Below are 56623 nucleotides of genomic sequence, written 5' to 3' on the forward strand. Positions count from 1 at the left end.
AGATCGGGTTGCGCCCGGCCTTCACCTCTTCTTCGGAAGCGCTGATCAGCGGCTCGACGAATCCGGCGAGGGCGTCCTTCGGGCAGTGGTCGGTGTGAAGGGCGACGGTGACGGGGTAGTTCTTGGCGACCTCGGTGGCGTAACGCGCGAAGGCGAGTGCGCCGGTGGCGCGGGCCTTGACGGTGTGACCGGCGAAGTAGTCGGCTCCACCGGTGGTGACCTGGATGATGCCGTCGGAGCCGGCCTCGGTCAGGCCCTGGAGGACCGAGTTGATCGTCTGCGAGCTCGAGACGTTGAAGGCGGGATACGCGAAGCCGCCGGCCTTCGCGCGGTCGAGCATTTCGGCGTACTGATCCGGGGTGGCGACGGGCATGAGAACTCCTGCGATAGGGGAAGCCGGGACAGTTGTCACTCTATCGGGGCGTGAAGTGGGCGACTGTCGGGATGTCGGGCTCCGGCCGGCGCTCCTGCGCTCATGTTAAGAATCGTCATTCCTTCGCGCTCGGTCGTCCGTAAAGCGCTCGAATCGGGACGTCCGGTCGTTAGGCTGACCGCATGGTGAGTCTGACGGCCGATCTGAGCCCCCTGCATCCCGACCGCAACCTGGCGCTCGAGTTGGTGAGGGCGACGGAAGCGGCGGCGATCCGGGCCGTGCCGTTCATCGGCCGCGGTGACAAGGAGGCGGCGGACGGCGCTGCGGTCGATGCGATGCGCGCATTCCTCGGCACGGTCGACTTTCAGGGACTCGTCGTGATCGGCGAGGGCGAGAAGGACAACGCCCCGATGCTCTTCAACGGGGAAGTCGTGGGCACCGGCCGCGGTCCGGAGTGCGACATCGCGGTCGATCCGATCGACGGTACGAGCCTCACGGCGGCAGGTCGGCAGAACGCGCTGTCCGTGCTCGCCGTGTCGGATCGCGGCACGATGCTCGACGCCTCCAGCGTGTTCTACATGGACAAACTCGTCACGGGACCCGCCGGCGTCGGGGTCGTCGACATCCGGCTGCCGATCGGGGAGAACATCCGCCGGCTCGCCGAGGCACTGGGCAAGCCGGTCGAGGAGATCGTGGTGTCAGTGCTGAACCGCCCGCGACACGAGCGGCTGATCCAGGAGATCCGTGAAGCAGGCGCCGGCACCCGCCTGATGAGCGACGGTGACGTCGCCGGAGGAATCAACGCCGCTCGTCACGGTGCTCGCACCGACATGTGCGTCGGCATCGGCGGGAGCCCGGAGGGCATCGTCACGGCGTGCGCCATCAAGGCTCTGGGCGGTCACATCCAGGGGCGGCTGTGGCCGCGTGACGATGACGAGCGTCAGCGCGGAATCGACGCAGGGCTCGACATGGACAAGGTCTACGAGGCGGACGACCTCGTGCAGGGCAAGAACACGATCTTCGTCGCAACCGGTGTCACCGACGGCCAGCTCGTCGACGGAGTCCGCCGGGAAGGCGGCTTCGTCTACACCGAGAGCGTCGTGCTGCGAGGCGCGTCTGGCACGCTTCGTCGCATCGCCTCCGAGCATCTCGTGTCGAAGTGGCTCTGAGGGATCGTTATCCACCCGGAACCGCCTGATCGTCGGCGCGTCCGTCGATATCCGTGCCCTCGTGTCACAATTGAAACTGGGTTTGTCGCCGTCGACGGGGCCATCGAGCACCGCAGGCAGAGGAGGGCGAACGGATGACGACGCAGCAGCAGCGAGGCGGAAAAGCCGCTCCGGTGACGCACGTGACCACCAACACCGGTCGGATCCTCCGGATCAACCCCGCGGATGCCGCGGGAGCTGCCGCGCAGGCCGCAGCCAAGTCCGCTCATCCCGCAGCGATCGATCCCGCTCGCCGGTCGGACGTCCTGTTCCGCGTGCGCCGGGACGAGGGGCACGAGCTCAGCCCCTGGTGGATGATCGGCGCCTTCCTCGTGACCAGCGGTCTGGTGATCGCCCTTCTCAGCGGGGTCCCCGGCATCGCCTGATTCACTCCGATGGCGGATGCTGATCGCGCTCGCGAAGGGCTGCGACGGCGGCAGCCGCCTCATCCTGCACGCGCGCTCGGACGTCACCGACATCCGCCTGCAGCGCCCCGGCCTCAGCGGACGTGACCCCATGGCGGGTCGCTCCGGGATCCGGGGTGTCGACGAGCTCGGCGGCCGTGAACCGTCGCGTGGCGCCGCCGATCGGCTGCGGTGCGGCCTCCAACGAGGATGCGTCGATCCCGGGGAACTGCCGTGCGGTGACGAGCACTCGGCTCTCGAGTGAGCCGGCGAAGCGGTTGTAGCTGTCGACCGTTCGCTCCAGAGCGCGGCGTAGGTCATCGGCGTGACCGGCGAGCGTGCCGAGCCTGTCGTACAGCTGCGTGCCGAGGTTGAGCAGCGCACGGGCTTCGGCGGACACCTCCTGCTGCGTCCACGCGTAGGCGACGGTCTTCAGCACCGCCCAGAGATTCACCGGCGACGCGAGCGCCACACGACGGCTGAACGCGTAGTCCAGAAGCGTCGGATCCTCATCGATCGCCGCGGCGAGCAGCGATTCGCTGGGAAGGAAGCAGATCACGAACTCGGGGCTCGCGTCGAGCCCGCTCCAGTAGGCCTTCTTCGCGAGCGCATCGATGTGGGCGCGCACCGCCTTGACGTGCTTCTGCATGTGCGCACGGCGCTGAGCCTCATGCGCGTCACCACCCGGGAGTGCGGACGCCTCGAGATAAGCGTCGAGTGGCACCTTCGCGTCGACGGCGATCGACGTGCCACCCGCGAGACGGATCACCATGTCGGGGCGCCCCTGACCCCGATCGGAGGAGATCGTGGACTGCAGGTCGAAGTCGATGTGCCGGGTGAGCCCCGCCGCTTCGACCACTCGGCGCAGCTGAGTCTCGCCCCACACCCCGCGCGTCGCTGTCGAGCGCAGCGCTCCGGCAAGCGATTCCGTCGTCGCCCGCAGCGCCTCGTCGGACTCCTGGGCGCGACGCAGCTGCTCGGCCAGCGAGCCGAACTGAGCGTGCCGCTCCTGCTCGAGCGCGGTGACTTTCGACTGCATCTGCTGAAGGGACTCTCGCACGGGTGCGAGGGCGGTGAGAACGGCGTTCTGCTGCTGCACCCGCTGCGCTTCGGCACGCTGTTCGGCTCGCGCGTGCTCGACAGCGTCACGGTAGAGGTCGTATTGGCGGTCGCGGTCGTCTCTCGCCGCCGCCAGCTCTGCCTTCGTGCGGACGAGATCGGCCGCGCCGCGGGACGCGCGGGCGAACCAGCCCAGTGCGGCACCCACGGCGAGAGCGGCGACGAGGAGGACGACGATCAGCGAAGCATCCATTGCTTCAGTGTGCTCCGCGCCACCGACACCGGCCCGGCCCCACGCCGACTCAGGCGACGGCGACGGAGACGGGACTGACCGCGGCGACGGCGACGGCGGTATCCGCGGGGGTGGAAACGCGGGGAACCGGCGCGTTCGTCACCCGCAGCCCGAGCAGCTGTGCGAGCGCATCCACGTCCGCAGCCCCCCACCGTCGCGCGGCGTCGATGACGATCTCTGCGCACGCACGTGCATCAGCCAGCGCGTCATGGTGTGAGAACTCCGCGAACCCGGCGGCGGAGGCCGCCATGGGCAGGCGATACGAGTCGAGGTCGTAGGTCTTCCGGGCGACCTGCAGGCTGCACAGCGAACGATACGGAGGGCAGAGGTCGCCGGTGACCTCGCTGGCGCGGCGCAGCACGTTCAGGTCGAAGCCCGCGTTGTGAGCGACGAGAACGTCGGCGCCCGCGAACGCGCAGAGTCGGCCGAACTGCTCCGACCAGCTGGCAGCCGTCCTCACATCCTCCGAGCGGATCCCGTGGATGCGCACGTTCCATTCCTGGAAGTCGTCATGCCCTGCGGGCGGCCGGATGAGCCAGCCGGCGGTGGCCACGACCTCACCTCCGCGCACGCGGACGAGACCGACGGAGCAGGCCGAGGCGGGGCTGGAGTTCGCCGTCTCGAAGTCGATAGCGGTGAAGTCCAGTGGCACGTCATCCACTCTCGTCGTCGACCTCGGCGCGGAGGCGCAGACTCGCCGTAGGCTGACGACATGGCAGGCGAGCACGCGACATCGTTCGGCGCAGAGGCGGGCAACTATCAAGCAGGCCGCCCCGACTATCCGTTCGAGGCGGTGGCATGGATGCTGGAGAGCCTGCCTGCCGGCGCCCGGCGGATCGCCGATGTCGGAGCGGGAACCGGCAAGCTCACCCGGACCCTGCTCGCGGCCCCCGACGCGGAGATCGTCGCAGTCGACCCCGACCCCGCCATGCTCGCCGCTCTGCGCGAAGAGTCGCCGGGCGTGCCCACGTTCGTCGGGACCGCTGAGCGCCTTCCCCTGCCCGACGCCAGCGTCGACGCCGTCGTACTCGGGCAGACCTGGCACTGGGTGGAGCCCGTGGTGGCATCGGCCGAGATCGGAAGGGTCGTGCGACCCGGGGGAGTACTCGGCCTCATCTGGAACATCCGCGACGAGCAGGTGGACTGGGTCCGACGCCTGACCGATGTCATGCACGGCAGTGCGGCCGAGGAGATGCTCGCAGGCGTTGGGCCGACCGTCGAGGCGCCGTTCGACGCTCTCGAGTCGCACTCCTGGGAGTGGACCCGCCCCATGACCCGTTCGCTGCTGCACAGCATGGCGGCGTCGCGCAGCTACATCATCACCGCATCCGATGAGGAGAAGCTCCGGGTGCGCCGCGGCATGGACGCGCTGTTCGACGAGCTCGGGCTCGCTGATGGCGGCACCATCGAGTTGCCCTACGTGACGCGTGCGTATCGCGCGGTGCGCACGTGACACCGCAAGTGTTGAGGTGAGCGCAGTCTCCGGCTCAGGAGAAATCCCGCGAACAGGACGATACGCCGAGTTCCCTCCTGATTTCGCGCACTTCTCCTGAACAGGGACCGCCACCCCACCGGCGTCGCGGAACCTGCGCAGGTCGGCCACCCCGGTGTCCGGTGGGTGGCGCACGGGTAGACTCGTACCCCGTGGCTCTCACTATCGGCATCGTCGGCCTGCCCAACGTCGGCAAGTCCACCCTTTTCAACGCACTGACGAAGAACGACGTGCTCGCGGCGAACTACCCGTTCGCGACGATCGAGCCGAACGTCGGTGTGGTGAACCTGCCCGATCCGCGCCTCGACACGCTCGCGGAGATCTTCCACAGCGAGCGGATCCTCCCCGCGGCCGTGTCGTTCGTCGACATCGCCGGTATCGTCCGCGGCGCCAGCGAGGGTGAAGGGCTCGGCAACCAGTTCCTCGCGAACATCCGAGAGGCGGATGCCATCGCCCAGGTCGTGCGCGGCTTCGCCGACGATGATGTCGTGCACGTCGAAGGCGCGATCAACCCGAAGGGCGACCTCGAGACCATCAACGCCGAGCTGATGCTCGCCGACCTGCAGACCATCGAGAAGGCGATCTCGCGGTACGAGAAGGAAGCGCGCGGCCGGAAGATCGAGCCCGTGGTGCTGGAGACGGCGAACGCCGCGAAGGACGCGCTCGAGCGCGGGGTGCTGCTGTCGGTGTCTGGCATCGACCTCGCGCCGATCCGGGAGCTGGGTCTGCTCACGGCGAAGCCGGTCATCTTCGTCTTCAACGTCGACGAGGCGGTGCTGACCGATGCTGCCCGCAAGGCTGAACTCGCAGAACTGGTGGCACCGGCGAAAGCCATCTTCCTCGACGCGAAGATCGAGTCGGAACTCATCGACCTCGACCCCGAGGATGCAGCAGAGCTGCTCGCCTCGACGGGGCAGGACGAGTCCGGTCTCGACCAGCTCGCCCGAATCGGATTCGACACTCTGGGTCTGCAGACGTACCTCACGGCCGGGCCCAAAGAGGCTCGGGCGTGGACGATCGGCAAGGGCTGGAAGGCTCCGCAGGCCGCCGGCGTCATCCACACCGATTTCGAGAAGGGCTTCATCAAGGCCGAGGTCATCTCGTTCGATGATCTCGTCGAGACCGGCTCCGTGGTCGAGGCCCGCGCCAAGGGCAAGGCCCGGCTCGAAGGCAAGGACTACGTCATGCAGGACGGCGACGTCGTCGAGTTCCGCTTCAACAACTGACCCGCCGTACGACCCCGCGAGTGCGCGTTCAGCGCTGCCCGGCGGGCTGCCTCACGGCGGCGTTGATCCGGTTCCAGACGTTGATCACGCCGATCTCGAACAGCAGCGCGGCGATCTGGCGTCGGTCGAACACCGCGATCATCCGTGACCACAGCTCGTCCGAGATCGGATCCGGGCGATCCGCGAGCCGGGTGATCTCCTCTGTGAACTCCAGGGCGACCCGTTCCTTCTCGGTGAAGTACGGGGCATCGCGCCACGCGGCGACTGCCTGGATGCGCTCGGGGCTCGCTCCGTCTTCGGTCATCTCCCGGGCGTGATCCACCACGCACCAGCTGCAGCCGTTGATCTGGCTCGCCCGCAGGCACAGCATGTGCAGCAGCGCCTCAGAGACGCCGGCCGAACGGGCAATACCGCTCAGTCCGTTGAGTGCATCCAGGCCGCCCTGCAGGAGGAATGCCGGATGCGGCATCCGTGCTTTGAGAGTCACGATGTCATCACCGTCAACGGAAGAGGCAGGTGCGGATTGGGTTGCATCGGTCATGGTGATCTCCTGAGAGTCGGGGGGCGGCTGTTCCACCGCGTTCTGGTCGGTCAATAGGGTGACGACCCGACGAGGAGAAATGTGACACACGAAGAGCACGAACGCGCCAGCGACGCCGGTGTCGTTCGCGCCGCGAACGGGATGTGCGCCATGCGCAAGCGTCACATCTCACCCGCGAGGGCGAGGTCTGCGATACCTGCGGGGGAGGTCGACGTGCGCTGACCAGGTGAGCCTGGATGCATGGTCACACATACACGCACTCGCATGAACCCGCCCGCGGCCCGCTTCGTTCGCTCCCGCCGACTGGCGGGCGGGATCGGGGCCCTCGCCCTGATTGGCTTGGCCGTGGCACACACGGCCACCAACGCGGGCGGCTTCGCAACGGACGACGACGCTTCCTGGCCGTTGTTCCTGGCCTTCGGCGTCGGGCTCAGCCTCGCCATCGTGGCGATCGCCGTCGTGGCCTGGCGCTACTCGCGCCGTGGAGTCGGACGCTTCGGGCGCGTGGTCACCGTCGTCGCCGGCGTACTCTGCTGCGCGATGGCCGCAAACGTCTTCCGCCTGCATCCGGAGATCATCCTGTCGCCTGCCGGACCCGGACCCTGGACGCTCATCGGAGGTCCGGCACTGCTGACGGCGGCGCTCCTGCCGCTGCGGAGGAGGGGATCTGCCGCACGGTCCGCCGATCGCACGATCTGATCGCTCCGTGTCCCGTACCGGGACGACGAACTGATCGCTCCGTGTCCCGTACCGGGACGCGGAGCGCGCTCAGCCGGCGGTGAGCGGTATCGTGCGCGTTCGGGCCGCCAGTAAAATGTTCTCCAACCACCGGAACGTGGTCGGGTTCCGTCCGACAATCGGTGAGGCCGACCAGAGGAGACCGCCGCTGATGACCGACACCCAGATCTTCGAGCCGGAAGGCCGCGCCATCTCTTTCGTCGACGAAGGCGACGGACCGGTCAAGCTCGTGCTCATCCAGGAACGCGACCTGGCGGGGGATGTTCTCGGTGTGGTCGCGCACTACCTCGCGGAGGAAGCGGGCTTCCATGTGCTGAGGATCGGCCATCGGGCGGGCGGTTCCGAGGGGGTATCGCTCGAAGAGCTGGTCGAGGATGCGGTCGCGGTGATCGACCACGTCGGACTTCAGGACACCTGGATCGGAGGACACGGTTTCGGCGGGACGATCGCACGTGCGCTCGCCGCGGCGCATGCGGACCGCGCCAACGGCCTGCTGCTGCTGGGCGTCGAGGAGGCCGATGTGGCCGTCGCGCCGGCGATCCCGGTTCTCATCATCCAGGGAACGGATGACGTCGTCACGCCGCCCGCGAACGGCGAACGGCTGCAGGCCACGATTCCGGAGCGCGCGAGCATCACGAGCATCGCCGGCGATCATCTCTTCCCCATGACGCACCCGATCGAGACCGCGGTCGCGATCGAGGAGTACCTCGACTGGGACTGACGCCCCCCGATGTGCCCTCAGCGCCCCTGGCGCTTCTTGTAGGGTTTCGGCTGCCCCTTCACGACCGGAGCCCGGCCCTTTCCCTTTGATGCCTTCGCCTTGCCTCCGGACGGACCCGAAGGTTTCGCCGGCGGCGGCGGAGCCGAGGCGATCCTCTCTCGCGCTTCGGCGAGCAGGAGGATGCCGGCCTTGGTCAGGCGGGTCTCACCGCCACGCGTGACGAGCGGATGCCCGACTTCGAGCTCGAGCTTCTCGATCGATGAATAGAGGGCGGCGAGAGGCACGCCGAGCGAGGCGGCCGCGCGGGGAAAATGCAACTGCTCCGCGACGGCGACGAAGCGTCGAAGCTGGGTGGTGTCCACGGTTCGTCGTTCCTTTCCCGCATGGATCGCGGTCGTCCTCAGCGTACCCGGCCACTTCTTCCGATCGGATGTGACCAGAATTGTCGGGTGCGCCGCGGTTCCGCGGCGGATGCTTGACGGTGCAAGGAGGAACACATGATCGGCACGCTCAACGCGCTGGTCGATCTCGTCGAACGCGACATGGGTGACGAGCTCGACGTGGCGTCGTTCGCGCGCGAACACGCGACGACCGAATACCACCTGCGGAGGATGTTCTCGGCGCTCGCGCAGATGCCGTTCTCGGAGTACGTGCGCCGTCGGCGCATGACCCTCGCGGGGGCGGATCTCGCCGCCGGCGACCCGGATCTGCTGGCGGTCGCCGTGCGTTACGGCTACGGATCGGTCGAAGCATTCGGGCGGGCTTTCCGCACCGTGCACGGTGCGACCCCGGCCGACGTGCGCCGGCGCGGTGGTCCGCTCAGCACACAACCCACGCTCAGGTTCCGCCTGAGTGTAGAAGGGAGCACATCGATGGATGTCACCATCACCGAACGACCCGAGTTCACGCTCGCGGGATTCGCGGTCCAGGTGCCGCTGATCCATGAGGGCGTCAACCCGCACATCCAGGAACACATCGGATCCATCGCGCCGGAGGAGCACCAGCGACTCAAGAGACTCGCCGACACGGAGCCTGCCGGCATCCTCGCGGTCACAGCGGACGTCGAGCCGGACGCCGCCGAAGGGTCGATGCTCACCTACCTCCACGGCGTCGCCCTCGACGCGACCACTGAGCCACCTGACGACCTCGATGTGATGCGTCTGGCTGCCGGCACCTGGGCCGTGTTCTCATCGAGCGGCCCGTTCCCCGAGACGCTGCAGCGACTGTGGGCGGCGACGGCGACCGAGTGGTTCCCCTCCAACCCGTGGCGACTGCGTCCTGGACCCTCGATCGTCCGGTACCTCGAACTCACCGAGACGCAGGCGAACTGCGAGCTCTGGCTGCCGGTGGAACGCTCCTGAACCGGCGGGGCGAGTGAGCGGGCGGCGGCCTCGTTCAGTCGTCTTTGCCGCCCTTATCGTTCTCGTTGGCCTTTTCGGCGGCTTTCTCCGCCTCCTCGCGGGCCTTCTCCTCGGCCTTCTGAGCGGCCTCCGCGTCCTTCCGCGCCTGCTCGGACGCCTTCTCCTGTTCCTTCTCGTCGGAGGCATCACCGTCATCTGCGGCGTCGTCGTCCCCCGGGGCCGGTGCGATCGGTTCGGCGGGCGTGTCGACGACGGGATCCGTCACAGTCGGCGCGACCCGCTCGAACGGAGTGCCGAGGCTTTTCGACGGCGTCGCTCCCGCCGCATCCGCACCGGACGTCCAGAATGCGAGCACGATGCAGAGCAGAGCAGCTGCGGCAGCGATCACCGCCCTCGCGGCAGGGCCCGAACCCGCTCGACGCTCCGGCACGGGCTCGGTCGCCGCCGCCGACGTGGGAGGCGTTTCGATCGGCAGCGTCTTGGTCGCGGCGAGCGGAAGGGGCGGAGGTGGCCGGTGCGCGGGAGCCGGTACGATCTCGGCCTGAGTCGCGGTCTCACGGTAGGGAGCAGGCGTGACAGAGGCCGGTCGCTCGGGCGGAGCGAGGGCGGCGACGGACGTCGCGACATCGAGCGCCGTCGGGCGGTCCTTCGGCTCTGCTGCGGTCATGCGGGCCAGGAGGTCGGACCACCCGGGATCGACCCACTCGGGGATGTGGGGCGAGTCGAACAGACGCGCCATGACCGCGCCGACGCCCGTCGCCTGCGGGAACGCCCGCTCGCCTGTGAGAGCCTCGAGCAGCACCAGTCCGAGGCCGTAGATGTCGCCGGGAGGAGTCGCCGCTTCACCGCGGATCTGCTCCGGCGGAAGGTACGCAGCCGTGCCGACGATCGTCCCCGGGTTGGTGACACGAGTGGTGTCGAGGAGGAAGGCGACACCGAAATCCGCCAACTTCGCCCGGAACTCGCTTCCCGGTACGGCGGCCGGGGCGAGCAGCACATTCGCCGGCTTCACGTCGCGGTGCACCACTCCTGCGGCATGAACTGCATGCAGTGCCGAAGCGAGGTCTCTCGCGAGGGCTTTCACCTCTGCCGGAGTGGGGGCGCCCTCGCGCAGCCGCTCGGCGAGCGTCGGCCCGTCGATGCACTCCATGACCAGATAACAGGGGCTGCCCGGTTCGATGCTGGCGTCGTAGAGCTCGACGAGGGAGGGATGAGTGAGCGAAGCCAGCACGGCGACCTCATTGCGGACGCGCGTGGGTGCGGTCAGCGCCTCGGTTCCCGCCTGGATCAGCTTCACGGCGACGGTGCGCCCGAGCAGCACGTCGTCGGCACGGTAGACGCGAGCCGCCCCGCCCTGGCCGATGCATTCACCCAACTGATACCGGCCACCGAGCAGCGCGGCGGTGGGGGTTTCCTCAACCGCACGCATCGAAACGTCCTCTCGGGTCGCAGGCAGAACAACTGCCCACGCTCGGACCATACAGTCGCTCGGCGATTCCCGCGTGAGGGTTGACGCCGACGCCGATACCTGCAAGCAGCCCGATGGTCGGCGCCGGACATGACGGATGCCGCGGTCTCGAGAGACCGCGGCATCCGGGAGACTCGGTTCAGACCGCTTGCGGGAGAACGGCGAACGACACGGCCCCTTCGTCATCGACGCCGGCGTCGAGCACCTTGTCATCCAATGCTGCAGCGGCAGTCTCCTCAAGGAACAGCCGAGTGCCGGAGACCTCGATGACCTGGTCCTCGGGCTCGGGGTGGGGAGTGACCAGCACCGCGAGGCGAGCGCCGCCGTCTGGTCCCTGGGAAGCGGTCGAGTGGATACGAAGCCCTGCGTCGTCGGCGTCACTCTGACGGCTGACGAGGGTGGTCACGATCGCGGTTGCGTTGTCGGTGAGGGTGAGCACGAGACTCTCCTTCCGGTAGCGGACATGCCGCGGTCGCGACATGTCCGGGCCACGATTCCCCACCTCGTCGGCGGATGGCAACCGGACTCGGGTGATTCGGAGGGAGCTCACATGTGACGCAGACGTTTCCGCATGAACACCTGCTCGAAGCCAGCACCGTCCGGTACTCGTTCACTCTCCTCGTACCCGCAGCGTTCGTAGAGGCGGATGTTGGCCTCGCTGAGACTCCCGGTGAACAGTTCGGACACCGCGGCGGACGACGACTGTTCGGCGGCTTCCAGCAGTGCGCGACCGATGCCGGCGCCCTGCATGTCGGGCGCGATCGCGATCCGGCCGATGAGGAGCACATCGCCGTCCTGCTGGAAGCGGATCGCGCCGACGAGGCGTCCGCCGATGCGTGCGGTCAGCCCGGCGCCGGCGCGGAGTTCGGCCTCGACCTCCTCGAGTGTCTGGGTGAGCGGTGGCATGTCGGCGCTGCCGTAGATGATCGCCTCGGAGACGAATGCCGCCCGCTGCAGGGTGAGAACCTCTCCGGCATCCGCCACATCGATCGGAGCGATATCGATCGTGTCATGCGTCGAGTCGTGGTCCATCTCAGACTCCCTTCCGCAGGTCACCTTCCGGGTCTGACCGCCGTCATGTCAAGCCCCTCGGCTCGGCGCCGCCGCCGCCGCTAGCTTCGCGACAGGAGGTAAACAACATGGCTGAGACCACGAAGAGCACGAGCACGAAGACCAAGAGCGGATCGAAGGGTGCGAAGACCACCCGCAGGCAGAACGCCGAGAAGGGCTTCACCGCCTCGGCGGAGCTCGCCGCGAATCTGCAGATCGTCCTCGTGGATCTGCTCGAGCTCGCGCTTCAGGGAAAGCAGGCGCATTGGAATGTCGTGGGTCGCAACTTCCGTGACACGCACCGCCAACTCGACGAGATCATCGACGATGCGCGCGCGTTCAGTGACACGGTCGCCGAGCGGATGCGCGCTCTTCATGCCGTCCCGGATGGTCGAAGCGACACGATCGCCTCGACGACCTCGCTCCCGGAGTTCCCGGCCGGCGAAGTGTCGACGTCCGACACGGTGGATCTCATCACCGAGCGCCTGGATGCCGTCGTGAACACCATGCGACGGGTTCATGACGAGGTCGACGAGGCCGATCCGACCTCGGCGGACATCCTCCACGCGATCATCGAGCGTCTCGAACAGTTCGCCTGGATGGTGAGCGCCGAGAACCGGACGCCGTCGAAGAGTTGACCTCACCTGCGTCGCCGGGGTGGCTGCCCGGCGGTCACCTGCGACGTCATGACGTCAGGGGACTGCCGGGCTCTGCTGCGCGGCGCGCGCGAAATGCCCGTCGCAGCAAGCGCGGCAGGACGATCCACAGGGCGCCGACGAAGACCCCGGCGGCGACCAGCGCGACCACGCCGGCCGTGCGGCTTACGGTGAAATCGACGATGAGCGTGGTGACGCCCACCGTCAGCGCGCCGATCACGACGAGGTCGATCTCGACGATCCGTGCGGCGACTCGGACGAGCTCGGGCTTGCGCCGCCGGCCGAACAGGGCACGGTGCAGTCCTACCGGAGCGAGCGCCAGGATGGTCGCCACCGCGGCGAGACCGACCAGCACGATGTACAGATCGCGCTGCAGTTCGTCCATGTCCGTGAACCTCGGCTGGAACGCGACGGCGAGCAGGAAACCGGTGAGGATCTGGGTGCCGGTCTGCATCACGCGGAGCTCTTGCAGCAGCTCCTCCCAATTGCGGTCGGCGCGCTCATTGGGCGTCTCGTCGCGCCCGTCCGGGCGATCGTCCCGCCACGGGTCCGGCGGAGCTGTTCGATCAGAGGTCATGGTCTCAGTCTCCTTCCGGATCTCCGGCGCTGTCCAGGGGCTTGCCGCGCCCCGCAGAGAGGAATTCCGATGACGCTTCCCCCGATCCGGGAATGGTGGCCGCACCTGTCCGACGAAGCGCGCGACGAGCTGGTCGAGACCGGCTCGCCGCACCTCGGCGAAGCGGTGCGAGAGGAGATCAGGACGATCACCGGCGCAGTCGTCGGAATGCAGGAAGAGCTCAGCGCCGAGGATGTCGAGTACGCCCGCACGCACCTGGAACCGGGCGACTGAGCTGCGCGGCCGGCAGTCGTCCCGTGCTTCGGAGCAGGGCAGTGCCCCTGGCGAGAGCGCAAGAGCGCGGCCCTTCCTCCGCCCCACAGGCGTAGCATCGATGCATGACGAATTCGCCGAGGGGAGCGCTGCAGCCCGGACTGCAGCCGCTTCCGGGTGTGCTCGACCTTCCGCAGAGCGGGACGGACGCCGGTTACTGCGCAGACGGCGTCTGCCACATCTCGTCCTCGAGCGTTCCGGCTCAGAAGGACGCGTAGCGGCAGACGCCGTCAGAGCTCAGTGCGCTGCGTGCTGGGGTGCTTCGTCGTGGTCGACGGGCTTGCGGATGAAGAACGCCCCGACGACCGTGACGGACGAGATCACCGCGCCGATGAGGAACGCGACCTGTGATCCCGATGCGACGGCCCCCGGCACCTCCGTGCCGCCGTTCATGTTCACGACCAGCGTGAACATGGCGACCATGACCGCGATGCCGGCGGCTCCTGCGACCTGCTGCACGGTGCCGATCACGGCGCTGCCGTACGAGTAGAACTTCGGCGTCAGCGATGCGAGGGATGCCGTGAACAGCGGCGTGAACGACAACGCCAGGCCGACCGAAAGCACGGTCTGCGCCGCGATCACGACCCAGAGGGGTGTCTCCGTGGTCAACGTCGTGTAGAACCACAGGGTTCCGGCGGCCAGGATCGAGCCGGGAATCAGCAGGATCCGGGTTCCCCGCGCATCGTAGATCCGCCCGATCGTGGGGCCCAGCAGACCCATCGCGAGCGCCCCGGGAAGGACCGCGAGACCCGCGTCGACGGCCGGCAGACCCAGAGCGTCCTGCAGGAACAGCGGCACCACGGTGATGGTGCCGAAGAACGCCAGCGAGAGCAGGAACATCTGGGCCATCGCCAGCGAGAACGGCAGCGATCGGAACACACGCAGATCCAGCAGCGCGTCGTCGGCGCGTTGCAGGATGACCTGGCGCCACAGGAAGAGGCCGAGCCCGACGACGCCGACCGTCAGCGCGATGACCAGGGGAGCGGCCGACGTCTCGCCGCCGGCGAGTGCGCCGATCTGGCTGAGTCCATAGACGAGACCACCGAATCCGAAGGCGGAGAGCACGATCGACAGGACGTCGAGCGGCGCCTGCGTGGTCTCACCGACGTCGGTCAGCCAGCGCCACCCGACGAACATCGCAACCAGCGCGATGGGGAGGACGACGACGAAGATCGCGCGCCAGCCGAAGTGGTCGAGCAGGAAGCCCGACATCGTGGGCCCCAGCGCCGGGGCGAGCGAGATGACGATGCTGACGCGCCCCATCATCCGGCCTCGTGCCGACGGCGGCACGAGGTTCATCATCGTCGTCATCAGCAGCGGCATCATCAGAGCGGTGCCGCTGGCCTGGACGACACGCGCCGCCAGCAGCATCTCGAACCCGAAGGCGACGGCGGCGAGCAGGGTGCCCGCAGAGAACAGGGTCAGGGCGGCGAGGAAGACCTGCCTCGTCGTGAACCGACGCAGCAGGAATCCGGTCGTGGGGATCACGACCGCCATGGTCAGCATGAACGCACTCGTGACCCACTGCGCGGCCAGCGGCGAGATGCTGAGATCCTGGATGAGGTGCGGGATCGCCATGCCCATCGTGGTCTCGTTGAGGATGGCGACGAACGCGGCGGTGAGCAGAACCCAGATCACCCTCATATCGCGGCGGGGGATCAATTCGCGGGTGGGAGCGGGGGTCGTCGTGATCGAACCGGTGTCGACGGCAGACATGCGGCCTCCTGGGCTGAGAAAGAATGAAAAATGGGCGCGAATGCACCGGAACCATCCAGCGTAACCACAGGTTCCGACATTCCATTCCGAATTCGCGCGAAATCCGCCCACAGCAGTCGCGACCGATCCCGGCGTCGCCGGTCGTGGATACGCTGACGTGATGAGTATGGGTGGCCGCGGAGGATTTCACGGCGTGGACGAGACCGCGCAGCGGCGTCTCAACGCGCAGGCTCCGCGGATCAGGGGGCTCGGGTCTCGAGTCGTCGCGCTCTTCCGGCCCTATCGCTGGCGCATCGTCATCACGGGACTGCTCGTCGTCATCGGAGCCGGGATCGCCGTCATTCCGCCGCTCATCGTGCAGCGGATCTTCGACGATGCTCTCTTCCCCGTCGCCGGCGGAGAGCCCGACATCGCCCTGCTCTTCCGGCTCGTCCTGACGATGATCGGCCTGTTCCTGCTCTCCGCCGTGCTGGGCGTCGGCCAGACGTGGCTCACCTCGACCGTGGGCAACAGCGTCACCGGCGACCTGCGGGTGCGGCTGTTCGAGCATCTGCAGGCGATGGAGCTCGGCTTCTTCACCCGGACGAAGACGGGAGTCATCCAGTCCCGACTGCAGAACGACGTCGGCGGCGTCTCCGGCGTCCTGACCAACACCGTCACCAGCATCCTCGGCAACATCGTCACGGTGATCGCCTCGCTGGTGGCGATGATCCTCATCGACTGGCGCCTCACGCTCATCGCCGTGGTGATGATGCCCTTCCTCATCGTGGTCCAGCGCCGCGTCGGTCAGGTGAGGGCGCGCATCGCGGGCGAGACGCAGGAGTCGCTGTCGGAGCTCACCTCCATCACGCAGGAGACGCTGAGCGTGTCCGGGATGCTGCTCTCGAAGGCGTTCAACCGGCAGCGCACGGAGTCTGCCAGGTACCAGGCAGAGAACCGCAACCAGGTCACGCTGCAGGTGCGCCGTGCGATGAGCGGGCAGGGGTTCTTCGCCGTGGTCCAGGTGCTGATGGCATCCGTCCCGGCGGTCATCTATCTCGTCTCCGGTTACCTGATCGCCGGGGGGACCGGGGCCATCACCGCGGGCACCGTCGTCGCCTTCACCACGGTCCAGGCGCGGCTCTTGCAGCCGCTGATGGGCCTGATGCGCGTGTCGCTGGATCTGCAGACCTCGTCGGCACTGTTCGCGCGCATCTTCGAGTACCTGGACCTGGTGCCGGAGATTCAGGACGCCCCCGATGCGATCGCCGTCTCCGATGCTCCCGGGCCCCGCGGCCGGGTCGAGTTCGCCGATGTCCTGTTCCGCTATCCGGATGCCGCCGCCGAAGCACGTCCCACGCTGCAGGGCGTCTCGTTCGTCGCGGAACCCGGTCAGCACGTCGCGTTCGTCGGCCCCTCGGGCGCCGGAAAGACGACCGTGCTGTACCTGGCGCCTCGGCTGTACGAGGCCCATGGCGGCGCCGTGCTGTTCGCGGGAGCGGACGTGCGCACATTGACCCAGGAGTCGATCATCGACGATGTCGGGATCGTGTCGCAGGAGACGTATCTCTTCCACGCCACGATCCGCGAGAACCTTCTCTACGCCAAGCCGGACGCCACCGAGGACGAGCTCGTGGCGGCGTGCACGGCCGCGAACATCCACCACATCATCGCGGGCTTCGAGCACGGCTACGACACCGTCGTCGGCGAGCGCGGATACCGTCTGTCCGGGGGCGAGAAGCAGCGCATCGCGATCGCGAGGGTGCTGCTGAAAGACCCGCCCGTGCTGCTTCTGGACGAGGCGACCTCGGCACTCGACACGGTATCGGAGCGCGTCGTGCAGGAGGCTCTCGACGAGGCCGCTCGGGGCCGGACGACGCTGTCGATCGCGCACAGGCTGTCGACCGTGATGGGTGCCGACGTGATCCATGTGCTGGAGGCGGGGCAGATCGTCGAGTCCGGTACGCATGGTGAACTGCTGGCCCTCGGCGGACTGTACGCTGAGCTCGCGGCGCAGCAGGTCGCGGCTTCTCGTGTGCTCCACACCGAACAGGCCATCGAGACCGAGGTGACCGGCGGCGCCATGGCGGCGTTCACGGGCAGGCGCGCCGATCGGGCGCCGGAGGATTCCGCGGGAGCGGATGCCGTCGCCGCGCTCACCGCTCCCGTTCCGCTGCTCGATGTTCCCAAGCCCGATGAGCGGGTGTACCCGGCCGCGGAGTGAGGCCGCCATCGTGCCGGGCCCTGCCGCGGACGGCGACGTGCGTCAGTGCACCGAGAGCCCGCCGTCGATGAACAGTGAGTGACCCGTGACGTAGCCGGAGCCCGCACCGGCGAGGAACACCGCCGCGGCGGCGAAGTCCTCCGGGAGCCCGTTGCGACCGATCATCGTGCGGGCGGCGAGGGCTTCGACCTTCGCGGTGTCCTGCTGCAGTCGGGCGTTCAGCGGAGTGAGGACGAATCCGGGCACGAGGCTGTTGCTGGTGACCCCGGTGCCGCCCCAGGCCTCCGCCTCGGAACGCATGAGCGACTCGACCGCGCCTTTGGATGCGCCGTAGACTCCGCTGCCGACGAACGCGCGGTGGGCCTGCTGGGAGCTGATGTGGATGAGGCGGCCGTATCCGCGCTCGGCCATGCCGGGCGCGAAGCGCTGCCCGAGCAGGAACGGTGCCAGCGCGTTCACCGTCATCGTCGCATCCCAGTCGGCCTCCGTGATCTCGGCGAAAGGGGGACGGATGTTGATCCCCGCAGAGTTCACCAGGATGTCGGGCTCGCCGAACGGCCCGGCGGCGTCCTCGGCAGCGGCACGGATCCCGTCTCGGGTGCTGAGGTCGCCGACGACGCCTGCCACCCGGCACCCGCCGGCTTTGAGGGTGCTCACGGTCTCCTCGATCCGATCGGCGCCGCGCGCCACGATCACCGTCGCGGCTCCCGCCGACGCGAGTGCCGTCGCGATGCCGCGGCCGATGCCGGAGCTTCCGCCGGTGACGACGGCGGTGCGGCCGTGGAGGCCGAACAGGTCGGCGAGGTATGCGTTCACGATGCTCCTGCGTGGTGGGATGCCGTCACCACGCGAGGGCGGCGGCGAGGTCGGGGTCAGGGGTGGCGGCGGCGAACTCGGGGAGCGCGCGCACCTCGTCGACGAACGCGTCGACCTCGGCCGCGTACTGCGGGTCGGGGTGGTTCGCCGCGATCGCCACCAGGGGCGGCACATCCATGGCGAGGATGAGCTCGATGCGCGCGGTGACGGCGTCGCGCGCTCCTGCCTCATGCAGCACCCGGATGCCGCCGCGGAGAGCCGCGAGATAGTCGCGAAGCACCGGACGCTCTGCTCTGCTCTGAGTGATCGAGGTGCCGTCGGCACGGATCCGCCAGCAGACGACCGTGTCCGGTATGACGTCGAACGCGCGGGCGCGGGTGTACATCCGCTGGGCGACGATCTGGTCTTCATACGAGACGTCTTCGGGGAAACGCAGGTCGCTCCAGAACTCGGTGCGGCTGACCTTCGACCAGGCGACGATGTTCGCCGAGGCGCGCGGATGCGCGGAGAGGGTCGTCGCCAGCCGCTCCGGACTCGTCGCCGCTTCGATCCAAGGCTGAACGCGACCGGGGACGTATGCGTCTCCCTGGAGCCGCGAGCGCACGTAGGCGCCCGCCGCGAAGTCGCTGCCCGTTCGGGCGAGAGTGTCGGTGAGCCGCGCGAGTGCGGTCGGCGTCAGCTCGTCGTCGCCGTCGAGGAACCCGAGCAGGGGGGTGTCGACGAGATCGATCCCGATGTTGCGCGCAGCTCCCAGACCGCGGGACGCTTCGTGGCGGATCATGCGGAAGCGCGGGTCGGATGCCGCGGCATCCGCGAAGATCTCGCCGGTGGCATCCAGCGAGCCGTCATCGATGAGGATCGCCAGCCAACGCTGTTCGGTCTGGGCGCGCAACGAGTCGAGAGCCGCCGGCGCGAACGCGGCGATGTCGCGTCCGGGGACGATCATCGTCACGATCGGATCGGATGCAGTCACCCGCCGAGTCTATGACCGGGCGACGGTCGTCGCGCGAACGGCAGGGCGTTCATGATTCAGGAACAACCGTGCCGGAGGGCGGAACCGTTCGCGCAAAGACGGGCACCGGTTGTCGGCCGACGGTCCCTTCTCCTGAGTCATGGACGGGAGACCGCCCGCACGGCGTCGGCGACCAGCGCCGCGAGCCGCTCGGGAGCGTCATCCGGCAGCGGGTCCCGACCGAACGTGAACCGCACCGAGGTCTGCGCGACCTCGGCAGGGATGCCGCAGGCGAGCAGCACGTGCGACGGCTCATCGCTACCGGCGGCGCACGCGGAGCCGCTGGATGAGATGACCCCGCGACGCTCGAGTTCCAGCAGTACGGCCTCACCGCTCGTCCCGGCGAACGTGAAGCTCGCCGTCGCCGGCAGACGGTTCACCGGCTCGCCGGTCAGGGCGGTTTGCGGAATCGCCCACAGCACGCCGGCGATGAACCGAGAGCAGGCGGCGCCGACGCGTGCGGCGACGCTGTCGCGCTCGCTCTCCGCCAGCTCCAGCGCAGTGGCCAGCCCGACCGCCCCCGCGACGTTCTCGGTGCCGGAGCGTCGGCCGCGCTCTTGGCCGCCGCCGTGCAGAAGGGGCTCCAACGGCACCCGGCCGCGGACGGCGAGGGCGCCGATGCCCTTCGGTGCGCCGAGCTTGTGGCCGGCGATGGAGATCGCGTCGGCGCCGAGCCCGGCGAGTGAGAGCCAGCCCGCGGATTGGACGGCGTCGAGATGGAGGGGCACTCCGGCATCGTGCGCGACGGCCGCCAGGCTCGCGGCGTCCTGCACCGTCCCGATCTCGTTGTTGGCGTGGCCGAGCGTCACCAGAGCGGTGTCGTCCGCGATGGCGGCTCGAAGCGTGGCGGCATCCACCCGCCCTGCGGAGTCCACCGCGAGATGCGTCACCCTGACGCCGTGGAATCGGCGCAGGTATTCCGCTGACTCGAGCACCGACTCGTGTTCGATCGGGCTGGTGACCACATGCCGCCGTCCGCGCTCGAGTCCCGCCAGCACGATGCCTTTGATGGCGAGGTTGTTGGCCTCGGTGCCGCCGGCGGTGAAGACGATGTCTCCGGCCCGCATCCCCAGCACCCGCGCCACCCGCGCCCGCGACTCTTCCAGCGCGCTCGCCGCCGCCTCGCCGACCGTGTGATGACTGGAGGGATTGCCGTACACTCCCGCGAGGTACGGCTCCATGGCCTCTCGCACCTCCGGGCGCGCCGGTGAGGTGGCGGCGTGGTCGAGATACAGCGGGGCGGCACCGGTCATCAGGCGGCGATCCGTATGTCCAGACCCAGATCGAGCGCCCGTGCCGAGTGCGTCAGGGCACCGACGGAGATGACGTCGACACCGGTCTCGGCGATCGCCGAGACCGTGTTGAGATCGACGCCTCCCGAGGCTTCGACGGTCGCTCGGCCGGCGATCAGCGCGACGCCCGCACGGAGATCCTCGAGAGAGAAGTTGTCGAGCAGCACGGTGTGCGCGCCGCCGGCGAGGACCGCCGCAATCTGATCGAGCCGGTCCACCTCGACGACGACGTGCGTGGTGTGGGGAAGCCGCGAGAGCGACTCGCAGAGAGCAGTCGCGAGGTCGGCACCGTGCTGCTGCAGGACGGCGAGATGGTTGTCCTTGACCATCACGGCATCCGACAGCGAGTTCCGGTGGTTGCTGCCGCCGCCGCTGAGCACGGCGTGGCGCTCGAAGGCGCGCAGCCCCGGAGTCGTCTTGCGGGTGTCGACGATGCGCGTCCCCGTTCCCTCCACCGCACGGACGTAGGCGGCGGTGAGCGAGGCGATCCCCGACATGCGCTGGGTGAAATTGAGTGCGACGCGCTCCGCGGTGAGGATGCTGCGTGCGGAGCCCGTCACTGACGCGAGGACGTCGCCGTCGGTGAACGCGTCACCATCGCCCACGTGCACGTCGACGGTGACGCCCGGATCGATGAGCCCGAAGGCGGCGGCGAACACGTCGCCGCCGCTGAACACCCCGGATTCGCGGGCGACGAGGTCGGCAGTGGCTGTGGCGTCGGCGGGGATGACAGCGGTGCTGGTCAGGTCGCCCCAGGGGGCGTCCTCCTCGAGAGCGGCGCCCACGACGCGGTTGAGGATGGCGGGGGTGAGCATCAGACTCCGATCAGGGCGGGTTCGCGGAAGTGCGCACCGACGGACTCGGTGCGGGCGAGTGCGGCGGATGCGGCCGCCTCGGCGAGCAGCAGCAGATTCGCGTCCTCGTGCTGGGCGACCGAGCGAGGCGCCGGGAGATCGGTGCGCCAGCTTTGAATCAGGTCGAGGGCGCGGGTCAGGCCGTCGTCGGTGCGAAGGAGCCCGACCTCGTCCCACATCAGCATCTGGAGTGCGGCGCGGCTGAAGTCCCGGGCCGGGCGGGGTGACTCGTCTCGCCGGAGTGGCCGCTTCCGCTGGCGGGGAGGAAGGCCGAGGGCGGGATCAGCGCCGGACGCCACTCCCAGCGCCACCGCGGCGCGGGCTCCGAACACGGCACCTTCGAGTAGGGAGTTCGACGCGAGACGGTTCGCCCCGTGCACGCCGGAGCGGGCGGCTTCGCCGACGGCGAAGAGGCCGGGCAGTGTCGTGCGGCCATCGAGGTCGGTGACGATCCCGCCCATCAGGTAGTGCGCGGCGGGCGTGACTGGGATGGGCTGCCGCGCCCAGTCGAAACCGCGTTCGCGCGTGACCCGATCGATCGTGGGAAAGCGACGGGCGAGCGTCGATGCGCCGAGGGCGGTGGCGTCGAGCCGCACCGGCCCGCCCTGTGCTGCGGTCCGACGGGCGATCGCCCGAGAGACGACATCTCGCGGGGCGAGTTCTCCGTCGGGATGGGCGTCGAACGCGAACCGGCGGTCGTCGTCGTCGAGGAGAGTCGCACCTTCACCGCGCACGGCCTCCGAGATGAGGAAGCCGGGCCCCTCGGCGAGGACCGTCGGATGGAATTGCACGAACTCGAGGTCGGCGACGTCGGCGCCGGCCCGGAGCGCTGCGGCGATGCCGTCGCCGGTCGCCCCCTCGGGATTGGTGGTGTGGGCGTAGAGCCGGCCGGCGCCGCCGGTGGCGAGGATGACGGCGTCGGCGCTCAGGTCGACCGCGGCTGTGCCTTCGAGGAGCCGGATGCCGCGCACGGCGCCGTCGAGAACGATCAGATCGAGAAGGAATGCGTGCTCCCGCACCTGGATGGCCGAAGCCCGGACAGCGGCGACGAGCGCATCGGAGACGGCGGCGCCGGTCGCATCGCCACCCGCGTGCACGACCCGCGCATGGCTGTGCGCGGCCTCTCGCCCGAGCAGCAGCCGGCCGTCGGGCCCCCGATCGAAGACGACACCGCGCGCGACGAGTTCGGCGATGCGTGCGCCTCCCTCGCGGACCAGCACCTCGACAGCGGCCGGGTCGCTGAGCCCGGCGCCCGCGATGATGGTGTCCTCCGCATGCGATGCGGGCGAGTCACCCTCACCGTAGACGCCGGCGATGCCCCCCTGCGCCAACGGCGTGCAGCCGCCGCCCAGGAGGCCCTTGGTGACGATCATCACGTCATGTCCGGCCTCGTCCGCGCGCAGTGCGGCGGTCAGACCGGCGATGCCGGTACCGACGACGATGACATTCATCGGGCGCCCGACACGGGCGGCTTCGCCGCCAGCATCCGCTCCAGCGCCAGCCGTGCCGGCTCCGCCACGTCATCCGCCACGGTGATGCGGTTGGGGCCGCGCCCAGCGACCAGTTCCTCCAGCACCCAGGCGAGATACCCGGGATGGATGCGGTACATCGTCGAACAGGGGCAGACCACAGGGTCCAGGCACGAGATGTCGTGCTGCGGGTACTGGGCCGCGAGCCGCCGCACGAGGTTGATCTCGGTTCCGATCGCGAAGGACGTGGGTTGCGTGGCGGCATCGATCGCCCGGCGGATGTACTCGGTCGAGCCGGCTTCGTCGGCGGCATCCACGACCTCCATCGGGCACTCGGGATGCATGATCACGCGCACCGCCGGATTCTGCGCCCGCGCCTGATCGATCTGCGCCACGGTGAAACGGCGATGCACCGAGCAGAATCCGTGCCAGAGGATCACGCGCGAATCGGCGATCTCTTCGGCGGTCGAGCCACCGAGCGCCCTGCGCGGATTCCACATCGGCATCTGCTCGAGCGGCACTCCCATCGCCTTGGCGGTGTTTCGACCGAGGTGCTGGTCGGGGAAGAACAGGACCCGCCGCCCCCGCTCGAATGCCCACTCGAGCACCGTCTGCGCGTTCGACGAGGTGCACACGATTCCGCCGTGACGGCCGACGAAGCCCTTGATGGCTGCGGATGAGTTCATGTACGTCACCGGGATCACGGGCACCCGGCCGTCGGCGTCGACCTGATCCAGCGCACCGAGCACATCTTCGAGCTGCTCCCAGCAGTCCTCGACCTGGTCGATGTCGGCCATGTCGGCCATCGAGCAGCCGGCCGCCAGGTTCGGCAGGATCACGGCCTGATCGGGACGCGAGAGGAGGTCGGCGGTCTCCGCCATGAAGTGCACGCCGCAGAAGACGATCGCTTCGGCATCGGGCCTGCCCTTCGCCGCCGTGGCGAGCTGGAACGAGTCGCCGACATAGTCGGCGTGACGGACGACCTCCTCGCGCTGATAGAAGTGGCCGAGGATGACGACGCGATCGCCGAGGGCCTCCTTCGCCGCGCGGATCCGCGCATCGAGCTCGTCCTCGGTGGCATCGCGGTACTCGATCGGCAGCTCGCCCTGGCGCGGGGCGCCGGTCGGGATCACATCGCCCATCGACGATCCGGGGCCGTAGCCGGGACGGGAGTCGAAGTCCCAGGGACCTGCGGCGAGGTCCGTGCTGCAGGTCGCGTCGGTCGACGCCCCGCTGACGATGGCCTGGATCGCGTGATCGACGGACGGATCGGAGAAGGTCGGCGCCGGGACGACGGTGATGCTCATCTGATGCTCGTTTCTTCGGAGCCGAGCGGGCCGCGATCGGCGAGCTCGACGTCGGTGTTGTAGCGGTAGAGGCGGGCGGGACGGTGACTGCCGGTGCGGAAACGGTCGGTGGGCAGGAGGTTTCCCGCGGCTTCCACCTGACGGCGGAAGTTCGCGGGATCCAGGTGGCGTCCGAGGATGGCTTCGTACGCCTCGCGCAGGTCGGCGAGCGTGAACTCGGAGGGCAGGAAGCCGTGCGCCACGCGGCTGTAGCCGGCCTTGTTGCGCAGACGCCACAGCGCGTATTCCACGATCTGGTTGTGGTCGAAGGCGAGGGCGGGAAGCGCGTCGACGTCGAACCAGCGCACGTTCTCGGGGGCGCGCCCCGAGGCGAGGTGTGCCGCGCTCTGCGCGTCGACGTCATCGGATCGCAACAGAGCCCAGTACACGATCGACACCACGCGCGTGGGGGAGCGGTTGACGGCCCCGAAGGCGTAGAGCTGCTCGAGGTAGCTGGGCGCGAGACCGGTGGTCTCGGCGAGGGTGCGCGCGGCCGCGTCCACCGGGGACTCGGATTCGGTGAGCCACCCGCCGGGGAGCGCCCACTGATCGGCGAACGGCTCTCTGGTGCGAAGGACGAGAGGCAGCGCCAGCACGGGCTCGCCGTCCGGCGGACGGCGCAGCGTCAGGATCACCGTCGAGACGGCGACGCGGATGCCCGAGCTTCGAGTCATAAGTACCTTAACCTCCGAGACGATCTTAGTGTCATGAAGACCCGAAGTGCATCTCGATGTCGCTTTCCGACGTCGAGTCCGAAACGTTATCTCTGTGCGCGCGGAGGGCTTGTCCGGGATCGCAGGGTTTGTTAGGTTACTGTCCTAACAAACCTATCCGGGGCGATTCCGCGCATCCGGACGGTCTGTCCGACCTCAACCCGGGGTTGGCTCCATGGTGGAGCATCCCTCCTGCAGTGCAGCACCGAGAGGAAACAAGACAATGATCCGTAACGGCAAGCGCAAGATCGCGCTCACCGCTGTGGCGGGGGCATCCGTCCTCGCCCTGGGCCTCACCGCCTGTGGCACCGGCGGCGGCGGAGACGAGGGAGGCGGCGACTCCGACCGCCCTCTTCGCGTCTGGGCCGGCAGTCAGACGCCGATCACCGCGAACTTCAACCCCTTCGCTCCGACCGTCCTCCACGGCGCCCTCGGCCCGATCTACGAGCCGCTCTTCTTCTTCAACAAGACCGCAGACGAAGAGCCCACCGGCATGATCGGCGACTCCTACGAGTACAACGAAGACGGCACCGTCATCACCGTCAAGATCAAAGAAGGCCTCAAGTGGAGCGACGGTGAGCCGCTGACCGCCGAAGACGTCGCGTTCACGTTCAACTTCGAGGGCAACAACCCCGAGGGCAACGGCCTGGTCTCGGCGGAAGCCACCGATGAGACCACCGTCGTGCTGACCTACGACTCGGCCCAGTACACCACCGAGTTCCAGCGCCTCGGCGGCACCTGGATCCTGCCGCAGCACATCTGGAGCGAGGTCGACGATTTCGCGAGCTTCGCGAACGAGGAGCCCGTCGGGTCCGGACCGTACGTCGTCGACAGCGTCACCAGCGAGTCGTACATCCTCGTCGCGAACGAGGAGTTCCGCGATGCGGACGTGCCTGCGATCAAGAAGGTGCAGTACATCGCGGTCGACAACAACCAGACCGCGCAGGACCTGCTCGCCGCCGGCGAACTCGACTGGACCGGCATGTTCATCCCGAATCCGGAGTCGGTCACCGGCAACGGCAAGATCGAGTGGATCAACACCCCGCAGGACCCGACTGTCCTGTACACCTGCTCGAACGCGGAGCTCGGCTGTGTCGGCCCGCAGACCGACGTCGCCGTCCGGCAGGCGCTGAACGTCGCCATCGATCGCGCCACCATCAAGGAGAAGGCCTTCGTGGGCCTCACCGGTGACATCTCTCCGACCTATGCGCTGCTGCCGCGCGATGAGAAGTGGGTCGCCGACAGCGCCAACGAGGTCAGCCCGCAGGAGGCGGACACCGCCTCGGCAGGGTCGATCCTCGAGGCCGCGGGCTACGTGAAGGGTTCGGACGGCTTCTATGCCAAGGACGGCGTTCCGGTCGAGATGACGCTGACCTCGGTCGACGGCTGGACGGACTACAACGACGCCGCGAAGCTGATCGCCGAGCAGGCGGCCGAGGCGGGCATCAAGATCACGCCGTCCACCGTGCAGTGGCAGGAGTTCTCCGACTCCCGTCAGACCGGTCAGTTCCAGCTGATCGTCGGCGGCATGATCGGCACTTCGGTGGCCGACCCGTACCAGATCTACCGCGACTGGGTGGGCGGAACGGCCGTCGGCTCGACCGGGCCCGTGGGCGCCGAGGTGCCGACGGGACGCTGGAACTTCAGCCGCTACAACAACCCGGTCGTGGACGAGGCCATCACGGCTGCGACCAGCACGAACGACGAAGCAACCAAGATGGAGCTCTACGCCACCATCCAGAGCGAGATCGTTCGCGACCTGCCCTACATCCCGCTGGTGATCAACGCGACGCAGACCTTCTACAACGCGAAGGACTTCACGGGTTGGCCCACGGAGGAAGACCTGTACGCGTTCCCGCCGTCCTGGGGATCGATCGCTGCCGGTTACGTCCTCCAGCACCTGAAGCCGGTCGGCTGACAGTCGACTGACCTCGGTTCATGCAGGGAAGCAGGAAGTTGAGCACATGAAGTTCTATGCCAGAAGGATCGGGTTCTACGCGTTCACGCTGTGGGCCACGATCTCCCTCAACTTCCTGCTTCCCCGGCTGATGCCGGGGGACCCGGCCGACATCATGATCGCCAAGATCCAGCGTGCCGGCGGCGAGGTCTCCGAGACCACGATCCGCAACATCAAGCTGCTGCTGGGCTCGGACGACTCATCGATGTGGGAGCAGTACCTCGGCTACTGGGGACGGATGTTCCAGGGAGACCTGGGAGTGTCCGTGACGAAGTTCCCGGCCCCGGTGTCCGAGCTGATCGCCGGCGCGCTGCCATGGACCATCGTCCTGGTCGGCGTGGCGACGGTGATCTCGTTCATCCTCGGGATCGGCCTCGGCGCGTGGGTCGGGTGGAAAAGGGGCACGTGGGTCGATCACCTGATCCCGGCGACGACCATCCTGCAGTCCATTCCCTACTTCTGGCTCGCGCTGGTGCTCGTGTCCGTGTTCGCCGTCGGGCTCGGCGTGTTCCCGATCTTCGGCGGGTACAGCGTCTTCGACTTCCCGAACGGCCCGGAGTGGAGCTGGGCGTTCATCTCGGATGCCGTGGGCCACGCCATCCTTCCGGCGTTGACCATCGTGCTGAGCTCCGTCGGAGGCTGGCTCTTCGGCATGCGCAACATGATGGTGTCCACGATGGCGGAGGACTACGTCACCACCGCCGAGGCGAAGGGCCTGCGCCCTCGTCGCATCCTCACCACCTATGCGGCCCGCAATGCCGCCATCCCGTCGATCGCCGGGTTCGCCATCACGCTCGGCTTCGTCGTGGCAGGCTCGATCGTCATGGAGCAGGTGTTCACGTACCCCGGCATCGGCAAGCTGATGTTCCAGGCCGTGCAGAACAGCGACTACGCGCTCATGCAGGGAGTGTTCCTGGTGATCACCATCGCTGTCCTGGCGGCGAACTTCGTCATGGATCTCGTCTACGGCTTCATCGATCCGAGGGCTCGTCACAATGTCTGAAACCGCCACCACGCACCCGGAATCCCCGCTGGACACCGCCGCGGAGCTCTCGTCGACGGGCGTTCCGACGGCCCCCGACACGGCGGCGCTCGTCACTCCGAAGCGTCGCCGGGGCGGATTCCGCGCCATGCTGCCGAGCATGTCGGTCAAGCTCGTCGTCGGCATCGTCCTCGTCGTCGGCATCATCGCCTTCGGCATCCTCGCCCCGCTGCTCACGCAGAACCCGCGCAACTCCGGCAACCCGGCGCTGCAGCCGCCGAGCGCCGATCACCTCCTCGGCACGACCAAGCTCGGCTACGACGTGCTCGCCCAGCTTGCGCACGGCACGCAGGGTTCGCTCCTCATCGGCCTCGTGGCCGGCGGTATCGCCGTCGTGCTGTCGATCTTCTTCGGCATCCTCGCGGGGTACCTGGGTGGCTGGAAGGACGAGGTGCTCTCGCTCGTCACGAACATCATGCTGGTCATCCCGGGGCTTCCGCTCGTGATGGTGATCGCCACCTACTTCTCATCGCGCAGCTGGCTGCTCGTCGCCTTCGTGCTCGGAATCACGTCGTGGGCGGGCTCCGCCGTGGTGCTGCGCACCCAGGCGCGGTCGCTTCGCAGCCGCGACTACGTCTATGCGGCGAAGGTGGCGGGGGAGCGCTCCCTGCGGGTCATCCTCGTCGAGATCATGCCGAACCTCCTGCCGCTGCTGGCCGCGCAGTTCCTCTTCGCGATCATCTTCGCCATCCTCGGCGAGGCCGGCCTGTCGTATCTCGGCCTCGGCGCCACGGACTCCATCACCTGGGGCACGATCCTCAACGACGCGCAATCCGGCCAGGCACTGGGCACGGGCGCCTGGTGGTGGTTCATCCCGCCGGGCATCATGATCGCCCTCCTCGGATGCGGTCTGTCACTCATCAACTTCGCCATCGACGAGATCATCAACCCGAAGCTGCGCAACGCCCCCGAGGCCGCGCGCCGGGTGCGCAAGGCAGCGAAGACGAAGGGAATCACCGCGTGACCGCCCCCGAAGCAGTACTCACAGCACGAGACGTCTCCATCGAGTACGAGGTGGACGAGCCGGTGAAGGCCGTCCGCAACGTCTCGCTCACCCTGCACCGTGGTGAGATCCTGGGCCTGGCCGGTGAGTCGGGGTGCGGCAAGACGACCCTCGCGTACGGACTCAACCGCCTGCTGAAGGCGCCCGCTCTGATGACGGGCGGCGAGATCACGTTCCACGATCGCTCCGGCACCGACATCGACGTCACGGGCCTCAAGGACGATCAGCTGCGCGCGTTCCGCTGGGACAAGATCTCCATGGTCTTCCAGGGGGCGATGAACTCCCTGAACCCGGTGATCAGTGTCAGAGCACAGATCTTCGACATCTTCGACACCCACCGGCCCGGTATGTCCAAGCACGACAAGACGGAACGAGCGGAGGAGCTCCTGCGCCTCGTCGGGGTCGACCCCAGGCGGCTCACGAGCTTCCCGCACGAGCTCTCCGGCGGTATGCGCCAGCGGGTGATGATCGCGATGGCACTCGCGCTCGACCCGCAGGTGATGATCATGGATGAGCCCACCACAGCGCTCGACGTGGTGGTGCAGCGGGGGATCATCCGCGAGATCATGCGCCTGCGCGAACGCCTCGGTTTCGCGGTGATCTTCATCACTCATGACCTTCCGATGCTCATCGAGATCAGCGACCGGATCGCCGTGATGCTGCAGGGCGAGATCGTCGAACAGGGCACCGCGGAGGAGATCTACCGCACCCCGCAACACGAGTACACGAAGACGCTGCTGTCGAGCTTTCCCAGTCTGCGAGGCGAACGCGGCGGCTTCGTACGCAGCGGTGCGAAGGCGGAGGCAGTCCGATGAGCGAGAACACCCTCGAGGCGCGCAACCTCGTCAAGGACTTCCGGTTGCGGTCCGGTTTCAAGACGACGATCCTCCACGCGGTGAAGGACGTCTCGTTCACGCTGGAACCGGGCAAGACCGTCGCGCTCGTCGGCGAATCCGGCAGCGGGAAATCCACCATCGCCCGGATGCTGATGAAGCTCGAGACGCCGACGTCGGGTGACATCCTGCTCGACGGTTCCCCGAGCGGGTCCCGCGGACGCGCCCTCGCGCGCTACCGCTCAGATGTGCAGATGGTGTTCCAGGATCCGTTCGCGTCGCTGAACCCGTTCCACACGATCATCCACCACCTCGAGCGACCGCTGCGGATCCATCACCGCGACTGGTCGGCGGAGCAGGTGCGCGAGCGCGCGCTCGAACTCCTCGATCGGGTGCGGCTGTCGCCGGCGGAGAGCTATGCCGAGCGGCGTCCGCACGAGCTGTCAGGCGGTCAGCGGCAACGCGTCGCCATCGCCCGTGCGCTGGCCCCGGGCGCCCGGTTCATCGTGGCGGACGAGCCGGTGTCGATGCTCGATGTGTCCATCCGGCTCGGCGTACTGAACCTGCTCGCCGACCTTCAGCGCGAGGAGCAGCTCGGCGTGCTGTACATCACGCACGACCTCGCCACCGCGCGGCACTTCAGCGACGAGATCCTCGTGATGTACCGCGGTGACATCGTCGAGCGAGGTCCCGCCGACGAGGTCATCCTCAACCCGCAGCACGAATACACCAAGACCCTGCTCGGGGCTGCCCCGGAGCCGGAGAACCTGGGCCGGCTGCGCGATGAGGTGCGCGCGGAGCTCGCCGTCGGACGATAGAGTGTTGCCATAACTGAAGACAGGCCGAATGAATCTCGCGGGAGAGCTCCGGTGAAGACAGCCGGGCACCGAAGGAGCAAGCCTCCCCGCCAATCTCTCAGGTAACGCGTACCGCGCGATTCCGGCCACTCTGAAAAGCGATGTCGAGCGAAGCGGTTCGCCGAGATCCGCCGACGGTGAAAGCCCCGCCATGCACGGGCGAAACTCTCAGGCCCATGACAGAGGGGGAGTTCCGAGGAACGACGTCGACGCCGTTCCGCCCGTTCCAGCCCGGGAGAACTCCGTGTCAGACCCCCGCTACACCCCGCTCCGCGAGCGCCATGAGGCGCTGGGCGCGTCCTTCACCGACTTCGGCGGCTGGCAGATGCCGGTGCGCTACACATCCGACCTCGCCGAGCACCACGCGGTGCGGCAGTCCGCCGGCCTCTTCGACATCTCGCACATGGCCGAGTTCCTCGTCACCGGGGAGTACGCCGGCGAGTTCCTCGACTTCTCGCTGGCGGGCCGGATCTCGGCGATGCCGGTGGGCAAGGCGAAGTACTCGCTCATGCTCGCCGAACACGGCGGCATCATCGACGACGTCATCGCCTACCGGCTGGCGGAGGACCGGTACCTGGTGATCGCGAACGCCGGAAACCGCGGAGCGGTCGACTCGGCCTTCGCGTCTCGGGTCAGGGCGTTCCCTTCGCGAATCGAGCGGGAACTCCCGCAGCGGGCCGAGGGCGAGGAGCGCAGCTTCGCCGGGTTCCTCGGCGACCGGGGAGTCGACGTCGAGGACGTCTCCGACACCTACGCGCTGCTCGCAGTCCAGGGGCCGGCGGCCGAAGCCGTCGTGTCCGCGACCGAGGGCATCACCGAGCTCGGCACCCCGTGGGCCGAGCAGAAGTATTACGCCTGGGCCGAGGCCTACTTCCTCGGACAGCCGCTGCTCATCGCCCGGACGGGGTACACCGGGGAAGACGGTTTCGAGCTCCTCGTGCATGCGGGCGACGCGCCGGCCCTGTGGGACGCGCTGCTCGCCGCCGGTGAGCCGCACGCACTCGTGCCGGCCGGGCTCGCCGCCCGAGACACACTTCGGCTCGAGGCCGGCATGCCGCTGTACGGTCACGAGCTGACCCTCGATACCAAGCCGGTGCAGGCCGGTCTCGGTCGCGTCGTGGCCGCGGACAAGGAGATGTTCGTCGGCAAGGACGCGCTGGATGCCGCATCCGACGCCCCTGTCCTCGTGGGTCTCACCGCCGACGGCAAGCGCGCCGGACGCGCGGGATACGCGGTCGTATCAGCCAGCGGCGAGACGCTCGGCGAGATCACCAGCGGCGCCCTCAGCCCGACGCTCGGCCATCCCATCGCGATGGCGTATGTACACCCTTCTTCCGCCGAAGCGGGAACCGAAGTATTCCTGGATGTGCGGGGCACGAGGATTCCCGCCACCGTGACCACGCTGCCTTTCTACCGGAGGACAAAATGACCGACCTCAACGCACTCCACTACACCGACGAGCACGAGTGGATCGCCGGCAGCGGCGACACCGTGACGATCGGCATCACCGACTACGCCGCCGAGAAGCTCGGCGATGTGGTGTTCGTCGAGCTGCCCGCCGTCGGCACCGAGGTCACCTCCGGCGCTGTCGTCGGCGAGATCGAATCGACGAAGTCGGTCGGCGAGCTCTACGCGCCCGTGTCCGGCACCGTCGTCGAGATCAACGACGCCGTCGTCGACGACCCGTCGCTGGTGAACGCCGAACCGTTCGAGGGCGGCTGGCTGATCAAGGTGTCGGTCGCCGACGGTGCGACCGACGGGCTGCTGGACCGCGACGCGTACGTCGCGCTGACGGAGGGCTGATCCAGAAGTGGTCTCTTTCGCCGATCGTCATATCGGACCGACGGACGAAGCGCAGCGCACCATGCTCGATGCGCTCGGCGTCGAGTCCGCGCTCGAGGACTGGAGCCCCGTCGAGGCGCTGATGCGCCAGGCGGTGCCGTCGTCGATCTTCACGGCAGCCTCCACGGAGTCCGTCATCCCGGTCGCCGCCAGCGAGACGGAGGCGCTCGCCGAACTGCGCGCCCTCGCGGCACGCAACACCGTGAACCGGCCGATGATCGGCCTCGGCTACTACGGCACGATCACCCCGCAGGTGATCCAGCGCAACGTGCTCGAGAACCCGTCCTGGTACACCGCATACACCCCCTATCAGCCCGAGATCTCGCAGGGGCGGCTGGAAGCGCTCATCAACTTCCAGACGATGGTGGCCGAGCTCACCGGCCTGTCGACCGCGAACGCGTCGATGCTCGACGAGTCCACAGCCGTGGTCGAGGGGATGCTGCTCGCCCGCCGCGCCTCGAAGAGCGCCTCGAACGTGTTCGTCGTCGACGCCGATGCGATGCCGCAGACGAAGGCGCTCCTGCAGACTCGCGCCGAGGCCGTCGGCATCGAGCTGGTGACCGTCGACTTCGCAGCCGGGCACACGATGCCGGCCGAGCTCTTCGGCGTGTTCGTGCAGTATCCCGGCGCGTCCGGACGGGTATGGGACGCGTCGGCCGTCTTCGACGCCGCACACCTCGCGGGGGCCATCGCGGTCGTCGCAGCCGATCTGCTCGCCCTCACGCTCATCACCTCACCCGGATCGCTCGGTGCAGACGTCGCCGTCGGCACCACGCAGCGCTTCGGCGTGCCCATGGGCTTCGGCGGACCGCATGCCGGATACATGGCCGTGCGCGCGGGTCTCGAGCGCCAGCTGCCCGGCCGGCTCGTCGGCGTCTCGGTCGATGCCGACGGCAAGCCGGCCTACCGCCTCTCGCTGCAGACGCGAGAGCAGCACATCCGCCGCGAGAAGGCGACGAGCAACATCTGCACGGCGCAGGTGCTGCTGGCGGTGATGGCGTCGATGTACGCCGTCTATCACGGCCCGGACGGGCTGCGCACGATCGCGCGGGAGACAGCGCTGAAGGCCGCCCTGCTGCGCGATTGGCTGGTCGAGGCCGGCGCCGACGTCGTGCACGACGCCTTCTTCGACACCATCCAGGTGCGCGTTCCGGGTCGTGCTGCGGAGTACGCCTCGCAGGCGCACCACGGCTACGGCATCCTGCTGCGCGTGGCGGATGCCGACACGATCGGCATCTCCGTCGATGAGACGACCACCCACGCTCAGCTGCACCAGGTCGCGAAGGTTTTCGGCGGCAAGCAGGAGCGCGTGTTCGGGTTCGGTGACGGGTACAACGCGCTTCCCGCGCAGCTTCGGCGACAGGACGACTACCTGACGCATCCGGTGTTCCATGTGCACCGCAGCGAGACGGCGATGATGCGATACCTGAAGAGCCTCGCCGATCGCGACTACGCGCTGGACCGGGGCATGATCCCCCTCGGCTCGTGCACGATGAAGCTGAATGCCGCCACCGAGATGGCATCCATCACGTGGCCGGAGTTCGCCGGCATCCACCCGTTCGCCCCGGCATCCGACGTGCAGGGCTACCTCGACCTCATCGATCAGCTCGAGGGCTGGCTCGCCGAAGTCACCGGATATGACGCCGTCTCGCTGCAGCCGAACGCCGGATCTCAGGGCGAGCTCGCCGGTCTTCTCGCCATCCGTGGCTACCACCTCGCCAACGGCGACGACCAGCGCACCGTCTGCCTGATCCCATCGTCTGCGCACGGCACGAACGCCGCCTCCGCCGTCCTCGCCGGCATGAAGGTCGTCGTCGTCGCGTGCGATGAACTCGGCAACGTCGATCTCGACGATCTCCGCGCCAAGATCACCGTCCACGCCGACGCACTCTCGGCGCTGATGATCACGTATCCCTCCACACACGGCGTGTACGAGCATGACGTGGTCGAGATCACGGCGGCCGTGCACGAGGCCGGCGGGCAGGTCTACGTCGACGGCGCGAACCTCAACGCCCTGCTCGGGTACGCCCGATTCGGCGATCTGGGCGGCGACGTCTCGCATCTCAACCTGCACAAGACGTTCGCCATCCCGCACGGCGGCGGCGGCCCCGGCGTCGGGCCGGTGGCGGCCAAGGCGCACCTCGCACCGTTCCTGCCCTCACATCCTCTGGCCCAGCGCGCCGGGCACTACGGCGGATTCACCTTCGAGGGCGGCGCCGTGTCCGCCGCGCCCTACGGCTCGGCCGGCATCCTTCCGATCTCGTGGGCCTACGTGCGCATGATGGGTGCCGACGGGCTCCGCCGGGCGACGGCCGCGGCCGTGCTGTCGGCCAACTACATCGCCGCCCGTCTCGGCGAGCACTACCCGGTGCTGTACACGGGTGAGCACGGGCGGGTCGCGCACGAGTGCATCCTCGACCTCCGTCCGCTCCGGGAGACGACCGGGGTCACGGTCGACGATGTCGCCAAGCGCCTGATCGACTACGGCTTCCACGCCCCGACGATGTCGTTCCCGGTCGCGGGAACCCTCATGGTCGAGCCGACCGAGTCCGAGGATCTGGCCGAGATCGAGCGGTTCATCGAGGCGATGATCCAGATCAAGGCCGAGGCGGACGCGGTGGCCGCCGGTCGCTGGCCGACCGACGACAACCCGCTCGTGAACGCGCCGCACACCGCGGTCTCCCTGATTGCGGGGGAGTGGACTCACGCCTACACCCGCGAGGAGGCCGCGTACCCCGTGCCGGCGCTCGTCGCCGGGAAGTACTGGCCCCCCGTGCGTCGTATCGACCAGGCCTACGGCGACCGCAACCTGGTGTGCGCCTGCCCGCCGATCGAAGCCTTCGCCTGAGACCTGAGTCCTCCTGACCGCGAGACTGCACCTGCGCGCCGAGACCGTGGCTTTTCACCACGATGTGTGCGGGCGAGGTCGACGGCGGTCACATGCGGCGAGGTGAGCAGCAGGCCGTCGTGCACCTGCAGGTCGAGGTCGGCCGCGGATCGATCGATGCGCACGCCGTTCCGCTCCCGCGCCGTTCCTTCGGCATCCACGAGATGCACCGGATGTGCGGAGCGCCCGATCGACACGCCCAGAAGCCCCGCGGCGGACGTGAGGACGAACGCCGCACCTGCCCAGTGTCCGGGCGAAGCAGGGGATGGGAGAGGCGGCGATCACCGTCCGAGTGTGTCCGGGGAGCGGCATCCGGATCCACTGGATCCCAGGTTCTGTGGAGAGTTCGGCTGTCCTTCGCGGGGTGGAGGACCTCGCTCTCGGTCCGTCCTCCCTCGCCCGTTCCGCGCCCCCGAGACTGCACCCAACCGCCGAGATCTGAAAGCGGGGGAGGGGGAAGGAGGACAGCGGGACAGTGGCGAAGGCGGAGGTCACCACTCAGTAACGGTTCATTAACAACACCGGTGGATGCCGGGTACCGCGTCTACGCTCGGAGTATCGCACTGCACTCGACGATGAGTGCGGGCTTGTCTATGTCCACAGGAGGACACAAAGTGAAGCGAAACAAGATCGCCGTCGCGGGCATCGCACTGTTCGCGACCGGGGCCATGGTCCTCGCAGGGTGCTCAGCAGGAGAGAATCCCGATCAGGGCGGAGGATCCGAGTTCCAAGCCGACCCGGACGCCATCATCCTCACCAACGGCACGGAGCCGGAGCATCCGCTCATCCCGACCAACACCAACGAGGTCGGCGGCGGCAAGATCCTCGACGAGATCTTCGCGGGGCTGGTCTACTACGACGGTGACGGCGCCCCGGTCAACGACATGGCCGAGGAGATTACCACCGAGGATCCGCAGAACATCACCGTCAAGCTGAAGAAGGGGCACACCTTCACCAACGGTGAAGAGGTCACCGCCGACAACTTCGTCAAAGCCTGGAACTACGGCGCTCAGGCGGAGAACGCTCACCTTTCGAGCTACTTCTTCGAAGACATCGAGGGCTTCATCAACGATCCGGGTGACGCAGCCAACCCCGACGACGACATCTTCGGGGCCCAGGGCGACATGTCCGGCCTCAAGATCGTCGACGACCACACCTTCACCATCACGCTGAACAAGCCGGCATCCGACTTCGCACTGCGCCTGGGCTATTCGGCCTACTACCCGCTGCCCGACGTCGCCTTCGAAGACATGGAGGCGTTCGGCGAGAACCCCATCGGCAACGGCCCGTACATGCTCGCCGAAGAGGGCGCGTGGCAGCACGACGTGCAGATCGATCTCGTTCGCAACGACGACTACAAGGGCGAGCGCAAGCCCGCCAACGGCGGTCTCACGATCAAGTTCTACGCCACCCAGGATGCCGCGTACGCAGATCTCCAGGGCGATCAGGTCGACGTGATCGATGAGATCCCGCCGGTGTCGCTGCCCACCTTCCAGGACGACCTGGGCGACCGCGCGGTGAACCAGCCGTCTGCAGTGTTCCAGTCGTTCACGATCGGGCAGTTCCTGCCGCACTTCTCCGGTGAGGAGGGCGTGCTGCGCCGCCAGGCGATCTCGATGGCCATCGACCGCGAACAGATCACGGAGAAGATCTTCTTCGGCACCCGCACTCCGGCATCGGACTTCACCTCACCGGTGATCGCCGGATGGTCGGACTCGATCCCCGGCGCGGAGGTCCTCGAATACAACCCCGACAAGGCCAAGGAGCTGTGGGCGGAAGCCGACAAGATCTCGCCGTGGGAGGGTGAGTTCCAGATCGCCTACAACTCCGACGGTGGCCACCAGGAGTGGGTCGACGCCGTGACGAACTCGATCACGAACACGTTCGAGATCGAAGCGTCCGGCGCGCCGTACCCGACACTGGCCGTGATGCGCGAGCAGATCAACGCCCGCACGATCACCACGGCTGCTCGCTCCGGCTGGCAGGCGGACTACCCGGGGATGTACAACTTCCTGGGTCCGCTGTACGCCACCAACGCCGGATCCAACGACGGCGACTACAGCAACGCGGAGTTCGACGACCTGCTCGAGTCGGGCATCAGCAACCCCGACGCCGAGGCGCAGATCGAGGAGTTCACCCAGGCTCAGGAGATCCTCCTGAACGACCTGCCCGCGATCCCGCTCTGGTACCAGAACGCGACCGGCGGCTACAGCCAGAACGTGCAGAACGTGACGGTCGGCTGGAACTCGGTTCCGATCTTCCACCAGATCACCAAGGCGGCCGAGTAGTACCTCGCAATGACTGCCGGGAGGCGGTGACGTCCGTCGTCACCGCCTTCCGGGCTGTCGTCAACGACTCTGCTCGCCCTCCCACAGAAGGGACTGCGGATGCTCAACTACATCCTGCGTCGCCTGCTGCAGGTGATTCCGGTCTTCATCGGTGCCACCCTGCTGATCTATTTCCTCGTGTTCGCCATGCCGGGAGACCCCATCCTCGCCCTCTTCGGCGACCGGTCGCCGAACCCGGCCCTGGTCAGTGCCCTGCGAGAGCGCTACCACCTGAACGACCCGTTCATCGTGCAGTACTGGTACTACATCACCGGTGTGCTCCAGGGTGACCTGGGCGTGACCTTCTCCGGGCGGCCGGTGTCCGAGGTCCTCGTCCACACGCTCCCGGTGACCGGTCGGCTGGCGCTCATGGCGATCGGCATCGAGTTCACCATGGCGATCATCATCGGCACGATCTCGGCCATGAACAAGGGCAAGGTCTTCGACCACGTCTCGCTCATCGTCGCCCTGGTCTCGATCGCGATCCCCATCTTCGTGCTCTGCTTCCTCGCACAGTACTTCCTCGCGATCCAGTGGGGCTGGTTCAAGCCGACCGTCGGAGCCGACAACGACTGGGGTGGACTCTGGCTGCCCGCCCTCGTGCTCGGCTTCAGCCTCTATGCCGTGAGCATGCGACTGATGCGAAGCTCCGTCATCGACACCCTGAATCAGGACTGGGTGCGCACCGCCTACAGCAAGGGGCTGCCCCGGCGCCGGGTGATCCCGGTGCACGTGCTTCGCAACTCGCTCATCCCCGTCATCACCCACTCGGCGACGAGCTTCGGCATCCTGCTCGTCGGCGCCACCGTCACCGAGGGCATCTTCAACGTGCCAGGAGTCGGTAACACGCTGTACCAGGCGGCCATCCGCGGCGAGGGTCCGACGGTCGTCTCGTTCGTCACCGTGTTCGTCATCCTGTACGTGCTGGTGAACCTGATCATCGACCTGCTGTACGGACTGCTCGACCCGAGGATTCGCTATGTCTGATCCCACCACCCAGAAGCATTACGTCGCGCCGGTCGAGACGGAGACCATCTCCGTCGACGCGATCCGCATCGCCGAGAAGCCCAGCAATCTGTGGCTCGACGCGTGGCGCGACCTTCGCCGCAGGCCCCTGTTCTGGCTCTCGGTGCTCCTCGCCGCGGTCTTCCTGCTGATGGCGGTGTGGCCGACGCTGTTCACTCAGGTGAATCCCCGTGCGGGAGACCTCATGTACAGCAACGAGGGCCCGGCACCCGGGCACCCGCTCGGCTACACCTTCCAGGGGCAGGACATCTACGCGCGCATCGTCTGGGGAGCGCAGACCTCGCTGTCGGTCGGTCTGATCGCGACCGTGCTGTCGTCGGTGATCGGTCTCGTCATGGGCGCGCTCGCCGGCTACTACGGCGGCTGGCTCGACTCGCTGCTCTCACGCGTCGGCGACATCTTCTTCGCGATCCCGTACATCCTCGCCGCAGTCGTCGTGATGACCGTCTTCTCGCAGTTCCGCTCCGTCTGGACGCTCGCACTGGCGATCGGCGGATTCTCCTGGGCGGCGACGGCGCGGGTCGTGCGAGCCGAGGTGCTGCGAGTGCGCCAAGCCGACTTCGTCATGGCATCGCGGGCTCTCGGGCAGTCGCGGTTCGCCACCCTGCTCAGTCACGTCATCCCCAACGCGATCGCGCCGCTGCTGGTCGTGTCGACGCTCGGTCTCGCGACCGCGATCGTGGCCGAATCCACGCTGTCGTTCCTCGGTGTCGGCCTCGGCGGGAGCATCGTCTCCTGGGGCAACGACATCAGCCAGGCGCAGGCCGCACTGCGCATCGCGCCGATGGCGCTGATCTACCCCTCGATCGCGCTCACGCTGGCCGTGCTCGCGTTCGTCACTCTGGGCGAGCTCATCCGCGACGCCCTCGATCCGAAGGCGAGGGCCCTCCGATGAGCGGATTCGAACGAGCGGCGGCGCCGGTACCTCTGCTGAGCGTCCGAGATCTGCGGGTGGCGTTTCGCACGCAGGAGGGGCCCCGAGAGGTGCTCCACGCGATCAGCTTCGACCTCTTCCCGGGTGAGACGGTCGCGATCGTCGGGGAGTCGGGATCCGGAAAATCGACGACGGCGAGCGCCATCGTCAATCTGCTCCCCGGCTCGGGGGAGATCACCGGCGGATCGATCACGCTCGACGGGCGGGAGCTGACGACTCTCAGCCGCCACGCGATCGAGGGGGTGCGCGGTCGCGACATCGGCTTCGTTCCCCAGGATCCGATGTCGAACCTCAACCCGGTGTGGAGCATCGGGTTCCAGGTGAAGGAGGCGATCCGCGCCAACGGCATCGCACAGGGGCGCGCCGCGGTCAGGGATCGTGCGATCGAGGTGCTGCAGCAGGCGGGGCTCGCGGATGCCGCGAACCGGCTGAATCAATACCCGCACCAGTTCTCGGGCGGAATGCGTCAGCGTGCGCTGATCGGGATCGGCCTCGCCGCAGATCCGAAGCTGCTCATCGCCGACGAGCCGACCTCCGCGCTCGACGTCACCGTCCAGCGGACGATCCTCGATCACATGGCGTCGCTGACCCGTGAGAAGGGCACGTCGGTGCTGCTGATCACCCACGACCTCGGTCTTGCGGCCGAACGCGCGGAGAAGATCATCGTGATGAACGGAGGCGACATCGTCGAGGCCGGTCCCAGCAGGCAGATCCTCGAGGATCCGCAGCATCCGTACACGAAGCGCCTCGTCGCCGCGGCTCCCAGCATCGCCTCGAAACGCATCCAGGCCGTCGTCGAGGATCGCGGCATCGAGACGCTGGACGATCTCGCCGACATCCCGCCGACGGTGAGGGTGGCGGGCCTCACCAAGGACTACAAGATCCGGCAGGGGCTGTTTCGAAGCGATCCCTTCCGGGCGGTCGACGACGTCTCGTTCGAGATCCCGAGAGGAAAGACCCTCGCGCTCGTCGGCGAGTCCGGTTCGGGGAAGTCGACCGTGGCGAAGATGATCCTCAAGCTCGAGGATCCGACCAGCGGCACGATCGAGATCGACGGGCAGGATGTGTCGCGTCTGTCCGAGGCGCAGTCGTTCGGACTACGCCGGCGGATGCAACCGGTGTTCCAGGACCCCTACGGCTCGCTCGATCCGCTTCGGAACATCGGTAACACCATCGCCGAGCCGCTGCAGATCCACGGTGCCGGCGACCGCGCTTCTCAGCGCGAGCGCGTGGAGGAGCTTCTCGACCAGGTCGCATTGCCCCGGGCGCTCGCGACCCGCTACCCGAACGAGCTGTCCGGCGGGCAGCGGCAGCGCGTCGCGATCGCACGCGCTCTCGCGCTCAAGCCCGACATCGTGGTGCTGGATGAGGCGGTCTCGGCCCTCGATGTCCTCGTGCAGGATCAGATCCTGAAGCTGCTCGCCGATCTGCAGTCCGAGTTGAACCTGACATATCTGTTCATCACGCACGACCTCGCCGTCGTGCGGGTGTCGAGCGACCTGGTCTGCGTCATGGAGCGCGGGCGGGTCGTCGAGCAGGGAACCGTCGACGAGATCTTCGCGAACCCGCAGCAGGAATACACCGACCGCCTCCTGCAGGCGATCCCCGGCGCCTCGATCCCGCTGGGCGGACGCTGACGGTGGTGGCGGAGAATCGGCGCGAGGGCGCGCGGACGTACCGCGCGCCTTCAGGGCTGGTGGTCCTGATCGCCTGCGTGCTGCTGGCGGCGTTCCTGCTCGGCGACGCCGTCGTGCGCGGCAGCTGGGGGCAGATGCTGCTGCTGGCGCCGTGGGTGCTGCTTGCGCTGTGGGCCGTGTACGAGGTCGCTGCCGTCTCGGCGGTGCGGGTCGATGACGGGGGAGTGCTCGTGCAGAACATGCTGCGCCGCACGTCCTTCGGCTGGAACCACGTGCGCGACGTCGACCTGCGCTGGCAGCTGGTCTTCTCGCTGGAGGACGGCACCGACGTCGCCTGCTACGGCGAACCGGCGCGGTCGCGACCCGTGCGCACCCGGATGCGTGACGACGAGGCTCCGAAGGCTCCGGCGGGCGTCCGCGTTCTCGCCGACATCCGGGAGCGCTGGCAGTCGGCGACAGGGCCGACGGGTGCGCCGATCCGCCGGACGTGGGACGTCCCTGCACTCGCCGTGCTGGGCGTGCTGGTGCTCTGGGCCGCCGCGGCGGTCATCATCGCGAACCTCGGCTGAGACCCTCCTCACCGCCGCAGCGGGCTCAGCCGGGCAGTCCGAACAGCGCCGGCCAGGTCGCCGCCGCCCACGGATATCCGACGAAGGCCACCGCGTCGATGATGAAGTGCGCGACCAGGAACGGCAGCAGCCGCCCCGTCCGCGCGAAGAGCCAGCCGAACAGCAGGCCCATCGCGAGGTTTCCGATGAAGGCGGGGGCGCCCTGATAGAGGTGGTAGCTGGCGCGCAGTACCGACGAGGCAATGATGATCGTCCACGGACTCCAGCCGAGCTGCCTGAGGCGGGCGAAGAGATAGCCGAGCAGCACGACCTCTTCTTGCAGTGAGGCCCGCGCCGCCGCCAGCAGCAGGACGGGCACCGTCCACCAATGGGCATCGATGCCCGCCGGGTCGATGGCGACCGTCAGGCCGAGTGCGCGCCCGGCGAGGTACAGCGCGAGACCCGGGATGCCGATCGCCAGGACGAGAAGGGCGCCGCGGCCGGCATCCGCCCCCACCCTGGTGCCATCCAGGCCGAGGCGTTCGAGATGCGGCCGCGACGACTGCCAGAGCAGGAAGCACACCAGGATCACCGGCACTAGGGAGAACCCGATCGACAGCACCTGATAGATGAGGTCGAACACCTCGCGATCGCTGCGCGAGGGATTGAGCGTGGCGGTCTGATCGGCCAGCGGCACCTCGTCGGTGAGACGATATGCAAGCTGGACGATCGCGTAGACGGCGGACTGCCCAAGGCCGAGCGCGAGGACGATCGCGATCTCCCACCACAGCCGCGCGCGCCCGTCCTCTTGATTCGGCTGTTCAGCGCTCGGGGGAGTAGAGAACACGGATCCGATGCTACGTCGCCGCGACGGCATGGTCAGGGTAGAGGGGCGTTCACTTGGGCGGCCCAGTCGCGAATGACGTGGCGCTCTTCCTCGCTACACACGTAGCCGTAGCCGAACGCGCCGTCCTCGAACACGAGCGTCCACTGGTTCGTGTAGGTCAGGGCATAGCAGTCGGCCATCACCTCTTCGCTCCCCTGGAAGTATCCCTGCTCGACGAGGTCGGTCGCGATGCTGACGTAGTCGTCCTGGGAGAAGGCATCCGCTTTCTGGTACACGTGAGCGAGCTCATGCAGCACGAGCACACGCTGCTGCATGCCGCCCGCGCTCTGATCAGCCGGCGCGAGATGGATCGTGAGTGGATCGCTTCCAGTCACGCAGCCGGCTACCGGCCACCCTTCCGGATGGGTCGACTCGCCGCACGCCGTATCCGCATCCCACACGAGGTCGATGAACCCGGCACCGGCCTCGTCGATCAGAGCTTCAGAGAGCGAGCCGGATGTGTTGGTGCTTCGGGCTGCGGCGTCCGCAATGCGCTGCTCGAGCTCCTGGCGATGGGCCTGCGCCTCTTGGGCGATGTTGGCGGCGCCGGATGCGGTGATTTTCGGATCCGCTCGGCCCTGCTCCAGATTCGCGAACAGGCTGGCGCGGGTCACCAGCGGTGCGGCGGGATTGCCTTCGAGCTGAGCGGCGAGTTCGTGATATCGGGCCTGCTCAGCGTCGAACAGCGCCAGAGCCTCGGCGACCGCGGGATCGTCGGAGGTCGGCCCCGGCACGGCGGGGCCCTGGACGGCGGGGCCGTCGTCGGATCCACCCGACGAGGACACCGCCGCTCCGATGAAGAGCACTGCGACGAACCCGAAGGCGAGCAACGCCACGCCGCCGCAGCCGATCAGGAAGCAGCCGACCCCGCTGCGGCGGGGCGACGCAATCGGCGCCGGCGTCATCGGGTAGTGGGCGGCTCCGGGGTTGACCCGCGCGATCCATTCCCGCAGCTGGGGGTAGCAGCCGGGATGATTCAGGATGTACGGGTGCAGATCGCCTCGGCGGGCTGCGATGTCGGCGAGCTGAGCCGGCGGCGTGTGGGGATTTTGAATCGCAGCGAGGTCGGCGTCGTACATCTGATCCCCCATGCCGCCAATGTAGCCCACGCCGGGCAGCCGGTGAACTCTGCCGCTCAGGAACCGGATGTGCGCATACGTTACCCTGGAATGTCGGCATCCCGGCGCTTCCCCTCCCTTTTAGGACTTCTGCATGGCGCACGCCCTCCGCTCTGACCTCCGCAACGTCGCAATCGTCGCGCACGTCGATCACGGCAAGACCACGCTCGTCGACGCCATGTTGCGCCAGACGGGCTCGTTCGGCTCGCACGAGCACATGGAGGAGCGCGCCATGGACTCGAATGACCTCGAGCGCGAAAAGGGCATCACGATCCTCGCCAAGAACACGGCGATCACCTACAAGGGCGCGCACGCCAATGGCCAGGAGATCACGATCAACGTGATCGACACCCCCGGTCACGCCGACTTCGGCGGCGAGGTCGAGCGCGGCCTCTCCATGGTCGACGGCGTCGTGCTCCTGGTCGACGCGTCGGAGGGCCCCCTCCCGCAGACCCGCTTCGTGCTGCGCAAGGCACTCGAGGCGAAGCTGCCCGTCATCCTCCTCGTCAACAAGACCGACCGGCCGGATGCTCGCATCGCCGAGGTCGAGGAAGAGGCGCACGACCTGCTGCTCGGGCTCGCGTCCGACCTCGTCGACGATGTGCCCGACCTCGATGTCGACGCGCTGCTCGACGTGCCGATCGTGTACGCATCCGGTCGCGCCGGAGCCGCTTCGCTCAATCGGCCCGAGAACGGCACGCTGCCGGACAACGACGATCTCGAGCCGCTCTTCGGTGCGATCCTCGAGCACATCCCGGCGCCGTCGTACGACGACGAGGCTCCGCTGCAGGCATGGGTGACGAACCTCGACTCCAGCCCGTTCCTCGGTCGTCTAGCGCTGCTGCGCGTCTTCAACGGCACCCTGAAGAAGGGTCAGACGGTCGCGTGGGTCCGCGCCGACGGCTCCACCAGCAACGCCCGCATCACCGAGCTGCTGAAGACCCGTGCCCTGGAGCGATACCCCGCCGACAGTGCTGCACCCGGCGACATCGTCGCCATCGCGGGCTTCGAGGACATCACCATCGGCGAGACGATCGCCGACCCGGAAGACATCCGCCCTCTCCCGGCCATCACCGTCGACGACCCCGCCATCTCGATGACCATCGGCACGAACACCTCGCCGCTCATGGGCAAGGTCAAGGGTCACAAGCTGACCGCCCGCATGGTCAAGGACCGCCTCGACCGCGAGCTCATCGGAAACGTGTCGATCAAGGTCGTCGACATCGGCCGCCCTGATGCATGGGAGGTGCAGGGCCGAGGTGAGCTGGCTCTCGCCATCCTCGTCGAGAACATGCGCCGCGAAGGGTTCGAGCTCACCGTCGGCAAGCCACAGGTGGTCACGAAGCAGATCGACGGCAAGGTGCACGAGCCGTTCGAGCACCTCACCATCGACGCGCCCGAGGAGTATCTCGGGGCGATCACCCAGCTGCTCGCGGCTCGCAAGGGCCGCATGGAGGGCATGACGAACCACGGCACCGGCTGGGTGCGCATGGAATTCGTCGTTCCGTCGCGAGGACTGATCGGCTTCCGCACCGAGTTCCTGACGACCACCCGCGGCACCGGCATCGCCAATGCCATCTCCCACGGCTATGAGCCGTGGGCAGGTCACATCACCACGCGTCAGAACGGTTCGATCGTCGCCGACCGCTCTGGCGTCGTGACGCCGTTCGCGATGATCGCGCTCCAGGAGCGCATGTCGTTCTTCGTGCAGCCCACGCAGGAGGTGTACGAGGGGATGGTCATCGGCGAGAACTCCCGCGCCGATGACATGGACGTGAACATCACCAAGGAGAAGAAGCTCACGAACATGCGTGCGGCGAGCTCCGACACCTTCGAATCGATGACGCCTCCGCGTCAGCTGACCCTCGAGGAGAGCCTCGAGTTCGCCCGCGACGATGAATGCGTCGAGGTGACGCCCGAGGTCGTCCGCATCCGCAAGGTGAACCTTGATCAGAACACCCGCGCCCGCGAGGCCTCTCGACTGAAGCGTCAGGACGCCAACGCCTGAGCGACCCTCGACGAAAGCACAGGGCCGTAGGCCGCCGACGGGCGGCCTACGGCCCTCTTTCATGAGATATCCAGGTGAAGGCTGGTTTTCACTCAGGTTCGTCACCCAGACTCGAAGGCTTGTGCCGCGGACGACTTCCCGATGAGTCCCCGGCGACAGCCCGCGACGACCCGAAAGTCGAACCATGATTCACCACACCCGTGCCCTTCGGCGCGCCTCCGAGGCGGCTTCCGCCCGCGACGGCATCGTCGCCCGCCGACCTATGCTGATCCTCGGCACCGCCGCGATCCTCGGACTCACCCTCGCGTCCGGAATGGTAGCGGCGCCGGCAGCCGGTGACGAGCGCCCGGACCCGCTGGCGGCGGTCGCTGCCATCGTCATCGGCGAGGAGCCGGCGCATAAACGCGTCGACGACGCCGTCATCCCGCTCGCAGAGGCCGAGGCTGCCGTGGCGGCCGCCGATGCACTGAACGCCGAGGTCGCAGCGTCCGGCCTCGACCTCGGAGCGCAAGCTGCTCTCGTGGACACCCGCGCTCTGGAGCAGAAGGTCGAGGCGCTCGATGAGCGCACGGAGATGACGGGGATCGTGCGGACCGGCCTGACCGCGCGCGTCACCGTCGAGACGGACGATGTCGTTGCGGCGACCGCCGACCTTCGGGCCCGGCTGACGGCCGCCCAGGAGCAGAAGGCAGCGGCCGACGCGGCACAGGCTGCGGCCGAGATGGCGGCGGCGGATGCTGCGGCGGCGCTCGCCGCGGCGAACACGGTCGACGGTGCCAAGGCGACGGCGCAGCGGATGGCTGCCAGCGACTACGGCTGGGGTGCGGACCAGTTCCGCTGCCTGGAGCAGCTCTGGGACAAGGAATCCGACTGGAACTACCAGGCGTACAACCCCTCCGGTGCGACCGGCATCCCGCAGGCGCTGCCCGGAGACAAGATGGCCTCTGCCGGCAGCGACTGGCAGAGCAACGCCTCGACCCAGATCGCCTGGGGTCTCGGATACATCGATTCGGTGTACGGCTCGCCCTGCGGGGCCTGGTCGCACTCTCAGTCGATGAACTGGTACTGACGAGCCCGGGTGCGACCGAACCGTCAGCGCAGTTCCGAGATGAGCACCGCGCTGGTTCCGCTGGTCATCGCCTCGAAGATGTGCGCCGCGTCTCCGGGGTAGGAGAGGTAGTCTCCGGCGTTCAGCAGCACCGGGTCCGCCACCGGGCCCACATTCGCCTGGCCGGAGATCAGGATGACGTGCTCGGTGGTTCCGGCGTGGTGCGGTTCGGAGCGTCGCGCCTGGCCGGGGTCGGCTTTGATGAGGTAGACGTCTCTTCGGGCGCCCGGAGGGCACGCCGAGAGGAGCGTCGCGCTGTACTCGGCCGCCGCCGACGGGACGCCGGCGAGATCCGCCGCTCTGATGAGCGTCGGCGCGTTCGCCTGCTGGTCGACGAGAACCGCGAAGGGAACGTCGAGGGCGACCCCGAGCGCCCAGAGGGTTTCGACGCTCGGGTTGCCGGAGCCGCCCTCGAGCTGTGACACCGTCGCCTTCGATATCCCGGCCCGGCGCGCCAGCTCCGAGACGGACATGCCGGCGCTCTCGCGTTCCCGGCGCAGAGTGCGGGCGATCCGTGTACGCAGATCTTCCATGTGTTCATCATGTCAAACGATCGTTCGCTTGACTAACCGAGGATGACTGTTCAGAATGATGGGCATGCGTTCATCCAATCGAACGCGCTCGAATCGCGCGGATCACGCGCCGGAGCGCGAAGTATGGCGCGAGGCACTCGGGGTGGTCCTCGCGACGAGCGCCTACGGTGTCTCCTTCGGTGCTCTCGCCGTCGCTGCGGGCCTCGATGTCTGGCAGACCTGCGTGCTGAGCCTTCTGATGTTCACCGGCGGCTCGCAGTTCGCCTTCGTCGGCGTCTTCGCGGCGGGCGGTCTCGCGGCGCTGCCCTCAGCGATCGCCTCGGCTGCACTGCTCGGAGTTCGCAACGCCGCGTACGGGATGCGGATGTCGCCGATCATCGGGTCGGGGTTCTGGCGGCGCGCGGCCGCGGCGCACTACACCATCGATGAGTCGACCGCGGTGGCGATCGCCCAGAGCGAGCCGCGGCTCCGCCGAGTCGGGTTCTGGGTGACGGGCATCGGCATCTACCTCGGCTGGAACGCCACGACGCTCGTCGGAGCCCTCGTCGGCGACGTCCTCGGCGACCCGAGGACCTGGGGGCTGGATGCCGCTGCCGCTGCCGCATTCCTCGCACTGCTGTGGCCGCGGCTGAAGCAGCGCCAGGCGATCGCCGTCGGCATCGCCGCTGCCGTCGTCGCAGCCGCGTTCACGCCGCTGCTGATGCCCGGGCTTCCGGTTCTGGTCGCCGCTGTCGTCGCGATCCTCGTCGGCTGGTTCAACTGGTTCCGACCTCCCGCCGTGTCACCCGACATCGTGGACGAGGCGGGGGTGACGCCATGAGCGTGTGGAGCGCAATCCTGCTCGCGGCCTGCATCTGCCTGGCGCTCAAGGCGGCCGGCTATCTCGTACCGCCGAAGGTGCTGGAGGCGCCGAAGCCCGCGCGCATCTCCGATCTGCTGACCGTGGGACTGCTGGCGGCACTCGTCGCCGTGCAGACCCTGGGCGACGGTCAGGCGATCGTCGTCGACGCCAGGGTGCCGGCCCTGCTGGTAGCAGCGGGACTGCTGTGGCTTCGGCAGTCGTTCCTCGTCGTCGTGTTCACAGCCGCGCTGGTCGCTGCCCTCCTGCGGCTCTTCGGTCTCGCTGCCTGACCGCCCGCCGGGGTCGGCGCAGGTACGTCTGCACGACTGCGGTACGGATGCACGAACAAAACGGCGGATGCGTCGTGCAGCCGTACCTGGATCGTGCAGGTGTTCCCGCGGTGGTCCGTCCGTCGGCGCTGCCCTCCCGCGAGAACCGGAGATGCGCCGCCCGCCGGTAGGATCGGGTAGTGCGCATCAGCTGGATCTCCCGGGTTCTGTCGTGGCTTGCCGCGGCGCTCGTCGGCGGCGTCTACGGCATCGCCGGAACCATCGGCCACAGTCTGCTGTGGGGCCCGATTCCCGTCGGTCTCATCGTCGGAGCCATCGCCTGCGGCGCGGTGCTCATCGCCATCCGAGCGCTCACTCACGACCGAGGTGCGGCCCTTGCGGCAGGCCTCGGGATGCTGGGCACACTCGTCATGATCTCCGGGGTCGGCCCTGGCGGCTCGGTCGTCGTCGAGGATTCGCTGTCCGGCCGCATCTGGACATATCTGGTCGCAGGTCTGGTCCTCCTCGTCGTCGCGTGGCCGTCACTGTCTCGGATGCGTGCACCGGCGAGGTCCGCGTCGGAATCCGGCCAGCCCGCGGCCGCTGAGGCTCCCATCATCACCGAGGTACCCCTGAACCCCGCGGCAGGGGATCCGCCTCCGGCAGTGGGTCGTAGACTGGAACAGTGACGTATGTGATCGCTCTGCCGTGTGTCGATGTGAAGGATCGTGCGTGCATCGACGAGTGCCCTGTGGACTGCATCTACGAGGGTGAGCGTTCGCTGTACATCCACCCCGATGAGTGCGTGGACTGCGGGGCGTGTGAGCCGGTGTGCCCGGTCGAGGCGATCTACTACGAGGACGACCTTCCCGAGGAGTGGTCGGACTATTACAAGGCGAACGTGGAGTTCTTCGACGAGATCGGCTCTCCCGGTGGCGCGGCCAAGACCGGCGTCATCGCGTACGACCACCCCATCATCGCCGCCCTGCCGCCACAGGGCGAGTAGTGAGCGTCCTCGACCTCGCCGACTACCCCTGGGACGCGGTCACCGCGTACCGTGAACGCGCCGCCCGGCATCCTCGGGGCATCGTCGATCTCTCGATCGGTTCACCGGTCGATCCGACGCCCGAGATCATCCGTCATGCCCTCGCTGAGGCGACCGACGCTCACGCCTATCCCCAGACGGTCGGCACCTCCGACCTTCGCCAGGCGATCGTCGACTGGTACGCCCGGCGTCGCGGCGTGCCGGAGCTGACGGTCGCGAACGTGCTGCCGACGATCGGCTCCAAGGAGCTGGTCGCTCTGCTTCCCACCCTGCTCGGGCTCGGTGACGGCGACGTCGTCGTGCATCCCCGCGTCGCGTATCCGACCTACGAGGTCGGCGCACGCGTCGCCGGTGCCACTCCGTTCCCGGAGGATGATCCCGCCGCTTGGCCGGAGAACACGAAGCTCATCTGGATCAATTCACCGGGAAACCCGGACGGGCGCACGTGGACCGTCGAGGAACTGGCTGTGGCGGTGAAGCGTGCGCGGGCGCTCGGAGCGGTGCTCGCGAGTGACGAGTGCTATGCAGAGCTCGGCTGGGAGGGGCAGTGGGCGGCCGAGCGGGTGCCGTCCGTGCTCGATCCGCGGGTGACTGACGGCAGTCGTGCGAATCTGCTCAGCGTTTACTCGCTCAGCAAGCAGTCGAACCTCGCCGGGTACCGTGCCGCCTTCATCGCCGGCTGCGGGCGGATCGTGGGTGACCTGCTCACCGTCCGCAAGCACCTCGGGTTGATGCCGCCGGCACCCGTTCAGCACGCGATGGCGGCGGCGCTGCGGGACGACGAACACGTCGCTTCCCAGAAGGAGCTGTATCGGGAACGTCGTGACCTGCTGAAACCCGCGGTGGAGGCGGCCGGCTTCCGGATCGACGGATCCGAGGCGGGGCTCTACCTCTGGGCGACGGAGAACCGGGATGCGTGGGCTTCGATGCAGCGCCTTGCCGAGCTCGGCATCCTCGCCGGGCCCGGTCCCTTCTACGGCGCCGACTCGGGCGAGCATGTGCGCCTGTCGCTGACGGCGCCGACCGAGCGCGTCGCCGAGGCCGCTCGACGGCTGCACGGAGGAGAATTGTAGGTTCCCTCCCGCCCGCGCGGCCTCTCTTGGCGGATGTCACAGTAGGCCGATGCGACTACTAGGCTGTAGAAGCGATTCGGTCGTGATCCGACCTGGCGCTCTGCGCCGTGACATCGCCCAGTTCCGGCTTGACAGAAGACTTTGGCAGCACCGACGTGACACGCGTACGGCCAGCCATGAGGAGGAGGACCGCGTGAGCGCAGCGGGAGACCAGCACGCGACGGCGAAGCTGACGATCGGTGAGACCACGGCGGAATTCCCGGTGGTGCGTGGGACGGCAGGGCACGACAGCATCGACTTCTCGACGCTGACCAGGCAGACCGGCTACACCGGTCTCGACTACGGATTCGTCAACACCGCCTCCACGAAGTCCGAGATCACCTACATCGACGGCGACAAGGGGATCCTCCGCTACCGCGGCTATCCGATCGAGCAGCTCGCCGGGAAGACCAGCTATCTCGAGGTCGCGTGGCTGCTCATCTACGGAGAGCTTCCCTCGGCAACCGAACTCGCCGAGTTCGACGACAAGATCCGCCGGCACACCCTCCTGCATGAGGATCTCAAGCACTTCTTCTCCGCGCTGCCCCACACCGCCCACCCGATGTCGGTGCTCTCGTCGGCGGTCGCGGCGCTGTCGACGTACTACGAGGGTCAGACCGACCCGAAGAACCCGGAGCACGTCGAGCTCAACATGGTGCGGATGCTCGCGAAGCTCCCCGTCATCGCGGCCTATGCGCACAAGAAGAGCGTCGGTCAGGCATTCCTGTATCCCGACAACTCTCTCGGTTTCGTGGAGAACTTCCTGAAGCTGAACTTCGGCGTGCATTCCGAGCCGTATGAGATCAACCCGGTGATGTCCAAGGCTCTCGAGCTGCTGCTCATCCTGCATGAGGATCACGAGCAGAACGCCTCGACCTCGACCGTGCGTCTGGTGGGTTCGACCGGAGCCAACCAGTTCGCCTCGATCTCGGCCGGGATCCAGGCGCTCTCCGGGCCCCTGCACGGCGGCGCGAACGAGGCCGTCCTCAGCATGCTCGGGCAGATCCGCGATTCGGGGCAGAGCGTCTCCCGCTTCGTCGAGCGCGTGAAGAACAAAGAAGAGGGCGTGAAGCTGATGGGCTTCGGGCACCGGGTGTACAAGAACTACGACCCGCGCGCCAAGCTCGTCAAGGAAGCAGCCGGCGAGGTGCTCTCCGAGCTCGGCGTGACCGATCCCCTCCTCGACCTCGCTCAGGAACTCGAAGAGATCGCGCTCGCTGACGACTACTTCAAGGAGCGCCGCCTCTACCCGAACGTCGATTTCTACACCGGCGTCATCTACAAGGCGATGGGCTTCCCGACGCGGATGTTCACCGTGCTCTTCGCCATCGGCCGGCTGCCCGGCTGGCTGGCGCAGTGGCGTGAGCTGCAGCTCGACCCGCAGACGAAGATCGGTCGCCCTCAGCAGCTCTACACCGGCGCCGCCGAGCGCACCTTCCAGACGCGCTGACTCCGCCTTCCCGCTGCCATGCCCGTCGTCGGCGCCGAAGTCGTCGTGCCCGTCGATCCCGCAACGGCGTTCGCCGTGTCGCAGACCACCGGCTCGGTTCGCCGACGCTGGGATCCGTTCATCGGCGAGCAGTACTTCCTCGACGGGGCGGATGCCGCGGCCAAGGATGTCCGCACCTTCACACGTCAGCGTCTCGGCCTCACCATGATCAGCCGCTACGTCTCGTACGCGCCGCCGACGAACGTGGGGATGGTCATGGAGACGGGTCCGTGGTTCTTCGAGAAGCTGGGCGGCGGCTGGCGGTTCACACCGGCGCCTGCGGGAGCGGGAACCGTCGCGGTCTGGAAGTACAACTTCTCGTGCAAGCCGGCCTGGCTCGCGCCGGTGGCCGAGTGGATCGGCGTGCGAGTGCTCGGCTACGAGATCCGCCGGCGCATCGCGGGTTTCGCGCGAGGCTGCGCGGATCCGGTGGTCCTCGAGGCCGCGCGCGGCTGATCGCAGCGGTGCCCTTGGGGGCGCCGCTGCGTGCCGAGACACGAAGCGCCCCCTCCCCGCCGAAGCGGAGAGGGGGCGCAGTCGTGGGTGCGGGCGATCAGCGTCCCTGGTAGCCGCGTCCGCCCTGACCCTGACGCGCGGCGCCGCCCTGACGTGAGGCGCCACCCTGGCCGCCCTGTCCGGAGCGCGGACGACGACGGCGCGCGGGGGGAGTGGAGGCGCCGGTGCGCTCGCCACCGGCCGGGCGCTGCCTGACCGGCTGGCGCTGCGGCTGGGCCTGTACCGGGACCGGACGGACGTGCGCTGCACGCTCCGGCACGAGCTCGGTGACGGCATCCGTCGTGACCGGCTCGAGAGCAGCCGAGATGGCGGCCTTGCGCAGCAGGTCCTTGACGTCGCGGCGCTGCTCGGGAAGCACGACGGTCACGACGGTGCCTGCAGCGCCGGCGCGCGCGGTGCGACCGGAGCGGTGCAGGTATGCCTTGTGCTCCATGGGCGGGTCGACGTGGACGACGAGGTCGACGTTGTCGACGTGCACACCGCGGGCAGCGACGTCGGTGGCGACGAGCACTCGCACGCCGCCGTCTTCGGGCGCCGAGGAGAAGGCGCTGAGGTTGCGCTCGCGAGCGTTCTGCGACAGGTTGCCGTGCAGGTCGACCGCCGGGATGCCGGCGGCGGTGAGCTGCTTGGCGAGCTTCTTGGCCTGGTGCTTCGTGCGTGTGAAGAGGATGCGCCGGCCTGTGCCCGAGGCGAGATCGCGCACCAGCGCGGTCTTGTTGTCGGTCGAGTCGACGACGAGCACGCGGTGGGTCATCTCGCCGACGGGCACGCTCTCCTCGTTCACCTCGTGACTCACCGGATTCGAGAGGAACCGGCGGGCGAGCGAGTCGATACCGCGGTCGAGCGTGGCGCTGAACAGCAGACGCTGACCGCCCGCCGGCGTCGCGGTGAGGATGCGGGTGACACCAGGCAGGAAGCCGAGGTCAGCCATGTGGTCGGCCTCGTCGAGGACCGTGACCTCGACCGCGTCGAGCTGCACGACCCTCTGCTTCATGAGGTCTTCGAGTCGCCCCGGGCACGCGACGACGATGTCGACACCGCTGCGCAGCGCTTGCTCCTGAGGCCGCTGGCTGACGCCGCCGAAGACGGTGGTCACCCGCAGACCGGAGGCTTCGGCGAGCGGGGCGATCGTCGCGGCGATCTGGGTGGCGAGCTCGCGGGTCGGTGCGAGTACGAGACCGCGCGGGTGACCGGGACGGCTCTTCTTGGAGGAGGCGGCGAGTCGCGAGACGAGCGGGAGCGCGAACGCGATCGTCTTACCGCTGCCGGTGCGACCGCGACCGAGCAGGTCGCGACCGGCGAAGGAGTCGGGGAGGGTGTCACGCTGGATGGCGAACGCCTCCGTCTTGCCGTCGGCCGCGAGGACGGCGGCAAGCTCGGCGGGCACGCCGAGATCGAGGAAGGAAGTCATAGATGTATCTCCGAAAGTGCACGCACGACGATGATGCCGGGTGCGGGAAGGTGGGCGACGGCGCGGGATCGCGCATCGTTTCGCCGTTCGAAATGGCCAGAACCAGGCTAGTGGCGCGGGAGCGTGTCGACGACGCAGACGTCTCGCAATCGCGAGGAGCGTCAGTTGAGACTATCACGCGATCGGAGGGCGAGCCGTACGCCCGCCCACTGCTCAGGCGTGGAGCGCCTCGTTGAGGGTGACACCGACGCCTGTTCGCTGAACCACCTCGACCGCTCCGGAGAGGGAATTTCGGCGGAAGAGCAGCCCGTTGCGCCCGGAGAGCTCGGCACCTTTCACGGTCGTCCTGCCGCCGTCGGCAGTCGCCGGTCCATCGACGACCACGATCTTCGAGCCTGCCGTCACGTAGAGTCCGGCCTCGACGACGCAGTCGTCGCCGAGCGAGATCCCGATACCGGCGTTGGCGCCGAGCAGGGTGCGCGCACCGATCGACACGCGGTGCGTGCCGCCACCCGAGAGCGTGCCCATGATCGATGCGCCACCCCCGATGTCGCTGCCGTCACCGACGACGACGCCCTGAGAGATGCGCCCTTCGACCATCGAAGATCCGAGGGTCCCAGCGTTGAAGTTCACGAATCCCTCGTGCATGACCGTCGTGCCGGGGGAGAGGTACGCGCCCAGGCGCACCCGCGAGGCGTCGGCGATCCGGACCCCGGCGGGCTGGACGTAGTCGGTCAGACGGGGGAACTTGTCCAGGCCCTGCACCTGGATGCCGGCACGCTGAAGCGCCGGGCGCAGCCGAGCGGCGTCGTTCGGATGCATGGGACCGGCATTGGTCCAGGCGACGGTCGGCAGGTATCCGAAGATGCCGTCGAGATTGAGCTCGTTGGGACGCACGACGAGGTGCGACAGGGCGTGCAGTCGAAGGTAGGCGTCGGAGGTCGACGCGGGAGCAGCGTCGAGGTCGATCTGCAGTCCGACGACCTCCACGGTGACGTTGCGACGCTCATCGCTTCCGGCGTGCTGCTGCAACGCGGATGCCGCGGCATCCTGATCCGACGGTGCCACCGCCCGGACCTCAGGGAACCAGGCGTCCAGAACCGTGCCGTCCCCGGCGATGGTCGAAAGTCCGATACCCCACACGGTGCGCGCTGCAGTCATGCCCCCACGCTATCGAATCCTGCACATCGCCCGGTTCGCGTGACGCCACGTCGGCCTTCAGTAGGCTGAGGGGATGCTGCTCGATCTGACCGCGTCCTCCGTCGACATCACGCGCGCGATCTGCGACATCCCGAGTGTCTCCGGTGACGAGAAGGCGTTGGCCGATGCGATCGAGGCGGCGGTCACGCCGCTCGCTCACCTGGAAGTCATCCGCCACGGCAACACGGTCGTGGCTCGCACGGCACTCGGCCGTTCGCAACGAGTGGTGATCGCCGGCCACATCGACACCGTCCCCATCAACGACAATCTTCCGACGCGGGACGTCGAGATCGATGGCGAGAGCTTTCTCTGGGGTCGCGGCACCGTCGACATGAAGGCGGGCACCGCGGTGCAGCTCAAACTCGCCGCTGAGCTGGTCGATCCCGCGGTCGATGTGACCTGGATGTGGTACGACAACGAAGAGGTCGAGGCCTCGAAGAACGGGCTCGGACTGCTCGCGGCCGTCCGGCCCGATCTCTTCGAAGCGGACTTCGCGATCCTCGGCGAGCCCTCCAACGGCGAGGTCGAGGGCGGGTGCAACGGCACCCTTCGCGCGATCGTGCGCACCACGGGAGTGCGGGCGCACAGCGCGCGCGCATGGGTCGGTGAGAACGCGATCCACCGCGCCGCGCCGATCCTCAGCCGGCTGGCCGAGTACCGGGCCCGCGAGGTCGCCGTCGAGGGGCTCGTGTACCGCGAGAGCCTGAGCGCTGTGCGCATCGCCGGGGGAGTGGCCGGCAACGTGATCCCGGACGCGTGCGAGGTCGAGGTCAACTACCGCTTCGCCCCCAGCAAGAGCGCCGCCGACGCCGAGGCCCACGTGCGAGGCGTGCTCGCCGGGTTCGACATCGAGATCACCGACGCCGCCGAGGGCGCACGACCCGGGCTCGACGCTCCCGTCGCGCAGGCCTTCGTCGCCGCCGTCGGTGCCGAGCCGCGCCCGAAGTACGGATGGACCGACGTCGCCCGCTTCTCCGCCCTCGGCATCCCGGCGGTGAACTACGGCCCCGGAGACCCGCACCTGGCTCATCACGACCAGGAACGAGTGCCTCTGGCGCAGATCGACGCCGTGGAGCGGGGCCTTCGCGAATGGCTCATCGCGCGCTGATCGCCGCCGCGCGAGGCTGGGCACGAACGCCCGTCGTCGTGCGCATCGCCGCCGTGTACATCGCGGCGAGACTCATCACCACCGCACTCCTGCTGCTGGCGGCATCCCAGTCGACATCACTGTCTCGATTCGGGGCGGACGCCGGCCTCGTCGACTTCGTCCTCGGCTGGGACGCCCAGTGGTACTG

General features: G+C 68.1%; 57 protein-coding genes and 1 riboswitch (2 of these 58 running past the window's edge). Of the genes, 35 read left to right on the forward strand and 22 right to left on the reverse strand.

The window, feature by feature from the left end; genetic code table 11:
- Positions 1–373 carry the beginning of a class II fructose-bisphosphate aldolase gene (fbaA, locus tag RIN18_RS02015; protein ID WP_309102264.1) on the reverse strand. Its footprint begins 656 nt before the window's first position, so only the first 373 of its 1029 coding nucleotides appear in the window; its start codon is at positions 371–373; its stop codon lies beyond the left edge, outside the window.
- 182 nt (positions 374–555) lie between these two features.
- On the opposite strand from fbaA, the gene glpX reads away from it, so the two are divergent.
- The gene (gene glpX, locus RIN18_RS02020) at positions 556–1542 is read left to right on the forward strand and encodes a class II fructose-bisphosphatase (protein WP_309102265.1); all 987 of its coding nucleotides are present in this window, start codon (positions 556–558) and stop codon (positions 1540–1542) included.
- Between the two features lie 134 nt (positions 1543–1676).
- A complete protein-coding gene (locus tag RIN18_RS02025) occupies positions 1677–1967 on the forward strand; it encodes a hypothetical protein (protein WP_309102266.1) in 291 nt (96 codons plus the stop codon).
- Between the two features lies 1 nt (position 1968).
- On the opposite strand, the gene RIN18_RS02030 is transcribed toward RIN18_RS02025, so the two are convergent.
- Both RIN18_RS02030 and RIN18_RS02035 read right to left on the reverse strand, forming a co-directional pair.
- Positions 1969–3297: a DNA recombination protein RmuC gene (locus RIN18_RS02030; protein WP_309102267.1), complete on the reverse strand. Its 1329-nt coding sequence runs from the start codon at positions 3295–3297 to the stop codon at positions 1969–1971.
- A 49-nt stretch (positions 3298–3346) separates the two neighbouring features.
- Positions 3347–3988 carry a 3'-5' exonuclease gene (locus RIN18_RS02035; RefSeq protein ID WP_309102268.1) on the reverse strand — a complete coding sequence of 214 codons (642 nt, stop codon included), beginning with the start codon at positions 3986–3988 and terminating at the stop codon, positions 3347–3349.
- A gap of 60 nt (positions 3989–4048) precedes the next feature.
- Between RIN18_RS02035 and RIN18_RS02040 the strand changes: the two genes are divergently transcribed.
- Positions 4049–4789 carry a class I SAM-dependent methyltransferase gene (locus tag RIN18_RS02040; RefSeq protein ID WP_309102269.1) on the forward strand — a complete coding sequence of 247 codons (741 nt, stop codon included), beginning with the start codon at positions 4049–4051 and terminating at the stop codon, positions 4787–4789.
- 191 nt (positions 4790–4980) lie between these two features.
- Positions 4981–6054: a redox-regulated ATPase YchF gene (ychF, locus tag RIN18_RS02045; RefSeq protein ID WP_309102270.1), complete on the forward strand. Its 1074-nt coding sequence runs from the start codon at positions 4981–4983 to the stop codon at positions 6052–6054.
- 28 nt (positions 6055–6082) lie between these two features.
- Here the strand turns inward: ychF and RIN18_RS02050 are convergent, their stop codons facing one another.
- A complete protein-coding gene (locus tag RIN18_RS02050) occupies positions 6083–6595 on the reverse strand; it encodes a carboxymuconolactone decarboxylase family protein (protein ID WP_309102271.1) in 513 nt (170 codons plus the stop codon).
- A gap of 240 nt (positions 6596–6835) precedes the next feature.
- Between RIN18_RS02050 and RIN18_RS02055 the strand changes: the two genes are divergently transcribed.
- A complete protein-coding gene (locus RIN18_RS02055; protein ID WP_309102272.1) occupies positions 6836–7294 on the forward strand; it encodes a hypothetical protein in 459 nt (152 codons plus the stop codon).
- A 190-nt stretch (positions 7295–7484) separates the two neighbouring features.
- Entirely contained in the window at positions 7485–8054 is a 570-nt protein-coding gene (locus RIN18_RS02060) for an alpha/beta fold hydrolase (RefSeq protein ID WP_309102273.1), read from the forward strand.
- A 17-nt stretch (positions 8055–8071) separates the two neighbouring features.
- On the opposite strand, the gene RIN18_RS02065 is transcribed toward RIN18_RS02060, so the two are convergent.
- Positions 8072–8416 carry a LysR family transcriptional regulator gene (locus RIN18_RS02065; protein ID WP_309102274.1) on the reverse strand — a complete coding sequence of 115 codons (345 nt, stop codon included), beginning with the start codon at positions 8414–8416 and terminating at the stop codon, positions 8072–8074.
- Positions 8417–8551: 135 nt separating this feature from the next.
- Here RIN18_RS02065 and RIN18_RS02070 point away from each other — a divergent pair, with 135 nt between their 5' ends.
- The gene (locus RIN18_RS02070; RefSeq protein ID WP_309102275.1) at positions 8552–9415 is read left to right on the forward strand and encodes an AraC family transcriptional regulator; all 864 of its coding nucleotides are present in this window, start codon (positions 8552–8554) and stop codon (positions 9413–9415) included.
- 34 nt (positions 9416–9449) lie between these two features.
- On the opposite strand, the gene RIN18_RS02075 is transcribed toward RIN18_RS02070, so the two are convergent.
- The 3 genes from RIN18_RS02075 to RIN18_RS02085 all read right to left on the reverse strand — a co-directional run bounded on the left by RIN18_RS02075 (position 9450) and on the right by RIN18_RS02085 (position 11915).
- Positions 9450–10844, reverse strand: a complete 1395-nt coding sequence (locus RIN18_RS02075; RefSeq protein ID WP_309102276.1) for a serine/threonine-protein kinase — start codon at positions 10842–10844, stop codon at positions 9450–9452.
- A gap of 178 nt (positions 10845–11022) precedes the next feature.
- Positions 11023–11322 (reverse strand): Fe-S cluster assembly protein HesB, encoded by a 300-nt coding sequence (locus RIN18_RS02080; protein ID WP_309102277.1) that lies wholly within the window; start codon positions 11320–11322, stop codon positions 11023–11025.
- A 107-nt stretch (positions 11323–11429) separates the two neighbouring features.
- Positions 11430–11915 carry a GNAT family N-acetyltransferase gene (locus RIN18_RS02085; protein WP_309102278.1) on the reverse strand — a complete coding sequence of 162 codons (486 nt, stop codon included), beginning with the start codon at positions 11913–11915 and terminating at the stop codon, positions 11430–11432.
- Between the two features lie 107 nt (positions 11916–12022).
- On the opposite strand from RIN18_RS02085, the gene RIN18_RS02090 reads away from it, so the two are divergent.
- Complete coding sequence (locus RIN18_RS02090; RefSeq protein WP_309102279.1) at positions 12023–12571, forward strand: DNA starvation/stationary phase protection protein; 549 nt, start codon at positions 12023–12025, stop codon at positions 12569–12571.
- A gap of 46 nt (positions 12572–12617) precedes the next feature.
- Here the strand turns inward: RIN18_RS02090 and RIN18_RS02095 are convergent, their stop codons facing one another.
- Positions 12618–13166, reverse strand: coding sequence for a DUF6328 family protein (locus RIN18_RS02095; protein ID WP_309102280.1), 549 nt, complete (start codon positions 13164–13166; stop codon positions 12618–12620).
- 69 nt (positions 13167–13235) lie between these two features.
- On the opposite strand from RIN18_RS02095, the gene RIN18_RS02100 reads away from it, so the two are divergent.
- Together RIN18_RS02100 and RIN18_RS02105 are read left to right on the forward strand one after the other, a co-directional pair.
- Positions 13236–13439, forward strand: coding sequence for a hypothetical protein (locus RIN18_RS02100; RefSeq protein WP_309102281.1), 204 nt, complete (start codon positions 13236–13238; stop codon positions 13437–13439).
- Positions 13440–13543: 104 nt separating this feature from the next.
- Positions 13544–13696, forward strand: a complete 153-nt coding sequence (locus tag RIN18_RS02105) for a hypothetical protein (protein ID WP_309102282.1) — start codon at positions 13544–13546, stop codon at positions 13694–13696.
- 19 nt (positions 13697–13715) lie between these two features.
- Here RIN18_RS02105 and RIN18_RS02110 read toward each other — a convergent pair whose 3' ends face one another.
- Complete coding sequence (locus RIN18_RS02110; RefSeq protein WP_309102283.1) at positions 13716–15194, reverse strand: DHA2 family efflux MFS transporter permease subunit; 1479 nt, start codon at positions 15192–15194, stop codon at positions 13716–13718.
- Positions 15195–15354: 160 nt separating this feature from the next.
- Between RIN18_RS02110 and RIN18_RS02115 the strand changes: the two genes are divergently transcribed.
- Complete coding sequence (locus tag RIN18_RS02115; protein WP_309102284.1) at positions 15355–17397, forward strand: ABC transporter ATP-binding protein; 2043 nt, start codon at positions 15355–15357, stop codon at positions 17395–17397.
- Positions 17398–17439: 42 nt separating this feature from the next.
- Here RIN18_RS02115 and RIN18_RS02120 read toward each other — a convergent pair whose 3' ends face one another.
- From RIN18_RS02120 to RIN18_RS02150, 7 genes are all read right to left on the reverse strand, one after another.
- Positions 17440–18213: an SDR family oxidoreductase gene (locus tag RIN18_RS02120; protein WP_309102285.1), complete on the reverse strand. Its 774-nt coding sequence runs from the start codon at positions 18211–18213 to the stop codon at positions 17440–17442.
- A gap of 25 nt (positions 18214–18238) precedes the next feature.
- The gene (locus RIN18_RS02125) at positions 18239–19186 is read right to left on the reverse strand and encodes a glycosyltransferase family 2 protein (RefSeq protein ID WP_309102286.1); all 948 of its coding nucleotides are present in this window, start codon (positions 19184–19186) and stop codon (positions 18239–18241) included.
- A 137-nt stretch (positions 19187–19323) separates the two neighbouring features.
- Positions 19324–20478 (reverse strand): cysteine desulfurase family protein, encoded by a 1155-nt coding sequence (locus tag RIN18_RS02130; protein WP_309102287.1) that lies wholly within the window; start codon positions 20476–20478, stop codon positions 19324–19326.
- Positions 20478–21332, reverse strand: coding sequence for a carboxylating nicotinate-nucleotide diphosphorylase (gene nadC, locus RIN18_RS02135; RefSeq protein ID WP_309102288.1), 855 nt, complete (start codon positions 21330–21332; stop codon positions 20478–20480). The genes RIN18_RS02130 and nadC overlap by 1 nt, the downstream gene beginning before the upstream one ends.
- Entirely contained in the window at positions 21332–22822 is a 1491-nt protein-coding gene (nadB, locus tag RIN18_RS02140; RefSeq protein ID WP_309102289.1) for an L-aspartate oxidase, read from the reverse strand. Before nadB ends, nadC begins: the two co-directional genes overlap by 1 nt.
- Positions 22819–24147 carry a quinolinate synthase NadA gene (gene nadA / locus RIN18_RS02145; protein ID WP_309102290.1) on the reverse strand — a complete coding sequence of 443 codons (1329 nt, stop codon included), beginning with the start codon at positions 24145–24147 and terminating at the stop codon, positions 22819–22821. Before nadA ends, nadB begins: the two co-directional genes overlap by 4 nt.
- Positions 24144–24860: an NUDIX domain-containing protein gene (locus RIN18_RS02150; protein WP_309102291.1), complete on the reverse strand. Its 717-nt coding sequence runs from the start codon at positions 24858–24860 to the stop codon at positions 24144–24146. The genes nadA and RIN18_RS02150 overlap by 4 nt, the downstream gene beginning before the upstream one ends.
- Before the next feature lie 262 nt (positions 24861–25122).
- Here RIN18_RS02150 and RIN18_RS02155 point away from each other — a divergent pair, with 262 nt between their 5' ends.
- The 13 genes from RIN18_RS02155 (at position 25123) to RIN18_RS02215 (ending at position 41813) form a co-directional block, all read left to right on the forward strand.
- A complete protein-coding gene (locus tag RIN18_RS02155) occupies positions 25123–26817 on the forward strand; it encodes an ABC transporter substrate-binding protein (RefSeq protein ID WP_309102292.1) in 1695 nt (564 codons plus the stop codon).
- Positions 26818–26863: 46 nt separating this feature from the next.
- Positions 26864–27859, forward strand: a complete 996-nt coding sequence (locus RIN18_RS02160; RefSeq protein ID WP_309102293.1) for an ABC transporter permease — start codon at positions 26864–26866, stop codon at positions 27857–27859.
- Positions 27852–28862 (forward strand): ABC transporter permease, encoded by a 1011-nt coding sequence (locus tag RIN18_RS02165; protein WP_309102294.1) that lies wholly within the window; start codon positions 27852–27854, stop codon positions 28860–28862. Before RIN18_RS02160 ends, RIN18_RS02165 begins: the two co-directional genes overlap by 8 nt.
- Entirely contained in the window at positions 28859–29716 is an 858-nt protein-coding gene (locus tag RIN18_RS02170) for an ABC transporter ATP-binding protein (protein ID WP_309102295.1), read from the forward strand. Before RIN18_RS02165 ends, RIN18_RS02170 begins: the two co-directional genes overlap by 4 nt.
- Complete coding sequence (locus tag RIN18_RS02175) at positions 29713–30552, forward strand: ATP-binding cassette domain-containing protein (RefSeq protein ID WP_309102296.1); 840 nt, start codon at positions 29713–29715, stop codon at positions 30550–30552. Before RIN18_RS02170 ends, RIN18_RS02175 begins: the two co-directional genes overlap by 4 nt.
- 28 nt (positions 30553–30580) lie before the next feature.
- Positions 30581–30676: riboswitch (glycine riboswitch) on the forward strand.
- 159 nt (positions 30677–30835) lie between these two features.
- Positions 30836–32020 carry a glycine cleavage system aminomethyltransferase GcvT gene (locus tag RIN18_RS02180; RefSeq protein WP_309102297.1) on the forward strand — a complete coding sequence of 395 codons (1185 nt, stop codon included), beginning with the start codon at positions 30836–30838 and terminating at the stop codon, positions 32018–32020.
- Positions 32017–32394: a glycine cleavage system protein GcvH gene (gcvH, locus tag RIN18_RS02185; RefSeq protein WP_309102298.1), complete on the forward strand. Its 378-nt coding sequence runs from the start codon at positions 32017–32019 to the stop codon at positions 32392–32394. The genes RIN18_RS02180 and gcvH overlap by 4 nt, the downstream gene beginning before the upstream one ends.
- Before the next feature lie 61 nt (positions 32395–32455).
- A complete protein-coding gene (gcvP, locus tag RIN18_RS02190; protein ID WP_375163483.1) occupies positions 32456–35281 on the forward strand; it encodes an aminomethyl-transferring glycine dehydrogenase in 2826 nt (941 codons plus the stop codon).
- Between the two features lie 653 nt (positions 35282–35934).
- Positions 35935–37608 carry an ABC transporter substrate-binding protein gene (locus RIN18_RS02195; RefSeq protein ID WP_309102300.1) on the forward strand — a complete coding sequence of 558 codons (1674 nt, stop codon included), beginning with the start codon at positions 35935–35937 and terminating at the stop codon, positions 37606–37608.
- Positions 37609–37707: 99 nt separating this feature from the next.
- Positions 37708–38634, forward strand: a complete 927-nt coding sequence (locus RIN18_RS02200) for an ABC transporter permease (RefSeq protein ID WP_309102301.1) — start codon at positions 37708–37710, stop codon at positions 38632–38634.
- Entirely contained in the window at positions 38627–39568 is a 942-nt protein-coding gene (locus tag RIN18_RS02205) for an ABC transporter permease (protein WP_309102302.1), read from the forward strand. Before RIN18_RS02200 ends, RIN18_RS02205 begins: the two co-directional genes overlap by 8 nt.
- A complete protein-coding gene (locus tag RIN18_RS02210) occupies positions 39565–41244 on the forward strand; it encodes an ABC transporter ATP-binding protein (RefSeq protein WP_309102303.1) in 1680 nt (559 codons plus the stop codon). Before RIN18_RS02205 ends, RIN18_RS02210 begins: the two co-directional genes overlap by 4 nt.
- Positions 41245–41249: 5 nt before the next feature.
- Positions 41250–41813 carry a PH domain-containing protein gene (locus tag RIN18_RS02215; RefSeq protein ID WP_309102304.1) on the forward strand — a complete coding sequence of 188 codons (564 nt, stop codon included), beginning with the start codon at positions 41250–41252 and terminating at the stop codon, positions 41811–41813.
- 25 nt (positions 41814–41838) lie between these two features.
- On the opposite strand, the gene RIN18_RS02220 is transcribed toward RIN18_RS02215, so the two are convergent.
- On the reverse strand, positions 41839–42639 hold the full coding sequence (locus RIN18_RS02220; protein ID WP_309102305.1) for a type II CAAX endopeptidase family protein: 801 nt from the start codon (positions 42637–42639) through the stop codon (positions 41839–41841).
- A 32-nt stretch (positions 42640–42671) separates the two neighbouring features.
- Positions 42672–43769 (reverse strand): hypothetical protein, encoded by a 1098-nt coding sequence (locus RIN18_RS02225; RefSeq protein WP_309102306.1) that lies wholly within the window; start codon positions 43767–43769, stop codon positions 42672–42674.
- A 121-nt stretch (positions 43770–43890) separates the two neighbouring features.
- Here RIN18_RS02225 and typA point away from each other — a divergent pair, with 121 nt between their 5' ends.
- Both typA and RIN18_RS02235 read left to right on the forward strand, forming a co-directional pair.
- The gene (gene typA / locus RIN18_RS02230; protein WP_309102307.1) at positions 43891–45804 is read left to right on the forward strand and encodes a translational GTPase TypA; all 1914 of its coding nucleotides are present in this window, start codon (positions 43891–43893) and stop codon (positions 45802–45804) included.
- A 184-nt stretch (positions 45805–45988) separates the two neighbouring features.
- Positions 45989–46873 (forward strand): phospholipase, encoded by an 885-nt coding sequence (locus tag RIN18_RS02235; protein WP_309102308.1) that lies wholly within the window; start codon positions 45989–45991, stop codon positions 46871–46873.
- 23 nt (positions 46874–46896) lie between these two features.
- Here RIN18_RS02235 and RIN18_RS02240 read toward each other — a convergent pair whose 3' ends face one another.
- Positions 46897–47445, reverse strand: coding sequence for an XRE family transcriptional regulator (locus RIN18_RS02240; protein ID WP_309102309.1), 549 nt, complete (start codon positions 47443–47445; stop codon positions 46897–46899).
- A gap of 64 nt (positions 47446–47509) precedes the next feature.
- Here RIN18_RS02240 and RIN18_RS02245 point away from each other — a divergent pair, with 64 nt between their 5' ends.
- From RIN18_RS02245 to RIN18_RS02275, 7 genes are all read left to right on the forward strand, one after another.
- Positions 47510–48265 carry an AzlC family ABC transporter permease gene (locus RIN18_RS02245; RefSeq protein WP_309102310.1) on the forward strand — a complete coding sequence of 252 codons (756 nt, stop codon included), beginning with the start codon at positions 47510–47512 and terminating at the stop codon, positions 48263–48265.
- Positions 48262–48576 (forward strand): AzlD domain-containing protein, encoded by a 315-nt coding sequence (locus RIN18_RS02250; protein ID WP_309102311.1) that lies wholly within the window; start codon positions 48262–48264, stop codon positions 48574–48576. The genes RIN18_RS02245 and RIN18_RS02250 overlap by 4 nt, the downstream gene beginning before the upstream one ends.
- A gap of 179 nt (positions 48577–48755) precedes the next feature.
- Entirely contained in the window at positions 48756–49244 is a 489-nt protein-coding gene (locus RIN18_RS02255) for a histidinol dehydrogenase (protein ID WP_309102312.1), read from the forward strand.
- Positions 49241–49561 (forward strand): ferredoxin, encoded by a 321-nt coding sequence (gene fdxA / locus RIN18_RS02260; protein WP_309102313.1) that lies wholly within the window; start codon positions 49241–49243, stop codon positions 49559–49561. The genes RIN18_RS02255 and fdxA overlap by 4 nt, the downstream gene beginning before the upstream one ends.
- Positions 49561–50673 carry a succinyldiaminopimelate transaminase gene (gene dapC / locus RIN18_RS02265; protein WP_309102314.1) on the forward strand — a complete coding sequence of 371 codons (1113 nt, stop codon included), beginning with the start codon at positions 49561–49563 and terminating at the stop codon, positions 50671–50673. Before fdxA ends, dapC begins: the two co-directional genes overlap by 1 nt.
- Positions 50674–50866: 193 nt before the next feature.
- On the forward strand, positions 50867–52162 hold the full coding sequence (locus tag RIN18_RS02270; RefSeq protein ID WP_309102315.1) for a citrate synthase: 1296 nt from the start codon (positions 50867–50869) through the stop codon (positions 52160–52162).
- Positions 52163–52180: 18 nt separating this feature from the next.
- Entirely contained in the window at positions 52181–52657 is a 477-nt protein-coding gene (locus RIN18_RS02275) for an SRPBCC family protein (RefSeq protein WP_309102316.1), read from the forward strand.
- Between the two features lie 97 nt (positions 52658–52754).
- Here RIN18_RS02275 and RIN18_RS02280 read toward each other — a convergent pair whose 3' ends face one another.
- Positions 52755–54128 (reverse strand): DEAD/DEAH box helicase, encoded by a 1374-nt coding sequence (locus RIN18_RS02280; RefSeq protein ID WP_309102317.1) that lies wholly within the window; start codon positions 54126–54128, stop codon positions 52755–52757.
- A gap of 213 nt (positions 54129–54341) precedes the next feature.
- Positions 54342–55289, reverse strand: a complete 948-nt coding sequence (gene dapD / locus RIN18_RS02285; protein WP_309102318.1) for a 2,3,4,5-tetrahydropyridine-2,6-dicarboxylate N-succinyltransferase — start codon at positions 55287–55289, stop codon at positions 54342–54344.
- A 73-nt stretch (positions 55290–55362) separates the two neighbouring features.
- On the opposite strand from dapD, the gene dapE reads away from it, so the two are divergent.
- Both dapE and RIN18_RS02295 read left to right on the forward strand, forming a co-directional pair.
- Entirely contained in the window at positions 55363–56436 is a 1074-nt protein-coding gene (gene dapE / locus RIN18_RS02290; protein WP_309102319.1) for a succinyl-diaminopimelate desuccinylase, read from the forward strand.
- Positions 56418–56623, forward strand: partial view of a hypothetical protein gene (locus RIN18_RS02295; RefSeq protein ID WP_309102320.1) — the beginning only. It continues 1015 nt past the right edge of the window; only the first 206 of its 1221 coding nucleotides appear in the window; its start codon is at positions 56418–56420; the stop codon falls past the right edge of the window. Before dapE ends, RIN18_RS02295 begins: the two co-directional genes overlap by 19 nt.

Origin of the sequence: Microbacterium sp. (assembly GCF_031179285.1) — a bacterium.
Taxonomy (GTDB): domain Bacteria; phylum Actinomycetota; class Actinomycetes; order Actinomycetales; family Microbacteriaceae; genus Microbacterium.

Bases quoted from the DNA above. Each gene is read 5' to 3' on its own strand.
- glpX (WP_309102265.1), top strand. From the start codon at position 556: ATGGTGAGTCTGACGGCCGATCTGAGCCCCCTGCATCCCGACCGCAAC.
- RIN18_RS02025 (WP_309102266.1), top strand. From the start codon at position 1,677: ATGACGACGCAGCAGCAGCGAGGCGGAAAAGCCGCTCCGGTGACGCAC.
- RIN18_RS02030 (WP_309102267.1), bottom strand. From the start codon at position 3,297: ATGGATGCTTCGCTGATCGTCGTCCTCCTCGTCGCCGCTCTCGCCGTG.
- RIN18_RS02040 (WP_309102269.1), top strand. From the start codon at position 4,049: ATGGCAGGCGAGCACGCGACATCGTTCGGCGCAGAGGCGGGCAACTAT.
- RIN18_RS02050 (WP_309102271.1), bottom strand. From the start codon at position 6,595: ATGACCGATGCAACCCAATCCGCACCTGCCTCTTCCGTTGACGGTGAT.
- RIN18_RS02055 (WP_309102272.1), top strand. From the start codon at position 6,836: ATGGTCACACATACACGCACTCGCATGAACCCGCCCGCGGCCCGCTTC.
- RIN18_RS02060 (WP_309102273.1), top strand. From the start codon at position 7,485: ATGACCGACACCCAGATCTTCGAGCCGGAAGGCCGCGCCATCTCTTTC.
- RIN18_RS02070 (WP_309102275.1), top strand. From the start codon at position 8,552: ATGATCGGCACGCTCAACGCGCTGGTCGATCTCGTCGAACGCGACATG.
- RIN18_RS02075 (WP_309102276.1), bottom strand. From the start codon at position 10,844: ATGCGTGCGGTTGAGGAAACCCCCACCGCCGCGCTGCTCGGTGGCCGG.
- RIN18_RS02085 (WP_309102278.1), bottom strand. From the start codon at position 11,915: ATGGACCACGACTCGACGCATGACACGATCGATATCGCTCCGATCGAT.
- RIN18_RS02090 (WP_309102279.1), top strand. From the start codon at position 12,023: ATGGCTGAGACCACGAAGAGCACGAGCACGAAGACCAAGAGCGGATCG.
- RIN18_RS02095 (WP_309102280.1), bottom strand. From the start codon at position 13,166: ATGACCTCTGATCGAACAGCTCCGCCGGACCCGTGGCGGGACGATCGC.
- RIN18_RS02100 (WP_309102281.1), top strand. From the start codon at position 13,236: ATGACGCTTCCCCCGATCCGGGAATGGTGGCCGCACCTGTCCGACGAA.
- RIN18_RS02105 (WP_309102282.1), top strand. From the start codon at position 13,544: ATGACGAATTCGCCGAGGGGAGCGCTGCAGCCCGGACTGCAGCCGCTT.
- RIN18_RS02110 (WP_309102283.1), bottom strand. From the start codon at position 15,194: ATGTCTGCCGTCGACACCGGTTCGATCACGACGACCCCCGCTCCCACC.
- RIN18_RS02115 (WP_309102284.1), top strand. From the start codon at position 15,355: ATGAGTATGGGTGGCCGCGGAGGATTTCACGGCGTGGACGAGACCGCG.
- RIN18_RS02130 (WP_309102287.1), bottom strand. From the start codon at position 20,478: ATGACCGGTGCCGCCCCGCTGTATCTCGACCACGCCGCCACCTCACCG.
- nadC (WP_309102288.1), bottom strand. From the start codon at position 21,332: ATGCTCACCCCCGCCATCCTCAACCGCGTCGTGGGCGCCGCTCTCGAG.
- nadB (WP_309102289.1), bottom strand. From the start codon at position 22,822: ATGAATGTCATCGTCGTCGGTACCGGCATCGCCGGTCTGACCGCCGCA.
- nadA (WP_309102290.1), bottom strand. From the start codon at position 24,147: ATGAGCATCACCGTCGTCCCGGCGCCGACCTTCTCCGATCCGTCCGTC.
- RIN18_RS02150 (WP_309102291.1), bottom strand. From the start codon at position 24,860: ATGACTCGAAGCTCGGGCATCCGCGTCGCCGTCTCGACGGTGATCCTG.
- RIN18_RS02155 (WP_309102292.1), top strand. From the start codon at position 25,123: ATGATCCGTAACGGCAAGCGCAAGATCGCGCTCACCGCTGTGGCGGGG.
- RIN18_RS02160 (WP_309102293.1), top strand. From the start codon at position 26,864: ATGAAGTTCTATGCCAGAAGGATCGGGTTCTACGCGTTCACGCTGTGG.
- RIN18_RS02165 (WP_309102294.1), top strand. From the start codon at position 27,852: ATGTCTGAAACCGCCACCACGCACCCGGAATCCCCGCTGGACACCGCC.
- RIN18_RS02175 (WP_309102296.1), top strand. From the start codon at position 29,713: ATGAGCGAGAACACCCTCGAGGCGCGCAACCTCGTCAAGGACTTCCGG.
- gcvH (WP_309102298.1), top strand. From the start codon at position 32,017: ATGACCGACCTCAACGCACTCCACTACACCGACGAGCACGAGTGGATC.
- gcvP (WP_375163483.1), top strand. From the start codon at position 32,456: ATGCTCGATGCGCTCGGCGTCGAGTCCGCGCTCGAGGACTGGAGCCCC.
- RIN18_RS02200 (WP_309102301.1), top strand. From the start codon at position 37,708: ATGCTCAACTACATCCTGCGTCGCCTGCTGCAGGTGATTCCGGTCTTC.
- RIN18_RS02205 (WP_309102302.1), top strand. From the start codon at position 38,627: ATGTCTGATCCCACCACCCAGAAGCATTACGTCGCGCCGGTCGAGACG.
- RIN18_RS02210 (WP_309102303.1), top strand. From the start codon at position 39,565: ATGAGCGGATTCGAACGAGCGGCGGCGCCGGTACCTCTGCTGAGCGTC.
- RIN18_RS02225 (WP_309102306.1), bottom strand. From the start codon at position 43,769: ATGGGGGATCAGATGTACGACGCCGACCTCGCTGCGATTCAAAATCCC.
- typA (WP_309102307.1), top strand. From the start codon at position 43,891: ATGGCGCACGCCCTCCGCTCTGACCTCCGCAACGTCGCAATCGTCGCG.
- RIN18_RS02235 (WP_309102308.1), top strand. From the start codon at position 45,989: ATGATTCACCACACCCGTGCCCTTCGGCGCGCCTCCGAGGCGGCTTCC.
- RIN18_RS02240 (WP_309102309.1), bottom strand. From the start codon at position 47,445: ATGGAAGATCTGCGTACACGGATCGCCCGCACTCTGCGCCGGGAACGC.
- RIN18_RS02245 (WP_309102310.1), top strand. From the start codon at position 47,510: ATGCGTTCATCCAATCGAACGCGCTCGAATCGCGCGGATCACGCGCCG.
- RIN18_RS02250 (WP_309102311.1), top strand. From the start codon at position 48,262: ATGAGCGTGTGGAGCGCAATCCTGCTCGCGGCCTGCATCTGCCTGGCG.
- RIN18_RS02275 (WP_309102316.1), top strand. From the start codon at position 52,181: ATGCCCGTCGTCGGCGCCGAAGTCGTCGTGCCCGTCGATCCCGCAACG.
- RIN18_RS02280 (WP_309102317.1), bottom strand. From the start codon at position 54,128: ATGACTTCCTTCCTCGATCTCGGCGTGCCCGCCGAGCTTGCCGCCGTC.
- dapD (WP_309102318.1), bottom strand. From the start codon at position 55,289: ATGACTGCAGCGCGCACCGTGTGGGGTATCGGACTTTCGACCATCGCC.
- dapE (WP_309102319.1), top strand. From the start codon at position 55,363: ATGCTGCTCGATCTGACCGCGTCCTCCGTCGACATCACGCGCGCGATC.